The organism is Streptomyces zinciresistens K42 (assembly GCF_000225525.1).
Lineage (GTDB): Bacteria > Actinomycetota > Actinomycetes > Streptomycetales > Streptomycetaceae > Streptomyces > Streptomyces zinciresistens.
The window spans coordinates 57,672-98,131 of sequence record NZ_AGBF01000008.1 but is presented as its reverse complement, the minus strand read 5'-3'; the positions used below and the strand labels follow the sequence as shown (position 1 = coordinate 98,131).

Below are 40,460 nucleotides of genomic sequence, written 5' to 3'. Positions count from 1 at the left end.
AACCATGATCGACCGCCTCGTCCACCACGCCGATGTGCTCTCCTTGGAGGGAGACTCCTACCGGGCTCAAAGACCGAGACATCGGCCGCACACCGGGCGCGGCAACCGGTTGAACAACTGGACACGGGGGTCAAAACTCACCGACCCCAAAGGGGTTCAGGTTCAGAGACCGCCGACAAAAACATCGGTGCGGGGGTAGGGCGAGTGGTCCGAGGCGTAGGTCCGACGTCGGTACCCTGGAGCGCATGTCTACTGCCCCGGTTCGCGTTCGTTTCGCCCCATCCCCGACCGGCATGTTCCATGTTGGTGGTGCACGGTCCGCTCTCTACAACTGGGCGGTGGCGCGACAGTCCGGCGGCAGGTTCGTGCTGCGGATCGAGGACACCGACGCGGCCCGGAACAAGCCGGAGTGGACCGAGGGCATCATCAGCGCGCTCGCGGCGATCGGCATCCATGGCGAGGACCCGGCCTTCGAGGGGCCGTACTTCCAGTCGCACAACGCCGACCGGCACCGGGAAGCGGCTCAGCAGCTCTTCGCGGCCGGCCGGGCGTACTACTGCGACTGCACCCGGGAGCAGCTGAAGGAGCGCACGGGGTCGGAGCACCTCGGGTACGACGGGTTCTGCCGGGACCGGGGGCTGGCCTTTGAGGAGAGGCGGGCGCTGCGGTTCCGGACGCCGGATGAGGGTGAGACCGTCGTGGTCGACCTGGTCCGCGGGGAGCCGGCGTTCCCGAACAGCGCGATCGAGGACTTCGTGATCGCCCGTGGCGACGGGTCCCCGGTATTTCTGATCGCCAACGTCGTGGATGACCTGGATAAGGGAATCACGCAGGTCATCCGGGGCGAGGAGCACCTGTCGAACACCCCGAAGCAGCAGCTGCTGTGGGAGGCGCTCGGAGCCAAGCCGCCCGTGTGGGCGCACCTGCCGGTGATCGTGAACGAGAAGCGGCAGAAGCTGTCCAAGCGCCGGGACAAGGTGGCGCTGGAGGGCTACCTCGCCGAGGGCTTCCTGCCCGAGGCGATGGTGAACTACCTCATGCTCCTCGGCTGGGGCCCGGGCGACGACCAGGAGATCCGGCCGTACGAGGAGCTGGAGCAGCTCTTCCGGATCGAGGACGTCAACACCGCGCCGGCCTTCTTCGACGTGAAGAAGCTGACGGCGTTCAACGGCGAGTACATCCGCGCCCTGTCACCGGAGCAGTTCGCCGCCGCCTGCGCGCCGTGGCTCGTCGCCCCGTACGCGCCGTGGCGGCCGGAGGCGTTCGACAAGGACGTCTTCGAGGCGGCGGCTTCCCTGGCCCAGACCCGGCTGGCGCTGCTTTCCGAGATCACCAGCTATGTGGACTTCCTGTTCCTCGACGAGCCGGTCGAGGACGAGGCGTCGTGGAACAAGGCGATGAAGGCGGGCGCCGGCGACATCCTGTCGGACGCCCGCGCCGAGCTGGCCGACGTCGCGGACTGGAAGGCGGACGACCTGAAGGCCGTCCTGCTCGCCGTCGGGGAGAAGCACGGGCTGAAGCTGGGCAAGGCCCAGGCACCCATCCGGGTCGCGGTCACCGGCCGGACGATCGGACTCCCGCTGTTCGAGTCCATGGAGTTGCTCGGCCGGGACCGCGTGCTGGCCCGTCTGGACGCCGCCAGCAAGAAGCTGGCCGCGCAGGCTTAGCCGCTGGTCAGGTGACCTGCGCCAGGAGGTTGCCCCAGGCGTCGCCGAAGTAGTTCAGGTCGAACCGGGCCAGGGCCTCGTACGCGGCCTTGGCCTCGGTGGGGCGTGTCTCCGCGCGCTGCCGGACCTGTGCCGGGAGGCGGCGGAGGTCCGGGACCGGCTGGCCGGCCAGCGCGGCGAGGTCGCCCAGGCCGGCCACCGGGCGGATGAGGCAGGGCAGGCCGAGGAGTAAAGCCTCGGCGGCGCCGCGGCTCCAGCCCTCCCGCATCCGCGGGAGGAAGACACCGACGTCACAGGCGCGCAGCAGACGCAGGTACCGCTCGCGCTCGACGTCGTAGTGCGCGCTGTCGAGGCCGATGGTGTTGCTGCCGCTGGTGATCACCCGCAGACCGGGAACGCCGGCCAGGGCTGCCGAGACCTCCTCGGTTCCCTTCCAGTGCACGGCCTTGCCCGCGTAGACGCCGATCACGTCGGGTGGCAGGCCGAACTCTGCGCGGCACTCGGCCCGGTCGTAACCGCGTGCCTGCTCCACCTCGGCCATGTCGAAGGCGTTGTAGATCACCTGTACGTTGCGGACGCCTCGGGCGCGAAGCTGGTCGGCCCAGTACGGGGCGACGCACACCACGGCGGCGCACTGCGGCAGAACGCGGAACAGCCTCTCCCAGAGCATGGCCTCGATGGGGGCGGAGTCGTGTTGGAGCGGTTCGTAGTGGTGCAGGAGGAACACCGTGCGGGCGCGCATCTCGGGTGTGAACAGCAGCAGGCTCAGGTCGTCCCACACGAAGGTGCCGGTGGTGCCGTGCAGCGCCCGTATGGAAGGGGCCAGGCGGGCGAGGTGGCGGAGCTTGCGCCAGCGGCGGACCCGGTAGGTCCGCTTGTGGTCCGGGACGGTGCGCCATTCCACGTCGTCGGCCGTCACCTCGTGGAGCATCCGTAGGTAGACCCGGCCGCCGGTCCGGCCGACCGGCTCCATCGAGTAGACGACCCGTTTCACGGACGTACCTCCTGTATGTGGTGGACGTACTCGGCGTGCAGTCGCGCATGCATGGTCTCCAGATGGGGGCCGAGGTCGCGGGCGGCGTTGGCGAGGGGGAGGTGGAAATCGCCCAGGGTCTGGAGGAACCGTCGGTGCCGGTCGAGGTTCGGGGACGCGGCGAGGTCGCGCAGGTTGTGCAGGCGGTCGGCGAGCCGGACAAGGAGGTCCTCGGGCGGGAGCGCGGCCTGCTTCGCGCGCCAGCGGGTCTCGTCGCCGACGGACTTCGTGCGCTGCTCGAGGCGGTGGTCGGCCGTCATGGCACGCAGGCGGGCGGTGAACGGGCCGCCGAGGTGATGGACGAGCAGTGCCTCCGACTCAGGGGCCACCTCCAAGGCGTCATGGAGAAGGGCGAGGAGGAGGGGCACCGGGCGGCGGACGCCGATCTCCGTTCGCAGGAGCCTGACGACGGCCAGCGGGTGCTCCAGGTAAGGGGTGCCCTGGTCGCGGGTGTGGCCGTCGTAGACCGTGAGGGCGAGGTCGGCGGCCACACGGGCGCGGGACTGCTCGTCCGGGCTCCACGCGGCGGCACCGAGCACGGTCAGGATGTGGTCGAGATCGATGGGGTCCATTCGCCTCACCTCGTACGAAGGGACGCGGCACGGGGATCGGGGACGTGGTCGGCGAGCAGCAAGGTGTCCCCGACGGCGAGGGCGTCGAGGCGCAGTTCCACCGCCGCTGCCACGGCCTGCTCAGCGGTCCGCAGGATCGGGGCGCCTTTGCGGTTGAAGGATGTGTTGAGCAGCAGGGGCAGTCCGGTGAGGTCGCGGAACTGCTCAAGGAGATCGCGCAGGCCCTGGTGGTCGGCGGCGACGGACTGGACGCGGGCGGTGCCGTCGTGGTGGGTGACCGCTGCGACTCGGTCGGCTCGGCACCGTCGGACCGTGGCGACGCGGTTCATGAAGGGGTCGCCCGCCGACATGAACCATTCCGTGGCGTGCTCGGCGAGGACGGCTGGCGCGAACGGGCGGTACGCGGCTCGCTTCTTGATCGCGTTGAGTCGGTCCCTCGTGGCGGCGGGACCGGGGTGGGCGAGGATCGAGCGATGGCCGAGGGCACGCGGCCCGAATTCGAGCTGTCCCTGCACCCAGCCGACGATGCGGTGCTCGGCGAGCAGTGCCGCCACTGTGGCTGGCAGTCCGAGCCCGAGGTGGGGCAAGGCGTGATAGCCGGGCGGCACCGTTGTCGTGGGCAGCGTGCCTGGGTTGGGTCCCCAGGCAGCGTCGGTGGGAACAGGCAGGCGGTCCTGCCCGAGCTGGTAGTGCCAGCCGTAGAGCGCGGCGCCCACGGCTGTGCCAGCGTCGTGCGGGGCGGGCGCGACGAAGAGGGTATCGAAGCCGCTGTCGGCGGCCAGCTGGCCGTTGAGGTGGGAGTTCAGTGCGCATCCGCCCGAGAACACCAACGCTGAGGCCCGAGTGAGTCGTTGCAGGTGGCGGGCGATGTGGACGACCGATTCGGCGAAGACCTCCTGGACGGCGGCGGCCAGGTCGGCACGCTTGTGTTCCGGCTGCTCCGCGACGTTGTCGGCGGTCCACGCCCGTCCATCCAGGAGCAGCGGTGTGCTGCTGTCCGCGGAACCCCACGGGTGGTCGATGCGGACCTCGCCCTCGTCGCCGAGCCGGACCAGTTCGCGGATGTGTGTTCCGTAGCGCTGAGGATCGCCGAAGGCCGCGAGCGCCATCATGCTGCCTTCGGGCTCGTCGCCGGGTGGGATCACCCGCCGGGCGAGGTTCCGGTAAAAGTGCCCGAGGGAGGAGTGGACCCGCCGGGGCCCGACCGGGCCCGGCACGATGGCGGGCATTCCCTGGTGGAGGCGGTCGATGCGATCGGACCACAGGTCGTACCCGGTGATGCGCTCGCGGCCCGGTCCGAAGTCGGAGCCCAGGGAAGAGCCGCCGGCGTCGATGACGAGGCCCGCGGCGTGCTCGTGCCCGGAGAGCAGGTAGCCGGAGAGCACGTGGGCCGTGTGGTGGGAGAGGAGGCGGAGGTGTTCGCCGAGCGGGGCGGGCAGGAGGGCGGCGAGTTCCTCCCGCTCCTCGGCCAGCCACCAGCCGGCCGCAGGGTTGGGACGCATGGAGGCGGCCCAGACGGCGTCCATGTCCTCCGGTTCGATGCCGGCGGCCTCCAGGCACCACTGGAGCGCGCGGGTCGGGGCGGTGAGCGTGCCCTTGCGGGTGGGGTGGTTGTGCTTGACGCCGCTCCAGCGCTCCTCTTCGGTGGCGTAGACGCGGCCGTCGACGACTAACGCGGCGGCCGTGTCGTGGTGGAAGTTCAGTCCGAGGACTGCGGGCATGGTGGTGTACCTCCCGATCAGACGATGAGGGCGGGGACGAGTGCGGCGCCGGAGTCGGTGTACTCGTGGCAGCGCAGGCAGAACCGGAAGTGGTGCCCCCGGGGCGCGAACACCTTGGCCGCGAAGTCCTCGTCCCAGATGCTGAACTCGCTGTCGTCCTTCGCCATGGCGTTGAAGCAGCGGTAGCAGGACCCGTCCATCTCGATCATCAGGTGCTGGTCGAGGTAACGGTCGCAGAGGCCACGCAGCTCGTTCGCGGGCTGGCCGACGTCGACGTGGTGCACGTGGTTGGTGACGTGGACGGCACCGTACTTCTCGCACAGCGCCCCGAGCTGCGTGAGCCGGGTGGCACTGATGCCTTCCAGGACACTGTTGACGACCACGGTCTTGCCTGCTTCGCGGAGGCGGGGCACGACGGCGTGCACCTCGTCGTAGTTCCCGTGCTCATCGTCGCAGCCGATGAGGATCTGGTCGTACGAGCGGAGGGTCGCCTCCATGATCGGCTGGTTGCGAGCCAGTGTGATGGCGTTCGTACCCAGGACCATGACCTTGTCCGGCAGTCGCGAGCGGGCGACGTCGCTGAGTGCCGGGAAGTCCCGGTGCACGGTGGGTTCGCCGCCGTTGATGTGCAGCTGCTGGAAGGGGACGGTCTCCAGCCGGGTCAGGATGGTGGAGAACAGATCCAGGGACATGTTCTCGCCCTGGGCACCGTCGGCGAAGATGCAGAAGTCGCAGTGCCGATTGCACTTCGTGGTGATCTTTACCTTGGCCGTTTTGAGGGTGCGGGGCACAGGCGCACGCGGGGGCATTGGCGAGACTCCTTGGGTCAGAGGTGGACGTCGTCGGGCGTGAGGCTGAGGAAGTCCTGGACGGTGGTCTTCTGCTGGTGCCAGCGCGCGAGGGTCGCGCGCAGGGTGCCGGCGGTGGTGGGTCCAGTGGGGATCAGCGCCGCCATCCGGGTGGCCAGCCGCTGGGCGGCAGTCGCCTCGTCTGCCGCGAGCACGGTCAGCATTTGCGCAGCGGAGCGGAGTTCCTTCGCCTCCCGCCGGATCAGGTACTCGGTCGCCATGCCTGGCGGCGGATCGAGGTAGTACAGCCAGCGGGCGACGCGTACACGGAGCATGCCGGACGTCATCACCCAGTCAGTACGAGCGTGCTCCTGCCCCTGGCCGTCTGGGCGGCCCCCGTCAGGAACGCGGCGCATGGCCGCCTCCAGAGCTACATGGGCCGCGCGGAGCAGGTGGCGCGGGCTCCGCGGTCGGACATCGGCGCGGTTCTCTGAGTGCCGGAGGAACAGCTCGGCGTATCCGTCCAGTCCCTCCGGCCGCCACTGGGTGAGGGCCGCCGTCTTTCCGGGGCAGCGGGTCCGGGTCGCGAGTGCGGCGGCGGCGAACCAGCACGGGGCGAGGTAGTGCCACGCCACGCAGTGGCGTCGGTACGCGGCGATGTCCTCGACCACGTTGTCCGTGCTGTCCGCGGCCAGCTGATATCGGCCGCCCATCCGAGCCTGGAGGATCCTCCGGTAGAACCGCTCATCGACCTCGCACCAGGGCGCCATCTGGGCCCGGGACTTCCAGCGTTGGAAGTCCCGCGCGCTGCCGCTGATCAGTGACCAGGTCGCGAGTTCGGGCGCGGAGACGAGTCTCCCGTCCGTCTCGGTCACGGTGAAAGCGAAGCCGGGCGGGTGCTCCAGGAGACGTCGATGGAAGACTTCCCGGTCGACTGCGGCGGTGTGTGCGGCGGCCAGGCGGTGGTTCCACTCTTCCCAGTCCGCAGGTGCCTGGCGCAGGATGACGCGTACGTCGATGTCGGAGTGCGGAGCCAGCAGGTCGGCCGGCTGCCACTTGTGGGTGAGCATCACAGCCCCGACGCCGTGAGCGTCCAGCTCGCCTTCGTACAGAACGCCGAGTCCCTGGTAGAGAGGCGGCGCGTCGACCACGACCATCACCGCTCCCCGGTGGAGGCGCGGGCGCAGGAGGGGCCAGCCGCCCCCGTGGGGAGGACGGGCAGCAGGGGCAGGACCGGGGTGCCTTCAGGGCGCTCCATCCGGTCCCAGCGCAGGTCGTAGTCGACATAGTGGAAGCCCTGCCAGGCGTCGTTGGTGTTGCGGTCGAGCATGGCCTGGAAGAGGTGAGCGAAGGCGTCGCCGAGGGTGCCGCCGGCGAGGTGGGGCTTCAGGGGGATGTCGCGGTTGTGCAGGATGCAGGGTCGCGCTACTCCGGTGGGCGTGATCTTGATCCGGTTGGCGTCGGAGCAGGTGGCACAGCTGGAGTTGGAGATGAAGCCGATCGACCCTGCCCACCCGTCGGGACGAAGGTACTGACCGGGGCTGCGGACGCCCAGCTGGTCCCGGGGGACTTCGCCGGCGTCAGCGAACCACTCGTGGAGACGGTCGCGGACCTCTGCCTCGGTAATGAACTCGGTGTCGAAGAGCGCTTGGGCGGGGCCGATGTTCTGGAGTTCGATCAGGCGGACGGCGACGGGCAGGTCGCGGGCGAGTTCGGCCACGGCGAAGGCGTCGTCCAGGGAGGTGCGCTGAAGAACGCAGTTGATCTTCACTCGCAGGCCGAGGGAGAGGGCGGCGTCGAGGGTGCTCCGGGTGGTGCGCGGGTCGCCCCCGCCCATGATCGCGGCGGACCGCGCCGGGTCGAGGCTGTGGAGGCTGAGGTTGAGGTAGGTCAGGCCGGCGTCGTGGAGCTGTTCGACGCACAGCCCCCGGCGCAGGTTGCCGTGGCTGGTCATGCCGATCGCGGCGTCGGGCCCGAGGCCGTCGGCGAGCCCCGCGATGACGTCGAGGATGTCGGCTCGGAGGGTCGGTTCACCGCCGGAGCAGTGCGCCTTCCTGATCTCCCAGGCCCCGGCCTCGGTGGCGATGGCCGCGTAGTCGGAGGCGGTCAGGGGCCGGTCCTTGTGCCCGTAGTCCGGCATGCACCGGGGCTTGCAGAACACGCAGTCCAGGTTGCACAGCGAGTTCAGGGTGAAGGCCAGGTAGGGGTGGTTGCGGCCTGCGGCGGCGAAGGCGGCGGCCAGGTCGTCGTGGTCTGCGGTGGGCATTGGTCAGCCTCCTACGAGCGGAGAGCGGGTGGCGGGCGCCTCGGCCAGGCCGTTGAGGGGCTGGCCCGAGAGGTAGCGGTGCAGGTTGTCGGCGAAGAACGCGACCGCCTCGTTCATGTACGCGCGGCAGAACACCGAGCTTTTCGGGGTGAGTACGACCCGGGGGTGGAGCCGCAGCGGATGGCGGGCGGGCAGCGGTTTCGGATCGAACACGTCCAGGGCCGCGCCGCGCAGGTGGCCGGTGTCGAGGGAGGCCAGGAGGGCCGAATGGTCGACGGTTGCCGAGCGGCCGAGGTTGAGGAAGAGAGAGCGGGGTTTGCACGCCGAGAAGAGGTTGTGGTCGAAGTAGCGATCCGTCGCCGGGGTCGCGGGCAGCAGATTGACCACTACGTCGGCGATGGACACCGCCTGGTGCACTGCCGTCGTGTGCACCCATGTGATCCCGCCCTCGGAAGCCGCAGGTGGTGTCCGGCGCACTCCGATGACGTTCATGCCGAAGGCCCGAGCGGCCTGGGTGAGGTGGCGTCCTACGCTGCCGCAGCCGACGATGGTCATCGTCGCCCCGGCCAGGTCGAAGAACTCCTCGGCCAAGTCGTCCTTCCACCAGGCACGGTTCCGCTGGACGCGCTGGCTGGTGAACAGCCCGCGGGAGAAGCCCAGGACCAGGCCCATGGCGTGCTCGGCCATGGGCCTGCCGTGGAAGCCGTAGGAGCGGGTCAGGGCCACCCCGACGGAGTGCGCCTCGGCGACCGGCAGATGGTCGGTGCCGGCGGACGGGGAAGCGATCCACTTCAGATGTGGCGCGGCGAACAGCCACGAGGGGGCGAATCGCCACCCGAAGTAGACGTGTGCGTCAGCCAACTGGTGCGGCACGGCCTCCTCGGTCGCCCTGCGGAACTTGAGGCCGGGGAAGGCGGCGGACAGCGCACGCTCGTGCTCGGAGGACAGCCGCCAGAAGGAGTGCGGGGACTCCAGACTGATCAGCACCACCGGCTGTCTCATCGCAGGCGGCCCTCCGCGGTGGCTGACCGCGCCAGCGTCCAAGGGGCGATGCGGTCCATGACGGAACCGACGCTGGCCTCGTAGTCGTGGCGGGAGCGCACCAGGGCCGCCCCGGCGCTCCGGAGCCGATCGCGTTCTCGGGGCAGGACGGTCAGGGCCCGGTGCAGGGCGGAGGCCAGGGACCTGGGGTCTTGCGGTGCGGCCGTGAAGCCGGTCTCGCCGTCGATGACGGTCTGTGCCAGGCCGCCGGCCGTGGTCGCGACCACCGGGCCCGCACCGGCTGCGAACGCCTCCAGGGGTATCCGGCCGAAGGGTTCCTCGCGAGAGGGAACGATGACAGCGCGCAGGGCCGGGCTGTGCAGCCAGGCACGGATCGCGGGGGTGAAGCGATTGATCAGAGTCGCGTCCAGGCCGTGCGCGCGGATGTGTGCCGCCAGGTCCTGCTGGTACGAGGAGAGATGCTGGTGTTTCTCCGAGGTAACGGCAGCCAGCATCAGGTGAGGAACGGGGACACCGCGTTCCTTCAGCAGGCGCAACGCCTCCAGGAGATCTTCGAAGCCTTTCGTCGGGACTGCGCGGCCCATGGCGAGAAGGAACCCGGCGCGGGCCTTGAAAGGCAGCGGCAGAGCCGTGGCCGGCCTGACCATCTCCTCACGGATCAGCCCGTTAGGGATGCTCACGATGCTCGACCGAGGGACGGCGTAGTTGACGACGAGGTGGCCTCGCATGTGGGAGGAGATAGCCCCGACGCGCGCACCTCGGAGTGTCGCCGCCCGCAGGGCGTCCCGCTCCCAGCGGACGCGGGAGACGTCCTTAGGCCGCGTCAGCGCGGTCGTGGAGCGGGGCACGAGCAGCAGGTCCGTGGTCGGCGACGTGTAGGGCGCGAGCCCGAGGAACGGGATGTCGAGGCCGACGAGGAGGCACCGGCCCGCCCGCGCGGCGATGCGGATGGCCGCCTCGCCAGCCAGGTCGCACAGCTGAACCGAGCCGCGGACCGAGTCCGGCGGCGCGTTGACCTTCGGGATCGTGATGACCTCGGCTGCGGCCTGTCGCAGCATCTGCCGCACCTCGCCGGCCCACCGCTGATCGTGCGCTCTCGCGCTCTCGGGCACGTGCGGCGTGATCACTGAGAGGCGGCCTGCCGGCAGGAGCCGGGCCAGTGCCGTGAGGAAGGCGCGGTTGCTGAAGCCGGTGCCCGACTCCGCGCCGTAGAAGCCCTCGTGGAGAGCGACGACGACCCTGGGCTGGCGATCGGCCTCCGGTACAGCCGTGGGTGAGGGTGGGGCAGTCGCATGGTCGATGCGCACTGTGTGGTGCCTCCTTGGAGGACGGGCTTGGGCAGGCATGGACATCAGGCGCCTGCGGACGAAGAGCGCGGCCTGTGGGCGAGCCGGCACCAGGCACGAGAGCCGTGGGTGCCAGTGGTCAGCGACCAGGCGTCGGCCAAGGCATCGACGATGACCAGTCCCCGTCCTGATTCGGCCTGCTCTTCAGGAGCGGTAGGAGTAGCAGGCGCGGGTCGGGAACAGCCGCCGTCGGTGACGGTGATCTCGACCTCCAGGCCGCCACTGGCCAGACTCCTGCGGTCGACGCACAGAACCAACGGCGGACTGCCCGAGACGAAGGCGTTCGTCGCGAGCTCCGACCCGATCAGGCGGGCATCGGCAAGTACGTCCGTCTCAGTGCCACGCAGTGCCAGCGTCACGGCGTCCCGGGCGACCTCGGCCGCTTTCGGTCCGTACGGCAGATCCGTGATCAGGGTGGTCGTGCCGTCTCCAGCGACAAGCCCGCTTCTGGGGGCGGAGGTTGGTCGTCCGGCGTCACGGTCCAGCACACCGCCCGGTCGACCTGGGGAGGTGCTCGTTTGCTGTCTCAAGGCCCACCTCTTTCTCCGTCGGCTCGGAAGACGGGCGCCTCCGCCGGGATCCAAGAACACACCAGAGGGACGGTCAGACAGGACCCGATCAGTGGGTCAACTCGGTCAACTTCCATGCGACGGTGGTGAATCGCCCGTCCAGGGGCATCACCATGGGGCCCGTGAAGTGATGGACGAACCACTGGAGCGAAGGGCGGTCGCACGTGGCACCGCAGACAGGCGAGCCCAATGTCGTACTGGCGGGGTGCCTCGACGAACTCGGGTGGAGCCCGAAGGCGCTCGCTCGCAAGCTCAACCGGGTCTTCGGCGCGGGGACGGTGGCCGAGTCGGCGCCGTACCACTGGCGGGACGCCGGCTCCCTGCCGCGCTCGCCATTGCCGATGATGGCCGCCTACGTGCTCTCCCAGGAGCTGGGTAGGAATGTCTCGGTGGCCGAACTGTGGCAGGGCCGTGTGGGCGACTCGTCAGCGCTGGTCCCCGCGGACACGGATCTCGCGCGGCCTTGGACCGCGCAGGGCATGGAGGCGATCGTGGAGGACTGGGTGATGGGAGGGCTCGTCGACCGTCGCCGGTTCCTCGCGATCTCGGGCGCGGGACTCCTCGCGATCGTCGCCCAGTACCTCGACGGTACCGCGGGACGCGGTCAGTACACGCCCCGAATGACGTCGTCGCTCGGCACCGACCCGCTCGTGGACCAGGTCGAGCAGCACCTTCCCATGCTCCAGTTGCTCGACGACGAGCACGGAGGGGCACGTCATCTGCCTTACGTCGGAGCACAGTTCCGGGCTGTCGGGCTGCTGATTCGCGAAGGCCGCCACTCTCCAGCTGTCGCGAGCCGTCTGATCCGCGCGCTCGCGGAGATCGGCCAGCTGGCCGGCTGGATGGCCTTCGACGCGGCCGATCACGGACTGGCGCAGCGCTACTTCGTCACGGCGCTCCGGGCCGCGCATCAGGTAAACGATCTTCCCCTGTGCGCCCATATCCTGGGCGACCTCTCCTTCCAGGCGGCGAGTCGAGGACACCCCGCGGACGCCATCGCTCTCGGAGAGGCCGCCCGCCGTGCGAGTGACGCCGCCCCGCTGGCCGTCCGGGCGTCCGTCCTGTCCCGGCTTGCCTACGCGTACGCCGCCGCCGGCCGTGACAACGACTTCGCCCACACTCGTGGCGCTGCCCGCGAACTGATCGCAAGGCGGGACGGCGGACAAGAAGAGCCCCGCTGGATGTATTTCCTTACCGACAACCACCTGGACTGTCAGGCCGGTTACGGCCTCATCCAGATGGGTCGTGCACAGCAGAAGACGGAGAGCGGAAAGAAGAGCCGCCGCTTCCTCGCCCAAGGGACCGAGATGCTGAGATCCGGGGCGTACGACGTCCCGCGCGGCGACCCCAGCCAGCGCCGAGCCATGTTCGAGGGAGCCTGGCTGGCCCTGGGACACAGCGCGCACGGAGACCTGGAGGCAGCCTGCGAGATCGGTCAGATCGCCGCCGACCGCCTTGATGCCGTCCGCTCGCCTCGCAGCGCGGCGCTGCTCCACCAGCTTGCCGCCGACCTCCGCCGCCGACAGCGCAACCCTCACGTGCGCGGCTTCCTGCCAGCCTTGGAGAACGCCCTCGCCCAACACGCCCCATCAACGCAACCCGGCCGTTAGGGTCAGGTTCATGACCGCAGGGGAGCGCGTTGTCATTGTCGGGGCTGGGGTGGCTGGGCTCACCACGGCCGTCGTTCTCGCCGAGGCCGGGGCTTCGGTATACGTGATCGCCGAGCAGGTGCCTGGTGTCACGTCGCTGGCGGCCGGGGCGATGTGGGGGCTTTACCTGGTCGAGCCGAAGGACAAGGTCGACCAGTGGGGACAACAGTCCTTGGAGATCTTCCGGGAGCTGGCCCAGGACCCGACGACGGGCGTTCGGCTCACCAGTGGCATCGAGGCGTCCCGTACGGCCGAAGCCGCGCCGGACTGGGCCACCACTTTGCCGGGTTTCCGACCGTGCGAGCGGGCCGAACTCCCGGCCGGGTTCACCGCGGGCTACCGGTTCAGCGTGCCACTGATCGACATGCCCACCTACCTCGACTACCTCCTGCGCCGGCTCCGCGATGCCCGGGGTGTGGTCGAGCGGCGACGGCTGACTTCGCTATCGGACGTCGGTCCGGCTTCGGTGATCGTCAACTGCGCGGGCCTTGGCGCACGCGACCTGGTTCCGGACCCTGGCCTCCGGCCCATCCGCGGCCAGCACGTCGTCGTGACCAACCCCGGGCTGACCGAGTTCTTCTCCGAGGACGCCGGTCTCTCGCCCAATCTGCTGTGCTTCTATCCTCACGGCGACACCGTCGTCCTGGGCGGCACAGCGATCGACGGCGAGGGCGATCTGGCCCCCGATGACAAGGCGGCGGCCGGTATCTTCGCCCGCTGTGCCGAGGTCGAGCCCCGACTCGCCCAGGCCCGTGTCCTGGAGCACCGGGTCGGCGCTCGACCGACCCGCGCCAGGGTCCGTGTGGAGGAAGAGGTGGGGGAGGACGGCACCGTGGTCGTGCACAACTACGGGCACGGAGGTGCTGGCGTCACGCTGTCGTGGGGGTGCGCCGAGGAGACTCGGGATTTGCTGTCGATCGCGTGATCTGCACGTGGAGGAATAGACGTTGCGACGTCCGCAGCGCGGGATCGCTCAGGGCGCCCCGACACGCTTGTAGCCGAACCACAACCGGCCACCGGTCTGCCCGAGCACCTCGTCCACGACGGCCTCGAGGGTCTCGACTCTCCCGTCCAGTACCTCCTGTAGGCCGTGGTGGAGGCGTGTGCTGACCCCTGGCGCGGTTGTCTCAAGGCGGCGTGCCAGCCACTTCCCACCGCCATCCCACGAACCGCCAACGGCCAGTGCCAGCTCACCGGTGCGTCGCACCAGTTCGGTCGCGATGAACAGCCGCTCGCTCTGGTCGTCGCTTCCCGCGAGGTCGTCGAGGAGGTCGGTGATCGCGTAGCGGCGGTCGTCGATCTCTTCCGACGACACCGGGGGTGGTCCGGCGGCGGTCAGCTTCCGGGCCTGTGCGGCGAGGCGGGCTCCGAGTCCGTCGGTGTCGAAGAGCAGCAGCCCGTCGGCACACATCCACAGCAGCGGTGACCGGCGCTTGCGCAGCTCCCTTTCGACGTAGGCGTGCCACGTCGCCTCGGTGTGAACGAACATCTCCACTGGCCAGTCGGCGTACTGGAGGCTCGCCCGGTAGGGGGCTGGGGCGCCGTGGAGCAGGACCACGACGTCGAGGTCCGAAGTGGCCGTTCGGCGGCCGGTCACGACGCTGCCGCCCAGGAACGCGGCTCGTGCTTCGGGGTGATGTTCCTCTACGACAGCGCGTGCGGCCTCGATCGCATCCATGCGGCAACTATCAGCACTGTCCCCGCCGCGCGCACGCTCTTTCTCTGTGCGACTGCGATGTCTCGCCCTCTGCGTCTCAGTTCGCCGGGGGCAGACAGCGAAGATCCACGAATGACTGGCCAATGCGGCAGCGGCATGTGAACCTGGACGACCTTCTCGCGAAGCACCCAGGTCAGAGAGGTGATTGTCTGTGACTGCGGCGCCCCAGGGGCCCGGATTTTCCACCACTGTTGAGGCCCTGCGGCTGCGCGAGTGGCTGCTCGGTCCGGGCCAGGCCACGCTCGTGATAGATCAGTTCTCCGCCGACGACTTCCACCTGGTCGTGGACGACCGCGCGGACGTACACGTCAATTCGAAGGACGGTCGCTTCTACCTTGGATGGTTCCCGCTCGGGCGCCCTGGCACCGACGGCGAGGGATGGAAGATCGCCGTCACCGGTACGGCCAAGGTGCGCGGCTACCAGATGTCCTTCGACACCGAGACGCCGGCCGATGTCGTCGCCGCCGCTGTTGCTCACGTACTGGAGACGTCCCAGCAGTTGTGACTGCCAGAGGCTCCAGCCCCTCGGGCACCCTCGACGTCCGCGCTAGCGGCATCAAAATCACCAAGCTCTTGGAGGGGTACCTGCATCCCGACTTCCCGATCGGCCCACCCAGCCCGACGAACGTCCCGTCCGCGTACTGGGTCGGTCCACGGCACCTGGCCGGTGACGACGGGCGTCTGTACGACGCTGTCGCCGATACGCTCGCCGGCCTCGGCTGGACGAGCCTGACGATCGTCCGCGGGCGCCAGCAGCCGGACGAGGCGCTGGAGGACCGACAGGTCCTGCGCAGCACCGTCCTGCACATCAGTCCCGACTCCCTGCGGTGGGCGCAGTGGGTCTTGCCGGACGAGCCGTTCCACCTGGGGAACCTGCCGATCGCCTGGCAGGTGTCCGCTCGTTCGGACCCGAGCAGCCCGCTCGCCCAGTGGTTGGCCTACTTCACCCCCGATGTGCCGGGAGAGGTCCTCGGCACCTTCCTCGACGCGCTCGACGCCCGCGATCAGCCGGCCATGCCGCTCGGTGGCCCCGAGGTGGTCCTCGACGCGGTTACGGCGCACGGGTGGCTGCGTGACGTAGACCAGCCCGGCACGGGAGCGGTGGACCCGACGTTCGCCTCCCACGTCCGCCTCGGCGAGGTGCCGCCCCTCATCCAGGATGGCGAGCCACTCGCGCTGGTGGCTGAGGCGGACGAGGCGGCCATGGCTGGGTGGCAGGCGTGGGCGGAGCCGGTGCTCGGAGCGGGCTACCTGTGGGCGGCGTCCTTCGGCCCCAGCGTGCCGCACGACCTCGTCGCCGCCTTCGCCGATTCCCTCAGTTCCAGCGCACCGGTGCTGCGTCGGGTGGTGCCGGAGAGCACCCATGACCGGCTCCTGCGCGCTCCAGCCGGCTGAGGGCCATCCAACACATAGAAGCCGGGCCTCCCCTCGGGGAGGCCCGGCTTCATGCTGCTGTGCCCTGGTCGGCGTCCTCGTGCGTCACGGTCTGAGGTTGTTGAGAGCGGTCCGCCTCCATGCCTGGTGCTTCGTTCGGCGTGACGAGTCCTACCGGCTATCGCATGGGACGCACACGCCTCTGTGTCAGATGCCGGATCGGTCTTTGGAGTCGGTCACCAGCGCGTTGGGTACGTATCGGCGCGGGGTCCAGGGTCAGAAGGCGTAGGGGGTGAAGGGGCGGATTGGGTCGACGATGAGCCCGAGGAGGTGATCGAGCTCGGCTCGCTCGTCCTCATTCATGAGCTCGACGACGTTGCCGAGCCTCTTCACGGCGAGCCGCTCCCAGAACGGGGCCAGAAACTGGTCGAGGGCATCCGGAGCTTCGTCCATCGTGCGCCGGTAGTCCTCGTAGCGCTTGTGCTGCGTCCTAGCCTCTGCGAAATCGTCGCGAGTGACCTTGCGGATGAGGCTCTGCTCGTCCTTGCTGAACGGGCGCCCGTCGAGGTGGTACCACTTGCCGGTCTCTAGCCGGCGCTCGACGTCCGTGTCGCAGAGCAGGACGACGATCTCCGGTCGTGCTTGGGTGTTGGGCATGCGGGAGTTCCTCCTGGGAGTGGGCGGGTGAGACATAAATGGTCCGGAGAACCGCCGGTTTGCCCAACCGGCGATCGTCGGCTATGTTGCGTCGCTTTCCGGTCAGCGGCGGCGGCCGGAATAGTTCGCGGTGTCCTGCCTCAGCGGCGTGTTGGGCACTGAGGGCTTCTGGCGGTGACTGCCTTGGGCGAGTGCCTCGTGGGAGCTTTCGGGTAGGGCGGGCAGGTGGGCGCTGCGGCGCAGGCGCCAGACGAGGACGTCGCTGATGGAGGTGGCGGTGCCGAGCTCGCGCCGCCGGGCAGCGTCAGCCAGCAGAGCTGCCGGGTCGTGGCCAGCCCTCCGGGCGTCGTCGAGGGTGGTGGCCAGTGCGGACCAACCGTCCTCGGCCCGGATCCGTTCTGCCAGCTCCGGTAGCACGTGGCGAACAAGGTCGGCCTGCCGCTGCCGGACGCGCGGGGCCAGGCGCTGGCCTCGCTGGCCCAGTGCGGCCATGGGCTCCCCCGCGGCGGCCTGGTAGGCGGCGCGCAGATGCTCGGCGGTTTGTCGGGCGGCTGCGGCCTGCTGGCTGTGGTGCTTCTTCGCGTGCCAGTTCGCGGTGGCGATGGCGAGGAAGAAGGCCATGTCGATGAGCATCGCGGTGGTGGCGCCGTCTTCGCCGCGACCGAGGGCTGGGCCGCTGTGGACGAGGTCGCGGGCGGCCTGGCGCAGGGCGCGGTCATGCCCGCGTACGGCCCTCACGTGGGAGCGGCTGGCCCGCTCGAATGCGAAGGCCGCTTCGCGGAGTTCAGCGCGGGTGTGGGCGGCGGAGGTCTTGGCGAGCGCGTCCAGGACTTCACCCGCTGCGGCGATCTGGGCAGCTGCCGCGCCGTCATCACCGTGATCGATGATCATGAGGGCCTGCCAGGTGGCGGCGGAGGCTCGGCGCCGCGCGAACGCGGGACCGGTCACGTCCGGCAGGACCGGCTGCTCCCGCCCTGAGCCGTCCGCCGAAGCGGCCTCCGCGGGCAGCGCCCAGCGTTCACGGATGCGGGGCAGGGACAGATCGGGCGCGAGCGTGGAGCCCGCGTAGAACACCGGCTCCTTCTCACCGTTGCGGTCGTCGGGCAGGGCGACCTTGTAGCCGAGCAGGTCGCCGGAGGGCGCGACGCGCTTGCGGATCAGCAGGCCGGCGGCGGCCAGGCGGTCGAAGAACTCCTCCGTGGAGGTGGTGCCGGCGACGGCGCGGCGTACGGTCTCGCGCAGTTCCTCACGCGCGGTGCGCTTGCGGTCTTCCCGTTGGGCTTTGTGGCGTTCGGCGCTGGTGGGCCGCTGGGCGGCGGTGCCGTCGCCGGCGTGGAGGCGGCGCAGCCCGTAGTCGTTCTCGATCTTGCGGGCTTCGGCCTGGGAGCGTTTGCCGTCCTGGCGAAGGCGGGCCTGGCGGCCGTCCTCGCGGACGATGGTGGCGATGATGTGGATGTGGTCGTCGGCGTGCCGGACGGCCGCCCAGCGGCAGGCGGCGTCGTCGCCGTCGGGGGCGATACCGGTGGCGGCGACCATCCTGCGGGCTATCTCGCCCCACTGCTCGTCCGACAGGACCGGGTCCTCGGGGGTGGCGCGTACCGACAGGTGCCACACGTGCTCGGCGGGCCGCCGGCTCTCGGGCATGGCCATGACCGGCTGGTCGAGCAGCCGCTGGAGATCGCCGTACGTGGCGTCGGGGTCTCGGCCGGGATCGGGGGCAAGGCCGTCCCAGGCGGCCACCAGGTGCGGGTCGATGTGCTCCTCGTGCGTGCCGGGCCCGTACAGGTAGTGGAGCAGGCCGATGGTGCGCCTGCCCCTGGTGTGGACGCGCGGGATCACGCAGCCGCCTGGTTTTCCAGGTGCTGCTGGGTGAAGGCGTCGACTCGCTTGGCGGCACGCTGGACGGCGGCGAGGACGGCCGCGGCCTGCGGGGCGTCGGCTCCGGAGTTCAGCGCTTTGGCTACCTGGTTGAGGTTGTTGCCGATCTGCCCGAGGTGCCGCCGCAGCGCGAACAGCTCCTGCAGCATCTCTTTCTCACCCGCGATGTCCGCCGCGGTGCGGTTGAGGTCGCGGGCAGCGTTGAGAGCCGCGCGGGCAAGGAACCCGGCGACGCTCATATGGCACTCGGCGGCTGCGCGGACGAGGAGTTGGTACTCGTCGTCGTTCATGCGGCAGCTGGGCTGGCGCACGCGTTTCTTCTCGTCGCGCAGACGCTCACGCTGCTGCACACGGGGCTTCGACGGAGCAGCGTGAGCGCAGTCGGTGCTGTGGCACGTGCGCGGTTCCTCCCTCTCAGGATGCGATCCGCCCTCGGTCGCATCCTCAACGATCGGCGCCCCCCGGTGCCGATCCGCTCCTGCCACTCCCGGGGCGGGAGAGGCAGGAGCATTGCTCCCGACGGGAGCGATGCTCCTGCACCAACTTGCTCCCGACGAGGCAGGGGCGGTCGGCAGGGATTTCTCGTGGGGTATGGAGTCTTCGTGGCGCGGTGTGTGCATGAGGCCCTTCGGGTCGGGGGCTGGTTGGGAGTGCTGGCGCTGGGGGGATCAGCGGAGCGGATCGCCAGCTGTGGGCTTGAGCTGGGCCTTGAACTCGCGGATTACTCGTCCGACACCGTCGCTGGACACGGTGTAACCGGCGGCGCGCAGGGCATCCTCGACCCGGTCGCGTCCGACGCTGCCGGTCTCCTCGTGAATACGGCGGGCATGATTGAGGATGACCTCGTCGGAGGCGCGGGCTTTGCCGGCGTCACGTTTCTTCCGGGCAGCCGCCTTCCGCTCGTGTCTGTCCGACATGCTGCCCGCGCTGTTGCCCGTGGGCGCCAGACCGTCTTCGGCTTCTGCCCGTGCGGGCAGCCCGGGCACCGGGCGGGCAGGCTGCGGGCGGGCAGCCGGAGGCGCCTCGTCGTCGCCCGGGTCTGATGGGTGTGGGCGGGCAGCGTCCTCTGTCCGAGGCAGTTGTGTCGTGCGGCCGGCGCGCGGGCTGCTGCGCCCGGATTCCCGGGCGGGGGTGGAGGCCGGGGCCTCCCAGCGTGGCGGCAGTGTGACGGAGGCAAGGCCGATGGCCTGCTTGCGGGTGGCGAGCTTGCGCAGCAGCTCGTCCTGGAGCGGGTCACCGTCGACGTCGGCCCGCTCCAGGGCCTCGTGTAGGCGTTCCGTCAGGCGCCGTTGCTGTCGCTTGCCGCGCTGTCGGTCGGTCATCGACTCGGCGCGCAGGATGAGGGCGACGGCTTCGCTCAGCGCGCGCTCGCGGATTAGGCGGGTTGCATCGGCGTCCTGGTCGGCGATGCCGAGGCGAGCCAGGAGTCGTTCGCGGGCCTGGCGGACGAGGACGGCGGCAAGGCTGCGTGAGGCGGCGTCGGGGGTGCGGTGGCGCAGCTCGATGCCCATGGCGAGGTGCCACAGCATCGCGGCCATGACGGGGCCGACGAAGGCGCGCACGGTGCCGCCGACCAGCCCGGACTCGGCGTAGGCGGGCAGGATCTGGACTGCGGTGATGATCCACGTGAGGGTGCCGGGCAGGCCGGGTGCCTGCTTCGGGCCGTTGAGGTTCTGCCGGGCCATCAGGGCCGTAGCGAAGAGGGCCAGCTCTGCGGCGGCGAACATTGCGACGCGCTCTGCGGTGCCGTCCATGTCGAGGTAGTCGGCGGCGAACCGCCAGCTGGTGTCCGCGCTGTAGGCGGTGCAGCCGAGGGCGGCCAGAGCTGCGACTGGCACTGCGATGGTCCCTCGCCGGCGGTTGCTGCGAGGCGCCCGGCGGTGCTGCCGGTGGATCAGCCAACCGGCGAGCGGGCCGAGCAACACGGGGGAGATGAGGAGTGCAACGGTCACCGGGGAGGTGGCCCCATCGGGGACGAGCGGCGTGTCGCTGTTCCGAGCCAGGGGAGCGAGGGCGAGAGGAGGCAGGAGGGGCTCCAAGACGTGGGGGAGAGTAGGACGAAGGGGCCGTGCGCTGAGCGGCTCCCTGAGGCGAGAGGCCGGCGCGGGCCGTGATTGGGGTGAGAGCGGCCGGTACGCGACGAAGGCCAGGGAAGGTGGTGCTGGGCGGGGTCAGGCGACGGGCGTGATGCGGCGTCGTCGGTCGGGTCCTTCGAGGATGACGCGGTCGGTCATCTCGGCGAGGCGGGAGGCGACGCGGTCACCGAGGGTGGCGCGCAGCTGCTCCATGGGAAGGTTGGTGGTGATGAGGGTTGGGAGCATGTGCTCGTACCGGTGGTTGATGAGCCGGTAGGTCAGCTCCTCCGTCCATTCGCTGGCCTTGGCCGCGCCGAGGTCGTCCAGGAACAGCAGTGGGCAGCGCGCAAGGGTGTGCAGGTCACGCTCGGCGTCGTGGCCGGCGCGCGGGCGCAGGCGCGCGTGAAGGTCGGCGGTGGTGGTCGCTTCCCAGCGCAGACGGACCCCTCGGGCGAGCAGGGTGCGGATGGCGCCGTACGCCTGGTGGGTCTTGCCGGTGCCCGTGGGGCCGGCGATCAGCAGCGACGGGCCTTCGGCGATGCCCGGCCCGCCGGGGCCGGGGCGTCCGGCGCGGGCGATTTCGCTGGCCCAGGCGGTGACCCTCGGATGGTCGGCCAGGGCTCGGCGGTAGCGGGCGGGGATCCTGGCGTCGGCCAGTTCCAGCGCGGTGACGGGCTCGGCGTGCTCTTCTTCGACGTTGGCGGTGGCGAGGTCGATGCCGCGACTGGCAAGGATGCCGTTGAGCCGGTCGGCGAGCGGGCCGACCCGGTGGGGCTCGCGGGTGAGTGTGGCGGTCAGAGGTCACCTCCGTAAGCGGCTTCGACATCGGCGGGGTTTGTCCACGCCCTGTGGACGATCGGCTCGGTGGGGGCCGCGTTCATGGCCTCGTGCACGAGGCTCGGCAGAGTGCTGGGGTGCAGGCCCTTGGCACGGTGCCGTTCCAGGCCGGCTCGGACGTGGGCTGGGGCGATGTCTTCGCCGAGCAGCTTGCGCACCTCGTGACCGAGATGGCCCAGGACGTCCTTGGGCGGACGGTGTGCGCATGCGGCGGCGTACTCGGCGATGAGTTGCTTGGCCGAGACGGCGTGGGGTGCGGGGGCGCTGGCGCCCCCCGAAGGGGTATCTCCTAGATCCATGATCCTAGGTCCTAGATCCGGGCCGTGAGGCGCCACCGCTCCCTCACTGAGCCCTTTCGGCTGCCTCACGGAGGGCTCAAGGAAATCGCTCTGACCTGGTGCTTCGTCATCGGTGGCTGACTTCACCTCAGGCTCGCGTATTCGCCCGGAGCCCTCACCGAGTGCTCCGTGAGGCTGCGGTGCGGTCTCCGTGATGCCGACTCCCGTAGCCGGCGCGTCGGCGCCGGGCGCGGTGCGAGTCAGCGCGTCGTGGTGCGGGCAGGTGGGGAGGCGGCTCGCGCTGGGGCGGTTGATCTTCTGATGCTGCCGCCAGGTGACGATGTGCAGGTAGCGCTTGTCGCCCGGGCCTTTGTAGCGGCATATCAGGCCGGCGTCGGCAAGCTGGGCGAGGTCCTGTTCGACGTCGCCAGGCGCGTGTTCCGGACGCAGGACCCATAGTTGTCCGGCGATGATCGCGGCGTGGTCGCGGTGGCGGCCCTGGTCGTCAGCCTGGGTGAGCAGGCCGAAGAAGGTGCGCTCGGCGGTCAGGGAGACGGCGGCCAGGGACTCGGAGACGAAGGCTTCCGGCTTGATGGTGCGGATTCGTGCCAAGGGGGCAGGTCCTCACTCGGTGACTGGTGGGCTGGTAGCCCACGGTTCACCGTCGGGCGGGGTGGGGCGGGTGTGAAGGAGCTCGGAACGTCTGGCCGTTGACGCTGGGGCGTCGATGGCCGCTCGCGCTAACCGGGGTGTCGTCAACATAGCCACACCCTGGTCGCGCAAGTCCAGCCCTATCCGGTGCAATCTCTCACGGCAGAAATGCCGCTGAGAATTGAGTCGGCGAGGGGGTGCGAAAACGGTAGGGCACGATCGGCGGTTGACCAAATAGTTGCCCCGCATCCCGAGCCAGGAGGATCACATCGACAAGCCGTTGACGTCCTGCGGGCGACGAAGCTACAACACAACACCCCACGTCAGAGAGGCTCTCTGACGGTGGGGCGTGTTCAGGAGGCTGGCCCTGCGCAGCGCCCCGAGCGCCTCGCTCACCGATTGAGCGCGGCGCAACATAGCCGACGATCGCCGGTTAACCAAACCGGCGAATGCGCGCTACAACTGGAGCCATGGCAGCACGATCTCTGGAAATAGAGCCCGCAAGAATGCGGGCGACTCGAACTATCGAAACTTTCCGCGTCGAACGCGGCCTCGGACGGCGTCAACTCGCTGAGCGATGTTCAGCTTTGGGCCGCCCCATGTCCAACACGATGCATTCCCGCATCGGACTTGCCAAGCGGCGATGCGATGTCGACGACCTCGTTGCCATCGCGGATGCCCTGCAGGTATCGCCCCTCGCCCTCCTCCAGGGTTCAGGCGTCGCCTGAGCCGCCCACGCACTCGCCCCCGACTTCCCGATTAGGAGCCGCCCCCTTGCGCCGACCCACGACCGCGCCCGTCCCCCACAGGCCCTCCGACGCCCCTCCGCCCCGCCTCTACCGTCCCGAGGAGATCGCAGACGCTCTCGGCTGCTCGGCCTGGTGGGTCAAGGACCGAGCGCGACGGCGCCTGATACCACACACCCGGGTCGGCCGTGCCTACCGCTTCACCGCCGAGCATCTCGCCGAGATCATCCGTCTCTACGAGGAACGGCCGACCCAGCCTGCGCAGACTGCCGCACGGGCAACCGAGCCGCTCTCCGAGCTCCGTACGCAGAGCGGCTCCGCGCAACCGCGCCGCCCTGTCGTTGCTCTGGCCACTCGCCTGCGGGCCCGCCCGCCCCGTCGACAGCAGCAGTACGGCACTGTCGCGTGACCCGATCGAATCTGCCGTAGACGAGGACAAGGAAGAGGGAGACAGCGGGACGTGGGTTTCGCGGAGAAGCGCGGGAACTACTGGCGCGGCCGGTACAAGGTCGCGCCCGGCAAGCACAACACGGTCGTCGACGAGCACGGCAAGGCGATCAGGTTCGCCACCAAGGGCGAGGCCCAACGGGCAGCGGCTGAGGCCGAGAACAAGTTCCGTCGCGGCGACTGGCGCGACCCGGCCCTCGGGCAGGAGACCTTCGGCGAGTACGCGAACCGCTGGTACGAGGCCCAGGACCTGGCCGCCTCCACCATGCAGAACTACAAACGCCACATCGAGGAGCACCTGCTCCCCGACTTCGAGGACAAGGCGCTCGCCGGCATCCTGCGCACGGACGTCGTCCTGTGGGAGAAGAAGGAGAAGGGCCTCTACGCGGCCTCCAGTGTCAAGACCTGGCGCTCGACGCTCCACCTGATCCTCGAAGACGCGATCGATGAGGGCCTGATCACCTCCAACCCGGCTGCTCGTCGGCGGGGACGCGGCAAACGCGCCGGCCGTGCCCGGGACCGTGGCCCCGAGAAGGTGGTCACGGACGCGCTCGGCATCCTGCTGACCGCCGAGCGCGCCGCCCTGCTCTCCGGGCGTGACGACGAGTTCGTCGCCGTGGTCCTCAAGGGGTACACCGGCATGCGCTGGGGTGAAATCGTCGGTCTGGAGACCGCGTTCGTCCGCCCTGGAGCCGTCCGGGTCGAGTGGCAGCTGTACGAGCTCGACACGGGGGAGCTGTTGCGCTGCCCGCCGAAGGACGACAGCTACCGCACCATCGCCTCGACGGACTGGCTGTCCGGGCTGGTCGCCAACCACATCGCCCGCACGAAGCCCAAGCCATGCCCCTGCCACGGCAAGACCTACGTCTTCCGAGGACAGGGCGCCGCTCGTGCCGGTGGCCACCAGGGCGCGAAGCTCGTTGACGTCGCGCGTCGTGCCGGCGTCTCGACAGGCACGGTGTCTAACGTGCTCAACCATCCCGAACGCGTCGCTGAGGCCACGCGAGAGAAGGCCGAGCAGGCCATCGCGGACCTCCGGTTCGTGCGGGGCGGCGTCGTGCCGGAGCATGCCGCCCACTGGCGCAGGAACGGTTTCGCGACCTGGCTGTTCACCCCGGCGGTCTCGGGCTGGTATCCGAAGAAGGCACCGCAGGAGGCCCGCCCCGTACCGCTCCTCGGCGAGCCGTGGCCAGGCGTCCCAGCCCGAGGGCGTGGCGCCAGCGACCGGGCCGACGCCTGCTGGCTCCCGATAGCCAAGGGCCTCACACCCCACGGCCTCCGCCACACCCACCGAACGGTGATGGAGGACCTCGGGACCGCGAAGGTCCTCATGGACGACCGCATGGGCCATATCGACGGCTCGGTCTCCGCGCGCTACGCCCACGTCACACTCGGAATGCGCAAACGCCTCATGCGCGGACTCACCGAGCAGTGGGAAACGGCACTCGACACCCGCCTCGCGATGAGCGCCACGTCACCGGTTCGCGTACTCAGTGAACTCCTGCGCGCACGCAGGGAGGCCCGCGGCCTCGCTATACCTGGATGAACGGTGCAATCCCTGTGCCTCGCGATCACCGCGCGGGGCACAGGTGCTTCCTCTGTGCGACAGCCAGTTCGACCGTCGGGGATCAGACGGCGAAGGCTTGACCACAAACGAGGCAGTGATACGGGCCAGACCCCTCTTCAGGGACCTTTATCGGCTCGTACGAGTGGCAGGGGGACGTCACGATGACCATGTCATCAGGCTCGGTGAGTGGAGCCGGTACGTCCGGTGCGTCGATGCCGCCTTTGAAGTCGAACTTCACGTGCTTGCTGCTGGCACCCTTGAACGCGTCCCGCAGCCCCTGCTGGATCTCTCGTGTGGCTGCAGGAAGAGCCATGCCGCGGGCATATTCGAGTTGCTCCTGTGTCCACCAGGAGTCCATTCCAGCGGGCTGCCCACACAGGGGGCAATGGTAGGCCGAAGGGGCGGACTGCTCCTCGGCCTCCTCGTTCGCTGGACCGTGATGCCACTTGAACTGTCGTACGCAGTGCGGGCATTCCCGTCGGAGGAACCCGTCGTGATCCAGGGGCAACGTCAACTCGATGTCCATGTCACGCTCCGCTCACGAACTCTTCGATCTCGATTGGTGTCCCATCGACGGTTTTGGCAGTGATGGTTATGGTGAAGTACGAGTTCGAGCGTGACGCGAGAGAGTCCGACGACATGCGCCCCACGCGCACGGACTTGCCTTCGGGCAGCTTCGGGACAGGGAATTCATCGGCGTTTCGCGTGATGAGCCCAACCTTGGCATCAGCGTCGACGTCTAGCTCGTACACGTCGCCGGGACCGTGGTTGGTGATCTCGACAGCATCGATCGTGTTGCGCCCATTGTCGATGTACCGGGCCTTCAACCGGGGCGCGCCCGCCGCCTGCGATGACGGCAGCTTCCGGCCCATCGGAAGCCCGCCACCGGGAGGAACGGGTGGAGTCAGATCGCCGGCCTCGTGCCAGTCCGTCCCTGTCAGCCGGACTGCACATCCTGCGGTTTCCAGACGGGTCGCGAGGTCCTGCCGCTTCTTGACGCTGTTGTCGAGACGGACGACATGCCGGCCGTGGATGTCGCTGAAGACCTTCACCTGTCCGAGTTCCACGATCACAGTGCGATCCGCGTCGCGGCCCATGGCCATGCCCGCTTCGAAGAGCACGTTCGGGCGGGGCTGCATCTGTGGGTTGCACTCTGGATCGCCTGGGTGAGTCAGGCTCTCATGCAGGTAGGTGACATCGTCCGGGGTCTGTAGGACGACGACTGCCTGGGCGCTACCGAATGCCGCATCGAGGATCTCGCCGATGTACGGGGAGCCCTTTCCCGTCATGCGGCCTGCTTCCGACCACTCGATCGGGTCGAGCCCGATGGCCCGCAGGAACTCGAACAGTCCCCGGCGTGCCCGATCGTTGCGTCCGTGGATCACGAACACTCTTCGGCGATCTACCCCATGCCCGTCTTCTGTTGTGGTTGGCATGCCTTGCTCCCTGCTGATGTATGAGAGACCTGTGCCATTCGACGTTAGCGGCAGGGTCTGACAACGGACTCAGCCGACGAGCTCTCCACGGCCACGGTGCTCAAGGTCCTCTTACCCATCCGCCGCTGGCGCCCGGCTGACGATGTCGGACAGAGGCCCGCGGTAGGTGGTGCCGAGCTTGCTCACCACGCCCAGGGTGGGACCGCGCCCGTTCTTCATGCGGCTCACGTAATTTTCCGGCAGCAGTACTCGGTCGCCGACATCAAGTGGTGTGCTCCCGCGCCAGCGGTAGGCGTATCCGCCGACGTCCACGACCTGGTGGCCGCCGATCTCGTAAACGCGCTTCGCGTCGTCCAGCTGCTCCTCGAGCTCTTTGACGCGCTGCTCCAAACGCTCGATCCGGGATTTGGAGTAGCTTGCACTGCTCTCACTGCCGGACTTGTAGCCTTCGCTCCACCCGCGTCGGTGAGCCTCGGCCACGGCTTTGTCCTGCTCCGTTGCATGCGTGCCGCAGGCCACGTCCGAGCCCGATATCCGGACCTTGCATGGGCTCCCGGAGCGGGTCGGGCGCCCACAGGTGCGGTTGTGCTGATCTGTCACGTGAGATCCCCCTGAGAGAAGCTGACCGTGATCCTCTCTCAGGTTTGCTGCCGAGGGGACGGCAGAAATCAGACATACCTCGGATCTGTTGATTGGTGCGTGCTGGTGCCGTCGACCTGGCTCAATGGACACATGGAGATCGGGGAACGCTGGGCGTATCGGGCCACGCCGAAGGAGCTGGGTGGCGCGGTGCGCCAGGTCGAGATTGTCCGGGTCCGCGGTTCTGGAAGATCAGGGAACATTCATGTGCGGTTCCTGGATGGTGATGAAGGTGGCCTGCAGGAGTGGGTGGGCCCCAGCTGCCTGATGGCCTCGTGGAATGACGTTGACTCCTTCAGAGCGGATGACACGGCGGAGCTGGCACTGGCCGAGGCGTCGAGGGAGGTCCGGGGCGGCACGGAGTTCGAGGCGGCCCGCATGATCCTCGGCTTCGTCCGTCCGAAGAACAGACTCCGCCTGCGCCGAACGGTGGCCGACGCCGGGGTCCTGGAGCTGAGCTGCCTCGATGAGACGGCACCGCTCATCGGCATGGACGCAGCTGAACTCCGCGGCGAAGCCATGGTCTACGAGAACCGCCACGGCATGTGCCTGGCCGGGTGGCCGGTCACCGAGCGCGTCGCCCGCCAGGTCGCCGGCCGCCTCGCCGAAGAGATTCTTCCGGAGGTGGACCGCAAGCAGCAGGGCATCGAGCAGGAGCGTGCCCAGTCCTCCTGGTACTCCTACAGCCGACGGGACGACCGGAAGCTGGACGCGGAGTCGGCCGTCCTACGAACCGTCCGGGCCTGGTGTGGCGAAGACAAGGCTGACCGCTACGACGAGTTGGTAGCCCTGCGTGCCGAGGTCATCCGGCTCGGGGAACTCGTCGAGAAGGCGGCCAAGGCACTACGCGACCGCGGTCACGGCGTCATCGCCTCCACCATTGAGCGCGACCTGGGCGTCCATATCGCCACCCTTGATCCTGATGTGCGTCGATGACGCCGCGCCACGGGTCAGGCTCCGGCTTGGGAGGCACCGGCTGAGCCTGGGGCTTCTCCTTCTCCGGCCGGTCCGGGTGCCACCCGTCGAGGAACGGCCGCAGCTGCTTCTTCGTCGGCTCCGCGTGGAAGTCGCGGGCGGCCAGGCCCTGGCCGTTCGTGGTGGGGTCGAGCTGATCAGCCTCCGTGTTCCCCCAGGCCGACCACTCGCGCAGCCTATCCGCTTCGGGGGCATCTTCCGATGTGGCGGCGACGTCATCCAGCGCAGCGCAGAACGCCCGGATCTCACCCGCGGCCCGCCACTGCTCCAGGGCCGTACCGAAGTGCTCGGCCCGCACCGCGTGAACCGCTTTGACCGAAGCCGCACTTACCGCGGCCTTCCACTCCCGCCGCTCGCGCTCCTCCCGCTCCACCTCCAGCCGTCGGCGCTCGGCCTCCTGGCGCTCCCGCTCCTGTCGCAGGCGCCGCTGCTCTGCCTCTCGCTCCAGCCGGGCCCGCTCCTGCTCCTCCGCGCGTGCCTTCAACGCCCGGAAAATTGAAGCGATCTGCTCCTCCAACGGCTTCTTCGCCGTGTCGGCCCATTCCTTCTTCCAGCCGTAGCTGTATCCCGAGTTCTCGCTGACCAGCAGCTCCAGTTCGCCGGACGGCTCGGACTTATGGGCTGGCGTGACCCGCTGCCAGTCGTACGTGCGTCGGCCCGGCTGCTTGGGTACGTACCGGACCTGCTTCTGCCGCTCACTGAAGCCGACCTCGTACGTCCTGCCGTGGACAGTGAGCAGCGGCCTCGGCTGTCTGCGCTTCTTGGACACTGCGATCTCGCCGTACCGCGCGCGTGCCTGATCAGCAAGGAGCCGGATCACCGTGAGCACCCTTGGCAGGATCCCCTCGGAGATCTCGAAGGCGCTGTGGTCCTTGGTGACGGCGGCGAGCACGTCCTCGACGTCAGTGATCACACGGCTGCGCGCCAAACGGATCCGATTCCACTCGGTGTCGTCTTCACCGGTCACCCGGAGTAGGCCGAGGAAGAAGTCGCCCTTCGCCCGCCCGCTGTACTTCAGGTGATAGCCCTTTGGAGCGCACTGCCGCGCCGCGTCGAACGCCCTGCGATACCGAGCTCGTTCCTCGGCACTGGGGTCCGGGATACGAAGGAACCGTCCGGCCTTCTGCACCTGCGCGATGAGCGCCGGCCCTACAGCCGCTGGCGACGGGTGCGGAGGTTTCACGGCCCGCTTCGATGCGGGCTTCGTCTCTGTCGGAGGATGGGCATCCTGCTGAGGGCTGGCGGCAACCGGCGCCCCGGCTTCAGACGCCGCTGCGTGAAGCTTGCGTGGGGCCAACTCCGGACGGTCGGGATGATGCCCGTGCTCCAGATAGAAGCACCCCGCGTCAGTGATCTCCGCCTGCCACCTCCCCTTCTTCCTGGGCATGGTCACCAAGCCCCGGTCCCTGAGCGCGCGAGCCGTCACGGCGAGCTCGGGGCTGTCCGACGTGACGAGGTTCGTTCCGCCTCCGATGCGGGTGAGGAGTGCGAGCTGTCGGTCATTTAAGGGAGCCCAAGGGTGCATGGCGATCGTCGTACCGTCCGCGGCCTCCCCGGCACAAGCTGTGGGGTGACTCTTGCGGGGCGCACACGGCGCACGGCGTACTCGAAGGCGGAACACCTCTCGCGGTGAGCCGCCGGGGAGCCGCTCCCCCAAGTCGGCTCCCAAATGGCTCCCAGAACGGGATGACACAGCAAATCAGGCCCGGTGCTGATCTCTCAGCACCGGGCCTGACCTGGTGTTTCACTGTCGGGGTGGCGGGATTTGAACCCACGACCTCTTCGTCCCGAACGAAGCGCGCTGCCAAGCTGCGCTACACCCCGATGTCGCTGCGTATCGCGGCGACGACGTTTACTTTAGCCCACCGGTGGCCGGAGACGAAATCCGGTTTTGGGGCGGTGCGGGGCGCGGCGGTGGGCGCGGTGGCGGATGGGGTTGGGGCGGGCGTGGTCCAGGGCCACCAGCAGGATCGCCAGGGCGTACATGGCCAGGCCGAGGAGGAGCGCGTTGCCCAGGACGCTCTTGTAGCCGTGGCGGGCGACGTCCAGGAAGGGGTAGAGGTAGCGGCCTGGTGCGCCGGGGGCCAGGAACTCGCCTCGGGCCAGGGTGAAGGCCAGGTAGGCCAGGGGGTAGAGCAGCCATGTCGCGGCCTGCCGCAGGTGCAGTCGTCCCGGAGGGGTCAGCAGCAGCCAGTCCAGCAGGGCCGCCAGTGGGGTCACCGTGTGCAGGACGTGGTTGGTGAGCGCGTGCCAGCCCGTCGGGTCGGCCGCCTCGCCCGTGAGGACGCCGGGGAGTGTGTAGGGGCTCGCTGTGCCGGCCAGCAGCAGGTGGTAGACGAGGCCCGTGATCAGGGCGTAGAGCAGCGTGGCGCCCGTCACCGACGACGGCAGGGGGCGACGGGCCGTCCAGGACCGGCGGGCCGCCAGGGTGAAGACCAGGGCCAGCAGGATGTTGCTCTGGATCGTGAAGTTGCTCAGGGTTCGCGCCGGGCTGCCGAGGGTCAGCTCCACGGTCACCGCCGCGGCTGCGGCCAGGGCGACCAGCGCGCGGAAGGCCGCGGTCGGGCGGCGGGAAGCCGGTGCCCTCACGGCCGTAGCGGGGACGTGCGACGGCATCAGGACGGGTATGCCCGGTATCGCGGGGATATCCGGGATGTCCCTGGGTATCGGGGCGGTCATGCCCTCACGCTAAGCAGCGCGGGTGAAATGGGCGATATGGGTGGGCCGGGTGGGTTATCGGTGTTTGGGGGAGCGGTCGTCACGTAGGGGCGGGCACCCCCGGCCGACCGGCGGGCTACCCCCGCCCCACCAGCGTCAGGAGTGTCGCCTCCGGGGGGCAGGCGAAGCGGAACGGGGTGTAGCGGTTCGCGCCGCAGCCGGCCGAGACGTGGAGGTAGGCCGTACGGTCCTCCGCCGTGTGGGTGGACAGGCCCTTCACGCGGTCCGTGTCCAGGTCGCAGTTGGTGACCAGGGCGCCGTAGAAGGGGACGCAGATCTGGCCGCCGTGGGTGTGGCCGGCCAGGATCAGGGGGTAGCCGTCCGCCGTGAACGCGTCCAGGACGCGCAGGTACGGCGCGTGCACGACGCCCATCGAGAAGTCGGCGGCGCCGGACGGACCCCCGGCGACCTGCGCGTAGCGTTCCCTCTTGATGTGCGGGTCGTCCAGGCCGGTGAACTCCACCGACATGCCCTCGACCTTCAGCGTCCCCCGCGTGTTCGTCAGGTTGAGCCAGCCCGCGGCGTCGAAGCCGTCGCGCAGGTCCTCCCACGGGTTGTGGATCACGCCGACGGCCGGCGGGTTGCCGTTCAGACCGTGCCGGCCCTGGACCTTCTCCAGCAGGTACCGGGCGGGATTGCGCGGCTTGGGGCCGTAGTAGTCGTTCGAGCCGAAGACGTACGCGCCCGGGAACTCCATCAGCGGCCCGAGCGCGTCCAGCACGTCCGGCACGCCCTCGGGGTCGGACAGGTTGTCGCCCGTGTTGATCACGAAGTCGGGGCGCAGGCCGGCCAGCGAGCGCAGCCAGCGCTGCTTCTTGTGCTGGCCGCGGACCAGGTGGATGTCGGAGACCTGGAGGAGCCGCAGCGGGCGCATTCCGGCGGGCAGGACGGGGACGGTCACCCGTCGCAGCCGGAAGGAGCGGGCCTCGATTCCCGCCGAGTACAGCAGACCGGCGGCGCCGGCCGCCGTGAGGGACAGGGGTACTCCGTATCGCGCGCGCATACGACCATCGTGTCAGACCCCGCGAGCGCGCCGCGCCCGGCCGCCCTCCCGGCCCGTCCTCCTGCCCGGCCGGCGCCGCGAGGCGCAGGTCCCTTGAAATCAACGGGCGTTCCGCTGTCCGCACCTGCGACAATCACCTCATGACCACGCTCAAGTCGAAGCTTCAGGTAGACCTCAACGCCGCGATCAAGGAGCGCGACGAGCTGCGCTCCTCGACGCTTCGGCTCACGCTCGCCGCGATCACCACGGAGGAGGTCGCGGGCAAGGAGAAGCGCGAGCTCTCCGACGACGAGGTGCAGAAGGTGATCATCCGCGAGGCGAAGAAGCGCCGTGAGGCGGCCGAGGCCTTCGCGCAGGGCGGCCGCGCCGAGTCCGCCGAGCGGGAGAAGGCCGAGGGCGAGGTGCTCGCCGCGTATCTGCCGCAGCAGCTCGGTGACGAGGAACTGGAGGGCATCGTCGCCCAGGCCGTCCAGGAGGCGAGGGCGGCCGGTGCCGAGGGGCCGCGCGCCATGGGCGCCGTCATGAAGATCGTGAACCCGAAGGTGGCGGGCCGGGCCGAGGGCGGCCGGGTCGCTGCCGCGGTGAAGAAGCTGCTCGCCGGCTGAGACGCCGAATCGGCGCGGAGCTGAATCGGCGCCGGGCCGAAGCGGCACCGGGCTGAAGCGGCACGGGGTCGAAGCGGCACCGGGCTGAATCGGCACCGGGCCGAAGAGACACCGGGCTGAATCGGCACGGAACGGGGTGAGGGGCCCGGCAGCGCGCCGGACCCCTCACCCCGTGTCTTTCCGCTTCGGCCCCGTCGCGCGGGGGTCTCAGCCGCGGCCTCCCGTGCCGTTGCCGTTCGACTGGCCGCGCCAGAAGCCCTCCGGGAGGGAGAAGGACGGGTCCGGGGTGTCGCCGTCGGAGCCCCCGTCGTTCCCGCCGCCGACCAGGCCGCCGATGAGGTCGCCGTTGTTGCCGTCCTCACCGCTCCGGCTGCGGCCACCATCCCCGTCGCCACCGTCGCCACCGTCGCCGCCCCCGTCGCGCGACTTGGCCTTCGGCAGCTCGACGAGGTTGAACCGCTCCTGGGCCTTGCCCGAGAGGGCGCCGGTCATGGCCGCCTTCCAGATCGGCCCCGGCACCTCGCCGCCGAAGACCAGCTCGCGGTAGCGGCCGCCGATGGAGATGTTGAGCATCTTCACCGCCTGGGTGGCGCTGCCGACCCAGACCGCCCCGGAGAGGTTCGGCGTGTAGCCGACGAACCAGGCGTTGCGGCGCTCGTCCGTCGTACCCGTCTTGCCCGCGCTCTGCCGGTCGGTGAGACCGGCCTGCTGGCCCGTACCGGAGTCGACCACTCCGCGCAGCAGGCTGTTGATGGTGTCCGCGGTCTTCTCGGACATCGCGCGCGAGCAGGTCGACTTCGGCACCTCCATCGACTTCTGCGACCCGCCGACCTTCTGCGTGATGGACTCGATGGCGATCGGCGTGCAGTACATGCCGCGGGAGGCGAAGGCGGCGTACGCGCTCGCCATCGTCAGCGGCGAGATACCGGTGGAGCCGAGCGTCATCGACGACGGCACCTCGGGGATCTTGTCGCCGTTGCCCTGGCGGACGCGGAGGTTGGTGGTCATGTTGACCACCGGGCACATGCCGATGTCCTCGATCATCTGGACGAAGTAGGTGTTGACCGACTTGGCCATCGCGTCTTCGAGCCGGTAGGGGCCGACCTCGGACTCGTTCTCGTTCTCCAGCTTGTAGTTGCCGTCGTTGACCCACGGCTTCTCACAGCCCCGCACCGTGGCCGGGTACGGCATCTGGTACGGCGCCGGGTACTCCTGGCTCGCGGGCCGCCCCTCCTCCAGCGCGGCCGCCGCCACGAACGGCTTGAACGTCGAACCGGTCGGGAAGCCGAAGTTGGAGCCGCCGTAGGCCGCGTCGACCGAGTAGTTGAGCTCTGTCTCGTTCTTGCCGAGGCCGTACGGCTTCGACTGGCCCATGCCGAGGATCTTGCCGGTGCCGGGCTCGACCAGGGTCGTGGCCGCGGCGACCTTGTCGGACTTGTAGACGCGGGCTTTGATCGCGTCCTGGACCGACTCCTGGGCCTGCGGGTCGAGGGTCGTGCGGATGGTCAGGCCGCCCTGGTTCCAGATCTTGGCGCGCTCCTCGCGGGTCTTGCCGAAGACCGGGTCGCCGAGGAAGACCTTCTCGACGTACTTGCAGAAGAAGCCGGCGCCCTTGACCGCCGTGATGCAGCCGTTCTCCGGCCTTCTGACCTTCAGGCCCAGCGGCGACTTCCTGGCCTTGTCGGCCTGCTCCGCGGAGATGTCGCCGAGTTCCTCCATGCGCTGCAGGACGGTGTTGCGCCGCTTGGTGGCCTCGGCCTCGTCGTTGATCGGGTCGTAGCGGCTCGGCGACTGGACGATGCCGGCGAGCAGCGCGGCCTCCTGGACCTTCAGGTCCTTGGCGGACTTGGAGAAGTAGCGCTGGGCGGCCGCCTCGACGCCGTACGCCTGCTGGCCGAAGAACGTGATGTTCAGGTAGTTCTCGAGGATCTTCTTCTTGCCGAGCTCCTCCTCCACCTGGATCGCGTACTTCAGCTCCTTGATCTTGCGGCCGATGGTCTGCTGGGTGGCCTGCGCGACCTTCGTCGGGTCGTCGCCCGCCTCCTCCACGAAGACGTTCTTCACGTACTGCTGCGTGAGCGTGGAGGCGCCCTGGGCGACACTGCCGCTCTGCGCGTTCTTGTTGACGGCTCGCAGGATGCCCTTCGGGTCGATCGCGCCGTGCTCGTAGAAGCGCGCGTCCTCGATCGCGATGATCGCCTGCTGCATGTACGGCGAGATGTCCTTGAGGTCGAGCACCGTGCGGTCGCGGGAGTAGACGCTGGCGATCATGCCGCCCTTGGCGTCCAGGATCGTGGTGCGCTGACTCAGCGGCGGCGTCTTGAGGTTGGCCGGGAGCTCGTCGAAGCTCTCGACCGAGCCCTTGGCCGCGAGGCCGAGTGCGCCGACGGCGGGCAGCGCGATACCGGCCAGCACGGCTCCCGCGAGCACACTGACACCGAGGAACTTGGCGGCCTGCTGCGTTGGCGACAGACCACCGCCCGAGCGCTTCTTTGGCATGGGGGAAGCCTAAACCGTAGAGATGAGCGAACCGAGGGCCGACCGTGCCGGAGCGGGGCACAGGCGGATAACGCAGGCCAGGAGCGTGACCGGGCCGACATGAGGCCGGGCACGGCTGCGGCAGCGGTCCGCCCGGCGACAGGACTGACCGATGGATGCGGTCCATTCGCCGGACAGGCACGCAGGCCTTGGCCTAAGCTGCTGCCAACTGTCACAGCAGTGCAGCCACGTATCAATACGTCCGGCGACCCCGAATCGTTCCGGAGGTTCCCCACTTTTCTGGTGGGCGCGTGTCCGAATCCGCCTTGTGTGTCATACGGCGTCCGTTGTGACTCCATGGAACCGTCCCGCTTTGCCGGGATGATCACGCATGTCGCCAGCTCACTCCCCCGGGTGATCTGCCGCTTACCCATAGTCCGTTCGGGCCATTCAAGATTGGGCCCGCTGGGGGTGTTGCGCCGTGCCCGCCTTCCGTAACGTCCTCAACTGGCGGCGGTGAATATGCCGCTGCCGCCGTGGGGGAGCCTCGATTCGGGAGAGGACGGCGCCGGTATGGGCTGGGTAGTCGACTGGAGTGCGCAGGCGGCCTGCCGCACTACCGATCCGGACGAACTGTTCGTTCAGGGAGCAGCGCAGAACCGGGCGAAGGCGGTGTGCACGGGATGCCCCGTGCGGACCGAGTGCCTGGCGGACGCGCTGGACAATCGCGTCGAGTTCGGCGTGTGGGGTGGCATGACGGAGCGGGAGCGCCGCGCACTGCTGCGCAGGCGGCCCACCGTCACCTCGTGGCGCAGACTCCTGGAGACGGCGCGTACGGAGTACGAGCGGGGGGCCGGAATCCTGCCCCTCGACGACGAGGTCTACGAGGATTTCGCGGCTGTCGGGTGACAGGCCCGCAGGACGCCGACGCCCGGTGCGCCGGCGCGTGAGGCCGGGCGGACCGCGGTCGGACGTACGGGAGTTGGATGCCCGCGGCCCTGTGGCCTGACGGTCCGGAGCCCTCCGGGTGGGCCGCCCTCCGGGTGAGCCGGCCGGAGTCTCGCCGCGGTCTGGAGCATTGCTGGGGCCGTAGCCCTTGCGGGGGCCGTCCGCAGCTTTCGGGGGCCGGAGTCCGAGGGCGGGCCACGGCCCCGGAGTTCTGGCCGGGTCGGCCCGTCATGTCCGCCTCGGCTCGGCAGCGGACCGGCGGTCTCAGGACTCGGCGGCCCGGTCCGGCAGTTCGGGGGCGGGCAGCTCGTGCCGGTGTGCCGCCAGCCGGTTCCCGATGTCCCGCAGACCCACGAGGTCATGGACATCGCCGGGCAGCGCGGCCACTTCCGCCACGGCCACCTCGGGGTGCAGCGCGGTGAAACGATCACGCGTGCGCCGCTCGCGGGTCAGCAACCGCATACGCTCGGCGTGCAGTCTCAGCAGGCCCGCGGTGAGCTGGTCGACCGACCGCTCGACATGCTGAACGGCCGCCCGGGGTGCGTCCTCGGTCGCGCTGTCCTCGGTGTCCGTGCCGGCGGGGGAGCCTGCGTCGGGAGCCGATGCGCCCGTGTCGGGCGGTCCGGAAGCGGCCGAAGCTGAACTGTCTTGCCTGTCGGGGGAGTTACGAAGTCCAGCCTTCCCGTCCTCCTGATCCACAATGCCGGAGTCCTCAAGATTTTCCGCGGCGGCGAGCGCCCGCTCGGCCGACAGCCGGTCGGCGCCGCTGCCGTGGACCCGGTTGAGGACGAGACCGGCGAGCGGCATGTCCTCGGCGGCCAGCCGCTCCACGAAGTACGCGGCCTCCCGCAGCGCGTCCCGCTCCGGCGCCGCCACCACGAGGAACGCCGTGCCGGGCGCCTGCAGCAGCTTGTACGTGGCGTCCGCGCGCGTACGGAACCCGCCGAACATGGAGTCCATGGCCGCCACGAACGTCTGGACGTCCTTCAGCAACTGCCCGCCCAGCAGCTTGCCGAGCGCGCCCGTCATCATCGACATGCCGACGTTCAGGAACTTCATCCCGGCCCGGCCGCCGACCTTCGCCGGGGCCAGCAGGACGCGGATCAGCTTGCCGTCCAGGAACGAGCCGAGCCGCTTGGGCGCGTCCAGGAAGTCCAGCGCCGAGCGCGAGGGCGGGGTGTCCACGACGATGAGGTCCCACTCGTCCCGGGACCGCAGCTGACCCAGCTTCTCCATCGCCATGTACTCCTGCGTGCCCGCGAAGCCCGCCGAGAGCGACTGGTAGAACGGGTTGCCCAGGATCGCGGCAGCCCGGTCGCGGTCCGCGTGCGCCTCGACGATCTCGTCGAAGGTGCGCTTCATGTCGAGCATCATCGCGTGCAGCTCGCCGTCGCCCTCGACGCCCTTCACCCGCCGCGGGGTGTTGTCCAGCGAGTCGATGCCCATCGACTGGGCGAGCCTGCGGGCCGGGTCGATGGTCAGCACGACCACCTTGCGGCCCCGCTCCGCGGCGCGCAGGCCCAGCGCCGCCGCGGTCGTGGTCTTGCCGACGCCGCCCGAGCCGCAGCACACCACGATGCGGGTCCGCGGGTCGTCGAGCAGCGGGTCGAGGTCGAGCACGCGCGCGGCGGAGAGGTACGGGGGCTGATGGGCGGCGTCCTGTGCCTGGGCCGGTTCCGGACGACTCATGACATCCCCTGCTTCCGACGGACCGCGTGCGGCTCCCGACTTGTGAACGGACTCATGACAGGTCCTGTTCCCGCAGCCCGCGCGCGAGTGCGTACAGGCCCGCCAGGTCCATGCCCTCGGCCAGCAGGGGCAGTTCGTGCACCGGCAGCTCCAGCGCGGCCAGGGCCGCCCGCTGCTCCTGCTCCAGCGCGTACCGCTCGGCGTACTCGTCGGCCTGGGCCAGCAGCGGGTCGACGAGCCGCTGCGCGGTGCCGCCCCGGCGCGCCCCGCCGAGTCCCGCCGACGACAGCGACTTGGCGACGGCGGCGCGCGGCACGCTCCGTACGAGGTCCAGGTCGGCGTCGTCCAACACCCCGGGCCGCACCATGTTCACGATGACCCTGCCCACCGGCAGCCGTGCCGCGCGCAGCTCGGCGATGCCGTCGGCCGTCTCCTGGACCGGCATCTCCTCCAGCAGCGTCACCAGGTGCACGGCAGTCTCCGCCGACTTCAGCACCCTCATCACGGCCTGCGCCTGATTGTGTATCGGCCCGATCCGGGCGAGGCCGGCGACCTCGTCGTTGACGTTGAGGAAGCGGGTGATGCGCCCCGTCGGCGGCGCGTCCATGACCACGTGGTCGTAGACGAACCGGCCGGACCTGTCCTTGCGCCGCACCGCCTCGCACGCCTTGCCCGTGAGGAGGACGTCTCTGAGTCCGGGCGCGATGGTGGTGGCGAAGTCGATGGCGCCGAGCTTCTTCAGCGCGCGTCCGGCACCGCCCATCTTGTAGAACATCTGGAGGTAGTCCAGAAGGGCCAGTTCGGGGTCTATGGCGAGGGCGTACACCTCCCCGCCCCCCGGAGCGACGGCGATCTTCCGCTCCTCGTAGGGCAGCGCCTCTGTCTCGAAGAGCTGCGCGATGCCCTGCCGCCCCTCCACCTCGACGAGAAGCGCCCGTTTCCCCTCGGTGGCGAGGGCGAGCGCGAGCGCGGCGGCGACCGTGGTCTTTCCGGTCCCGCCCTTGCCGCTGACGACCTGGAGCCTGCTCACGTCTTCGAGCCTAACCAGTCGGCGGCCGGGCTACGCGGCAGCCTGTGGACAACCTGACCGCGATCGGCCGCGTCGGCCCTTCCGGGCAGCGGATAAAGTCGGCCGCATGACCAAATGGGAATACGCAACCGTCCCCCTGCTCGTCCACGCCACGAAGCAGATTCTGGACACCTGGGGCGAGGACGGCTGGGAGCTGGTCCAGGTCGTGCCCGGCCCGAACAACCCCGAGCAGCTCGTGGCCTACCTGAAGCGGGAGAAGCAGGCGTGAGCGCGGTCGGGGAGAGGCTCGCGGAGCTGGGGCTGACGCTGCCGGAGGTCGTCCCTCCGCTGGCCGCCTACCAGCCCGCGGTCCAGTCCGGCGTGTACGTGTACACCGCTGGCCAGCTGCCGATGGTGGAGGGCAAGCTGCCGGTCACCGGCAAGGTGGGCGCGGAGGTCACCGCCGAGGAGGCCAAGGATCTGGCCCGGATCTGCGCCCTGAACGCCCTCGCCGCCGTGCAGTCGGTCGCCGGTGACCTGGACCGCGTCGCGCGCGTGGTGAAGGTCACCGGGTTCGTGGCCTCGGCGTCGGACTTCACCGGTCAGCCGGGCGTCATCAACGGCGCGAGCGAGCTCTTCGTCGAGGTCCTGGGCGACAAGGGCGTGCACGCGCGCAGCGCGGTGGGCGTGGCCGTGCTGCCCCTGGACGCGCCGGTCGAGGTCGAGGTGCAGGTGGAGCTGACGGGCGCGTAGGCCCGGGTGCGACCGGTCCGGGCCCGTTACGGGCGCGTGTGCGTGTGCAGGCGCGTGCGGGTCCCTGGCGGACCGGTCCGTCGCGCGGGTGGCTCGCGCGGTGCGGTGGGGCCGGTCCGTCGCGCGGGGGGCTACGGGGCGGGCCGGTCCGCCGCGGGGTGCGCGGTGCGGTGGGCCCGTCAGATGAGGCCGTGTTCCCGGAGGTAGTCCAGTTGGGCGCGGACCGACAGTTCGGCCGCCGGCCACAGGGAGCGGTCCACGTCCGCGTAGACGTGCGCGACCACCTCGGCCGGTGTGACGTAGCCGTCCTCGACCGCCGTCTCGACCTGCGCGAGCCGGTGCGCGCGGTGCGCCAGGTAGAACTCGACCGCGCCCTGCGCGTCCTCCAGGACCGGCCCGTGGCCCGGCAGGACCGTGCGCACGCCGTCGTCCACCGCGAGGGACCTGAGCCGGCGCAGTGAGTCCAGGTAGTCGCCTAGGCGGCCGTCGGGGTGGGCCACGACCGTCGTACCGCGGCCCAGGATCGTGTCGCCGGTCAGGACGGCCCGGTCGGCGGGGAGGTGGAAGCACAGCGAGTCGGCGGTGTGCCCGGGGGTCGGTACGACGCGCAGTTCCAGCCCGCCGACGGTGATCACGTCCCCGGCGGCGAGCCCTTCGCCGCCGAGCCTCAGCGCGGGGTCCAGGGCACGCACGCGTGTGCCGGTCAGTTCGGCGAAGCGCCCGGCGCCCTCGGCGTGGTCCGGGTGGCCGTGGGTGAGCAGGGTCAGGGCGACGCGCTTGCCGGCCCGCTCGGCCGTCGCGACGACCGCGCGCAGATGGCCGTCGTCCAGGGGGCCCGGGTCGACGACGACGGCCAGGTCCGAGTCCGGCTCGGCGACGATCCAGGTGTTCGTGCCGTCCAGGGTCATCGCCGAGGGGTTGGGCGCGAGGACGTTGACGGCGCGGGGGGTGGCGGAGCCGGTCCGGACGCCGCCTCGGGGCTGGCCGGGGAGGGCTGCTGCGTCCGTCATACGGGCCGGCCTTCCGGAGCGGGTTCGGGTTCGGGTACCGGTGGGGGTTCTGTGGTCGGCGGCGGGCCCGGTGTGGTCATGCGGGGGTTCCGCCGGTCGGGATGTGCCTGGTGAACTCGTCGTGGCCGGGCCAGGAGAGCACCAGCTCGCCGCCCTCCACGCGGGCCTGGGCCAGTACGGGGGTGAGGTCGCGGTCCGGGGCGGCGGCCAGTGCACGGGCCGCGCTGTCGTACGGGGTGAGCTGGCGCAGTGTCGCGATGGTGGGCGGCATCATCAGCAGTTCGCCTCTGTCGTAGGCGACGGCCGCGTCCGCGGGGCGGATCCAGACGGTGCGGTCGGCCTCCGTGGAGGCGTTGC

Annotated in this window: 39 protein-coding genes and 1 tRNA gene (1 of these 40 only partly in view); 12 read left to right on the top strand and 28 right to left on the bottom strand. The window is 69.8% G+C overall.

All coding sequences use genetic code 11. The features are described from left to right. Window positions 1-293 precede the first annotated feature (293 nt). On the top strand, window positions 294-1,667 hold the full coding sequence (gene gltX / locus SZN_RS05240) for a glutamate--tRNA ligase (protein WP_244313296.1): 1,374 nt from the start codon (window positions 294-296) through the stop codon (window positions 1,665-1,667). A gap of 7 nt (window positions 1,668-1,674) precedes the next feature. Here gltX and SZN_RS05235 read toward each other — a convergent pair whose 3' ends face one another. The 9 genes from SZN_RS05235 to SZN_RS38225 are packed head-to-tail and all read right to left on the bottom strand — an operon-like array spanning window position 1,675 to window position 10,883. After that, entirely contained in the window at window positions 1,675-2,661 is a 987-nt protein-coding gene (locus SZN_RS05235) for a glycosyltransferase (protein ID WP_007492085.1), read from the bottom strand. After that, window positions 2,658-3,272, bottom strand: coding sequence for an HD domain-containing protein (locus SZN_RS05230; RefSeq protein WP_007492084.1), 615 nt, complete (start codon window positions 3,270-3,272; stop codon window positions 2,658-2,660). The genes SZN_RS05235 and SZN_RS05230 overlap by 4 nt, the downstream gene beginning before the upstream one ends. A gap of 5 nt (window positions 3,273-3,277) precedes the next feature. Next, window positions 3,278-4,993 (bottom strand): carbamoyltransferase C-terminal domain-containing protein, encoded by a 1,716-nt coding sequence (locus tag SZN_RS05225; RefSeq protein WP_007492083.1) that lies wholly within the window; start codon window positions 4,991-4,993, stop codon window positions 3,278-3,280. Window positions 4,994-5,010: 17 nt separating this feature from the next. Beyond that, the gene (locus SZN_RS05220) at window positions 5,011-5,802 is read right to left on the bottom strand and encodes a radical SAM protein (RefSeq protein ID WP_007492082.1); all 792 of its coding nucleotides are present in this window, start codon (window positions 5,800-5,802) and stop codon (window positions 5,011-5,013) included. Window positions 5,803-5,819: 17 nt separating this feature from the next. After that, window positions 5,820-6,938: a hypothetical protein gene (locus SZN_RS05215; protein ID WP_007492081.1), complete on the bottom strand. Its 1,119-nt coding sequence runs from the start codon at window positions 6,936-6,938 to the stop codon at window positions 5,820-5,822. Beyond that, window positions 6,938-8,047, bottom strand: coding sequence for a radical SAM protein (locus SZN_RS05210; RefSeq protein WP_007492079.1), 1,110 nt, complete (start codon window positions 8,045-8,047; stop codon window positions 6,938-6,940). Before SZN_RS05210 ends, SZN_RS05215 begins: the two co-directional genes overlap by 1 nt. Window positions 8,048-8,050: 3 nt before the next feature. Further along, a complete protein-coding gene (locus SZN_RS05205) occupies window positions 8,051-9,049 on the bottom strand; it encodes a D-2-hydroxyacid dehydrogenase (RefSeq protein ID WP_007492077.1) in 999 nt (332 codons plus the stop codon). Next, complete coding sequence (locus SZN_RS05200) at window positions 9,046-10,356, bottom strand: glycosyltransferase family 4 protein (protein ID WP_007492076.1); 1,311 nt, start codon at window positions 10,354-10,356, stop codon at window positions 9,046-9,048. Before SZN_RS05200 ends, SZN_RS05205 begins: the two co-directional genes overlap by 4 nt. 44 nt (window positions 10,357-10,400) lie before the next feature. Continuing rightward, window positions 10,401-10,883 carry an ATP-binding protein gene (locus SZN_RS38225; RefSeq protein WP_244313295.1) on the bottom strand — a complete coding sequence of 161 codons (483 nt, stop codon included), beginning with the start codon at window positions 10,881-10,883 and terminating at the stop codon, window positions 10,401-10,403. Between the two features lie 245 nt (window positions 10,884-11,128). Here SZN_RS38225 and SZN_RS05195 point away from each other — a divergent pair, with 245 nt between their 5' ends. Next, entirely contained in the window at window positions 11,129-12,574 is a 1,446-nt protein-coding gene (locus SZN_RS05195; RefSeq protein ID WP_007492069.1) for an NsdA family TPR-like regulatory protein, read from the top strand. Window positions 12,575-12,584: 10 nt separating this feature from the next. Next, window positions 12,585-13,538, top strand: coding sequence for an FAD-dependent oxidoreductase (locus SZN_RS05190; RefSeq protein ID WP_007492067.1), 954 nt, complete (start codon window positions 12,585-12,587; stop codon window positions 13,536-13,538). A gap of 48 nt (window positions 13,539-13,586) precedes the next feature. Here SZN_RS05190 and SZN_RS05185 read toward each other — a convergent pair whose 3' ends face one another. Continuing rightward, window positions 13,587-14,291, bottom strand: coding sequence for a nucleotidyltransferase domain-containing protein (locus SZN_RS05185; RefSeq protein WP_007492065.1), 705 nt, complete (start codon window positions 14,289-14,291; stop codon window positions 13,587-13,589). Window positions 14,292-14,481: 190 nt separating this feature from the next. Between SZN_RS05185 and SZN_RS05180 the strand changes: the two genes are divergently transcribed. Continuing rightward, complete coding sequence (locus tag SZN_RS05180) at window positions 14,482-14,835, top strand: SPDY domain-containing protein (RefSeq protein WP_007492063.1); 354 nt, start codon at window positions 14,482-14,484, stop codon at window positions 14,833-14,835. Between the two features lie 68 nt (window positions 14,836-14,903). Next, window positions 14,904-15,725, top strand: a complete 822-nt coding sequence (locus SZN_RS05175) for an SPDY domain-containing protein (RefSeq protein WP_043728393.1) — start codon at window positions 14,904-14,906, stop codon at window positions 15,723-15,725. Window positions 15,726-15,980: 255 nt separating this feature from the next. On the opposite strand, the gene SZN_RS05170 is transcribed toward SZN_RS05175, so the two are convergent. The 6 genes from SZN_RS05170 to SZN_RS05145 all read right to left on the bottom strand — a co-directional run bounded on the left by SZN_RS05170 (window position 15,981) and on the right by SZN_RS05145 (window position 22,041). Next, window positions 15,981-16,361, bottom strand: coding sequence for a hypothetical protein (locus SZN_RS05170; RefSeq protein WP_007492059.1), 381 nt, complete (start codon window positions 16,359-16,361; stop codon window positions 15,981-15,983). A 102-nt stretch (window positions 16,362-16,463) separates the two neighbouring features. Further along, on the bottom strand, window positions 16,464-18,200 hold the full coding sequence (locus SZN_RS05165; RefSeq protein WP_007492057.1) for a relaxase/mobilization nuclease domain-containing protein: 1,737 nt from the start codon (window positions 18,198-18,200) through the stop codon (window positions 16,464-16,466). Next, window positions 18,197-18,589 carry a plasmid mobilization protein gene (locus tag SZN_RS42315; RefSeq protein ID WP_007492055.1) on the bottom strand — a complete coding sequence of 131 codons (393 nt, stop codon included), beginning with the start codon at window positions 18,587-18,589 and terminating at the stop codon, window positions 18,197-18,199. The genes SZN_RS05165 and SZN_RS42315 overlap by 4 nt, the downstream gene beginning before the upstream one ends. A 318-nt stretch (window positions 18,590-18,907) precedes the next feature. After that, window positions 18,908-20,242 carry a hypothetical protein gene (locus tag SZN_RS05155; RefSeq protein ID WP_425274417.1) on the bottom strand — a complete coding sequence of 445 codons (1,335 nt, stop codon included), beginning with the start codon at window positions 20,240-20,242 and terminating at the stop codon, window positions 18,908-18,910. 168 nt (window positions 20,243-20,410) lie between these two features. Then, window positions 20,411-21,112: an ATP-binding protein gene (locus SZN_RS38215; protein WP_078508451.1), complete on the bottom strand. Its 702-nt coding sequence runs from the start codon at window positions 21,110-21,112 to the stop codon at window positions 20,411-20,413. Continuing rightward, a complete protein-coding gene (locus SZN_RS05145; RefSeq protein WP_007492048.1) occupies window positions 21,109-22,041 on the bottom strand; it encodes a hypothetical protein in 933 nt (310 codons plus the stop codon). Before SZN_RS05145 ends, SZN_RS38215 begins: the two co-directional genes overlap by 4 nt. A gap of 813 nt (window positions 22,042-22,854) precedes the next feature. On the opposite strand from SZN_RS05145, the gene SZN_RS42305 reads away from it, so the two are divergent. Next, the gene (locus tag SZN_RS42305) at window positions 22,855-23,235 is read left to right on the top strand and encodes a helix-turn-helix domain-containing protein (RefSeq protein WP_078508449.1); all 381 of its coding nucleotides are present in this window, start codon (window positions 22,855-22,857) and stop codon (window positions 23,233-23,235) included. A 51-nt stretch (window positions 23,236-23,286) separates the two neighbouring features. Continuing rightward, on the top strand, window positions 23,287-24,819 hold the full coding sequence (locus SZN_RS05140) for a LacI family DNA-binding transcriptional regulator (RefSeq protein ID WP_007492046.1): 1,533 nt from the start codon (window positions 23,287-23,289) through the stop codon (window positions 24,817-24,819). Window positions 24,820-24,901: 82 nt separating this feature from the next. Here SZN_RS05140 and SZN_RS05135 read toward each other — a convergent pair whose 3' ends face one another. From SZN_RS05135 to SZN_RS05125, 3 genes are all read right to left on the bottom strand, one after another. Next, window positions 24,902-25,366 (bottom strand): hypothetical protein, encoded by a 465-nt coding sequence (locus SZN_RS05135; RefSeq protein WP_007492045.1) that lies wholly within the window; start codon window positions 25,364-25,366, stop codon window positions 24,902-24,904. Between the two features lies 1 nt (window position 25,367). After that, entirely contained in the window at window positions 25,368-26,276 is a 909-nt protein-coding gene (locus SZN_RS05130; protein WP_043728374.1) for a TIR domain-containing protein, read from the bottom strand. Window positions 26,277-26,387: 111 nt separating this feature from the next. Next, window positions 26,388-26,756: a hypothetical protein gene (locus SZN_RS05125; protein WP_007492040.1), complete on the bottom strand. Its 369-nt coding sequence runs from the start codon at window positions 26,754-26,756 to the stop codon at window positions 26,388-26,390. Window positions 26,757-27,008: 252 nt separating this feature from the next. On the opposite strand from SZN_RS05125, the gene SZN_RS05120 reads away from it, so the two are divergent. Next, window positions 27,009-27,851 carry a hypothetical protein gene (locus SZN_RS05120; RefSeq protein ID WP_043728372.1) on the top strand — a complete coding sequence of 281 codons (843 nt, stop codon included), beginning with the start codon at window positions 27,009-27,011 and terminating at the stop codon, window positions 27,849-27,851. On the opposite strand, the gene SZN_RS05115 is transcribed toward SZN_RS05120, so the two are convergent. The 4 genes from SZN_RS05115 to SZN_RS05100 form a co-directional block, all read right to left on the bottom strand. Further along, the gene (locus SZN_RS05115; RefSeq protein ID WP_244313297.1) at window positions 27,781-29,277 is read right to left on the bottom strand and encodes a PE-PGRS family protein; all 1,497 of its coding nucleotides are present in this window, start codon (window positions 29,275-29,277) and stop codon (window positions 27,781-27,783) included. The two genes, SZN_RS05120 and SZN_RS05115, sit on opposite strands and share 71 nt — an antisense overlap. A 363-nt stretch (window positions 29,278-29,640) precedes the next feature. After that, window positions 29,641-29,714 (bottom strand) — tRNA-Pro (locus SZN_RS05110). 33 nt (window positions 29,715-29,747) lie between these two features. After that, entirely contained in the window at window positions 29,748-30,569 is an 822-nt protein-coding gene (locus SZN_RS05105) for a Pr6Pr family membrane protein (RefSeq protein ID WP_007492034.1), read from the bottom strand. 115 nt (window positions 30,570-30,684) lie between these two features. Further along, window positions 30,685-31,611: a metallophosphoesterase gene (locus tag SZN_RS05100; RefSeq protein ID WP_007492033.1), complete on the bottom strand. Its 927-nt coding sequence runs from the start codon at window positions 31,609-31,611 to the stop codon at window positions 30,685-30,687. A gap of 140 nt (window positions 31,612-31,751) precedes the next feature. Between SZN_RS05100 and SZN_RS05095 the strand changes: the two genes are divergently transcribed. Then, the gene (locus SZN_RS05095; protein WP_007492032.1) at window positions 31,752-32,216 is read left to right on the top strand and encodes a GatB/YqeY domain-containing protein; all 465 of its coding nucleotides are present in this window, start codon (window positions 31,752-31,754) and stop codon (window positions 32,214-32,216) included. 207 nt (window positions 32,217-32,423) lie between these two features. Here SZN_RS05095 and SZN_RS05090 read toward each other — a convergent pair whose 3' ends face one another. After that, window positions 32,424-34,715 carry a transglycosylase domain-containing protein gene (locus tag SZN_RS05090; protein ID WP_043728366.1) on the bottom strand — a complete coding sequence of 764 codons (2,292 nt, stop codon included), beginning with the start codon at window positions 34,713-34,715 and terminating at the stop codon, window positions 32,424-32,426. Window positions 34,716-35,267: 552 nt separating this feature from the next. Here SZN_RS05090 and wblA point away from each other — a divergent pair. Next, the gene (gene wblA / locus SZN_RS05085; protein WP_007492030.1) at window positions 35,268-35,603 is read left to right on the top strand and encodes a transcriptional regulator WblA; all 336 of its coding nucleotides are present in this window, start codon (window positions 35,268-35,270) and stop codon (window positions 35,601-35,603) included. Window positions 35,604-35,906: 303 nt separating this feature from the next. Here wblA and bagB read toward each other — a convergent pair whose 3' ends face one another. Continuing rightward, window positions 35,907-37,331, bottom strand: a complete 1,425-nt coding sequence (gene bagB / locus SZN_RS05080; RefSeq protein ID WP_007492029.1) for an ATPase BagB — start codon at window positions 37,329-37,331, stop codon at window positions 35,907-35,909. Between the two features lie 52 nt (window positions 37,332-37,383). Then, complete coding sequence (gene bagA / locus SZN_RS05075) at window positions 37,384-38,361, bottom strand: ATPase BagA (protein WP_007492028.1); 978 nt, start codon at window positions 38,359-38,361, stop codon at window positions 37,384-37,386. A 106-nt stretch (window positions 38,362-38,467) separates the two neighbouring features. Between bagA and sp36 the strand changes: the two genes are divergently transcribed. Both sp36 and SZN_RS05070 read left to right on the top strand, forming a co-directional pair. Further along, on the top strand, window positions 38,468-38,629 hold the full coding sequence (gene sp36 / locus SZN_RS39640) for a Sp36 family protein (RefSeq protein ID WP_003975360.1): 162 nt from the start codon (window positions 38,468-38,470) through the stop codon (window positions 38,627-38,629). Further along, a complete protein-coding gene (locus SZN_RS05070; protein WP_007492026.1) occupies window positions 38,626-39,093 on the top strand; it encodes a RidA family protein in 468 nt (155 codons plus the stop codon). Before sp36 ends, SZN_RS05070 begins: the two co-directional genes overlap by 4 nt. Window positions 39,094-39,272: 179 nt before the next feature. Here the strand turns inward: SZN_RS05070 and SZN_RS05065 are convergent, their stop codons facing one another. Together SZN_RS05065 and SZN_RS05060 are read right to left on the bottom strand one after the other, a co-directional pair. After that, window positions 39,273-40,103 carry an MBL fold metallo-hydrolase gene (locus tag SZN_RS05065; RefSeq protein WP_007492024.1) on the bottom strand — a complete coding sequence of 277 codons (831 nt, stop codon included), beginning with the start codon at window positions 40,101-40,103 and terminating at the stop codon, window positions 39,273-39,275. Between the two features lie 76 nt (window positions 40,104-40,179). After that, window positions 40,180-40,460 carry the 3' end of an NUDIX hydrolase gene (locus SZN_RS05060; protein ID WP_007492022.1) on the bottom strand. It continues 607 nt past the right edge of the window, so only the last 281 of its 888 coding nucleotides appear in the window; the start codon falls outside the window, past its right edge — the gene reads right to left on this strand; the stop codon is at window positions 40,180-40,182.

What these genes read in the sequence shown, in the direction of transcription:
- gltX (WP_244313296.1), top strand. Translation starts at nt 294, where the DNA reads ATGTTCCATGTTGGTGGTGCACGGTCCGCTCTCTACAACTGGGCGGTG.
- SZN_RS05230 (WP_007492084.1), bottom strand. Translation starts at nt 3,272, where the DNA reads ATGGACCCCATCGATCTCGACCACATCCTGACCGTGCTCGGTGCCGCC.
- SZN_RS05225 (WP_007492083.1), bottom strand. Translation starts at nt 4,993, where the DNA reads ATGCCCGCAGTCCTCGGACTGAACTTCCACCACGACACGGCCGCCGCG.
- SZN_RS05220 (WP_007492082.1), bottom strand. Translation starts at nt 5,802, where the DNA reads ATGCCCCCGCGTGCGCCTGTGCCCCGCACCCTCAAAACGGCCAAGGTA.
- SZN_RS05215 (WP_007492081.1), bottom strand. Translation starts at nt 6,938, where the DNA reads ATGGTCGTGGTCGACGCGCCGCCTCTCTACCAGGGACTCGGCGTTCTG.
- SZN_RS05210 (WP_007492079.1), bottom strand. Translation starts at nt 8,047, where the DNA reads ATGCCCACCGCAGACCACGACGACCTGGCCGCCGCCTTCGCCGCCGCA.
- SZN_RS05205 (WP_007492077.1), bottom strand. Translation starts at nt 9,049, where the DNA reads ATGAGACAGCCGGTGGTGCTGATCAGTCTGGAGTCCCCGCACTCCTTC.
- SZN_RS05190 (WP_007492067.1), top strand. Translation starts at nt 12,585, where the DNA reads ATGACCGCAGGGGAGCGCGTTGTCATTGTCGGGGCTGGGGTGGCTGGG.
- SZN_RS05185 (WP_007492065.1), bottom strand. Translation starts at nt 14,291, where the DNA reads ATGGATGCGATCGAGGCCGCACGCGCTGTCGTAGAGGAACATCACCCC.
- SZN_RS05170 (WP_007492059.1), bottom strand. Translation starts at nt 16,361, where the DNA reads ATGCCCAACACCCAAGCACGACCGGAGATCGTCGTCCTGCTCTGCGAC.
- SZN_RS05135 (WP_007492045.1), bottom strand. Translation starts at nt 25,366, where the DNA reads ATGGACATCGAGTTGACGTTGCCCCTGGATCACGACGGGTTCCTCCGA.
- SZN_RS05130 (WP_043728374.1), bottom strand. Translation starts at nt 26,276, where the DNA reads ATGCCAACCACAACAGAAGACGGGCATGGGGTAGATCGCCGAAGAGTG.
- SZN_RS05120 (WP_043728372.1), top strand. Translation starts at nt 27,009, where the DNA reads ATGGAGATCGGGGAACGCTGGGCGTATCGGGCCACGCCGAAGGAGCTG.
- SZN_RS05115 (WP_244313297.1), bottom strand. Translation starts at nt 29,277, where the DNA reads ATGCCCAGGAAGAAGGGGAGGTGGCAGGCGGAGATCACTGACGCGGGG.
- SZN_RS05105 (WP_007492034.1), bottom strand. Translation starts at nt 30,569, where the DNA reads ATGACCGCCCCGATACCCAGGGACATCCCGGATATCCCCGCGATACCG.
- SZN_RS05100 (WP_007492033.1), bottom strand. Translation starts at nt 31,611, where the DNA reads ATGCGCGCGCGATACGGAGTACCCCTGTCCCTCACGGCGGCCGGCGCC.
- SZN_RS05095 (WP_007492032.1), top strand. Translation starts at nt 31,752, where the DNA reads ATGACCACGCTCAAGTCGAAGCTTCAGGTAGACCTCAACGCCGCGATC.
- SZN_RS05090 (WP_043728366.1), bottom strand. Translation starts at nt 34,715, where the DNA reads ATGCCAAAGAAGCGCTCGGGCGGTGGTCTGTCGCCAACGCAGCAGGCC.
- wblA (WP_007492030.1), top strand. Translation starts at nt 35,268, where the DNA reads ATGGGCTGGGTAGTCGACTGGAGTGCGCAGGCGGCCTGCCGCACTACC.
- bagB (WP_007492029.1), bottom strand. Translation starts at nt 37,331, where the DNA reads ATGAGTCGTCCGGAACCGGCCCAGGCACAGGACGCCGCCCATCAGCCC.
- sp36 (WP_003975360.1), top strand. Translation starts at nt 38,468, where the DNA reads ATGACCAAATGGGAATACGCAACCGTCCCCCTGCTCGTCCACGCCACG.
- SZN_RS05065 (WP_007492024.1), bottom strand. Translation starts at nt 40,103, where the DNA reads ATGACGGACGCAGCAGCCCTCCCCGGCCAGCCCCGAGGCGGCGTCCGG.